Annotated in this window: 46 protein-coding genes and 2 tRNA genes; 34 read left to right on the top strand and 14 right to left on the bottom strand. The window is 40.8% G+C overall.

What is annotated here, in order from left to right; genetic code table 11:
- Positions 1–131: 131 nt before the first annotated feature.
- Positions 132–950: an SDR family NAD(P)-dependent oxidoreductase gene (locus GJU39_RS17310; RefSeq protein WP_154282255.1), complete on the bottom strand. Its 819-nt coding sequence runs from the start codon at positions 948–950 to the stop codon at positions 132–134.
- Between the two features lie 307 nt (positions 951–1257).
- On the opposite strand from GJU39_RS17310, the gene GJU39_RS17305 reads away from it, so the two are divergent.
- The 9 genes from GJU39_RS17305 to GJU39_RS17265 all read left to right on the top strand — a co-directional run bounded on the left by GJU39_RS17305 (position 1258) and on the right by GJU39_RS17265 (position 10572).
- Positions 1258–1866 (top strand): TetR/AcrR family transcriptional regulator, encoded by a 609-nt coding sequence (locus GJU39_RS17305; RefSeq protein ID WP_154282254.1) that lies wholly within the window; start codon positions 1258–1260, stop codon positions 1864–1866.
- 46 nt (positions 1867–1912) lie between these two features.
- The gene (locus tag GJU39_RS17300) at positions 1913–3283 is read left to right on the top strand and encodes a TolC family protein (protein ID WP_209437675.1); all 1371 of its coding nucleotides are present in this window, start codon (positions 1913–1915) and stop codon (positions 3281–3283) included.
- A gap of 5 nt (positions 3284–3288) precedes the next feature.
- Positions 3289–4344: an efflux RND transporter periplasmic adaptor subunit gene (locus tag GJU39_RS17295; protein WP_209437674.1), complete on the top strand. Its 1056-nt coding sequence runs from the start codon at positions 3289–3291 to the stop codon at positions 4342–4344.
- A gap of 12 nt (positions 4345–4356) precedes the next feature.
- Positions 4357–7407 (top strand): efflux RND transporter permease subunit, encoded by a 3051-nt coding sequence (locus GJU39_RS17290; protein ID WP_154282253.1) that lies wholly within the window; start codon positions 4357–4359, stop codon positions 7405–7407.
- A 32-nt stretch (positions 7408–7439) separates the two neighbouring features.
- On the top strand, positions 7440–8219 hold the full coding sequence (locus GJU39_RS17285; protein ID WP_154282252.1) for an SDR family NAD(P)-dependent oxidoreductase: 780 nt from the start codon (positions 7440–7442) through the stop codon (positions 8217–8219).
- Between the two features lie 183 nt (positions 8220–8402).
- Positions 8403–8855 carry a DinB family protein gene (locus tag GJU39_RS17280; RefSeq protein ID WP_154282251.1) on the top strand — a complete coding sequence of 151 codons (453 nt, stop codon included), beginning with the start codon at positions 8403–8405 and terminating at the stop codon, positions 8853–8855.
- A 194-nt stretch (positions 8856–9049) separates the two neighbouring features.
- Complete coding sequence (locus GJU39_RS17275; RefSeq protein ID WP_209437673.1) at positions 9050–9424, top strand: lysozyme inhibitor LprI family protein; 375 nt, start codon at positions 9050–9052, stop codon at positions 9422–9424.
- A 130-nt stretch (positions 9425–9554) separates the two neighbouring features.
- Positions 9555–10082, top strand: coding sequence for a type VI secretion system tube protein TssD (gene tssD, locus GJU39_RS17270; protein ID WP_167515711.1), 528 nt, complete (start codon positions 9555–9557; stop codon positions 10080–10082).
- 67 nt (positions 10083–10149) lie between these two features.
- Positions 10150–10572: a hypothetical protein gene (locus GJU39_RS17265; RefSeq protein ID WP_154282249.1), complete on the top strand. Its 423-nt coding sequence runs from the start codon at positions 10150–10152 to the stop codon at positions 10570–10572.
- Between the two features lie 116 nt (positions 10573–10688).
- Here GJU39_RS17265 and GJU39_RS17260 read toward each other — a convergent pair whose 3' ends face one another.
- Together GJU39_RS17260 and GJU39_RS17255 are read right to left on the bottom strand one after the other, a co-directional pair.
- Positions 10689–11216 carry a hypothetical protein gene (locus GJU39_RS17260; RefSeq protein ID WP_154282248.1) on the bottom strand — a complete coding sequence of 176 codons (528 nt, stop codon included), beginning with the start codon at positions 11214–11216 and terminating at the stop codon, positions 10689–10691.
- A 31-nt stretch (positions 11217–11247) separates the two neighbouring features.
- On the bottom strand, positions 11248–12051 hold the full coding sequence (locus tag GJU39_RS17255; protein ID WP_154282247.1) for a DUF4382 domain-containing protein: 804 nt from the start codon (positions 12049–12051) through the stop codon (positions 11248–11250).
- A 275-nt stretch (positions 12052–12326) separates the two neighbouring features.
- Here GJU39_RS17255 and GJU39_RS17250 point away from each other — a divergent pair, with 275 nt between their 5' ends.
- From GJU39_RS17250 to GJU39_RS17235, 4 genes are read left to right on the top strand one after another with little or no spacing between them, the layout of a single operon-like run.
- A complete protein-coding gene (locus GJU39_RS17250) occupies positions 12327–12566 on the top strand; it encodes a hypothetical protein (protein ID WP_154282246.1) in 240 nt (79 codons plus the stop codon).
- Positions 12567–12575: 9 nt separating this feature from the next.
- Positions 12576–13421 carry a hypothetical protein gene (locus GJU39_RS17245; protein ID WP_154282245.1) on the top strand — a complete coding sequence of 282 codons (846 nt, stop codon included), beginning with the start codon at positions 12576–12578 and terminating at the stop codon, positions 13419–13421.
- Between the two features lies 1 nt (position 13422).
- The gene (locus GJU39_RS17240) at positions 13423–14100 is read left to right on the top strand and encodes a response regulator transcription factor (protein ID WP_154282244.1); all 678 of its coding nucleotides are present in this window, start codon (positions 13423–13425) and stop codon (positions 14098–14100) included.
- Positions 14097–15449, top strand: coding sequence for a sensor histidine kinase (locus GJU39_RS17235; protein ID WP_154282243.1), 1353 nt, complete (start codon positions 14097–14099; stop codon positions 15447–15449). The genes GJU39_RS17240 and GJU39_RS17235 overlap by 4 nt, the downstream gene beginning before the upstream one ends.
- A gap of 220 nt (positions 15450–15669) precedes the next feature.
- On the opposite strand, the gene GJU39_RS17230 is transcribed toward GJU39_RS17235, so the two are convergent.
- The gene (locus tag GJU39_RS17230) at positions 15670–16509 is read right to left on the bottom strand and encodes an MBL fold metallo-hydrolase (RefSeq protein WP_154282242.1); all 840 of its coding nucleotides are present in this window, start codon (positions 16507–16509) and stop codon (positions 15670–15672) included.
- 204 nt (positions 16510–16713) lie between these two features.
- On the opposite strand from GJU39_RS17230, the gene GJU39_RS17225 reads away from it, so the two are divergent.
- The 5 genes from GJU39_RS17225 to GJU39_RS17205 all read left to right on the top strand — a co-directional run bounded on the left by GJU39_RS17225 (position 16714) and on the right by GJU39_RS17205 (position 22097).
- A complete protein-coding gene (locus GJU39_RS17225) occupies positions 16714–17586 on the top strand; it encodes a helix-turn-helix domain-containing protein (protein ID WP_154282241.1) in 873 nt (290 codons plus the stop codon).
- Between the two features lie 173 nt (positions 17587–17759).
- Positions 17760–18827, top strand: a complete 1068-nt coding sequence (locus tag GJU39_RS17220; protein WP_154282240.1) for a hypothetical protein — start codon at positions 17760–17762, stop codon at positions 18825–18827.
- Positions 18828–19055: 228 nt separating this feature from the next.
- Entirely contained in the window at positions 19056–19646 is a 591-nt protein-coding gene (locus GJU39_RS17215) for an RNA polymerase sigma factor (RefSeq protein WP_154282239.1), read from the top strand.
- A 126-nt stretch (positions 19647–19772) separates the two neighbouring features.
- Positions 19773–20291, top strand: a complete 519-nt coding sequence (locus GJU39_RS17210; RefSeq protein WP_154282238.1) for a hypothetical protein — start codon at positions 19773–19775, stop codon at positions 20289–20291.
- Between the two features lie 276 nt (positions 20292–20567).
- The gene (locus tag GJU39_RS17205; RefSeq protein ID WP_154282237.1) at positions 20568–22097 is read left to right on the top strand and encodes a sensor histidine kinase; all 1530 of its coding nucleotides are present in this window, start codon (positions 20568–20570) and stop codon (positions 22095–22097) included.
- 245 nt (positions 22098–22342) lie between these two features.
- Here the strand turns inward: GJU39_RS17205 and GJU39_RS17200 are convergent, their stop codons facing one another.
- From GJU39_RS17200 to GJU39_RS17185, 4 genes are all read right to left on the bottom strand, one after another.
- Positions 22343–22804 (bottom strand): XRE family transcriptional regulator, encoded by a 462-nt coding sequence (locus GJU39_RS17200; RefSeq protein ID WP_154282236.1) that lies wholly within the window; start codon positions 22802–22804, stop codon positions 22343–22345.
- 438 nt (positions 22805–23242) lie between these two features.
- Complete coding sequence (locus tag GJU39_RS17195) at positions 23243–24181, bottom strand: manganese catalase family protein (RefSeq protein ID WP_154282235.1); 939 nt, start codon at positions 24179–24181, stop codon at positions 23243–23245.
- Between the two features lie 115 nt (positions 24182–24296).
- Entirely contained in the window at positions 24297–25397 is a 1101-nt protein-coding gene (locus GJU39_RS17190) for a D-TA family PLP-dependent enzyme (protein ID WP_154282234.1), read from the bottom strand.
- 136 nt (positions 25398–25533) lie between these two features.
- The gene (locus GJU39_RS17185) at positions 25534–26421 is read right to left on the bottom strand and encodes a winged helix-turn-helix domain-containing protein (RefSeq protein WP_154282233.1); all 888 of its coding nucleotides are present in this window, start codon (positions 26419–26421) and stop codon (positions 25534–25536) included.
- A gap of 285 nt (positions 26422–26706) precedes the next feature.
- Here GJU39_RS17185 and GJU39_RS17180 point away from each other — a divergent pair, with 285 nt between their 5' ends.
- On the top strand, positions 26707–27756 hold the full coding sequence (locus GJU39_RS17180; RefSeq protein WP_154282232.1) for a ligand-binding sensor domain-containing protein: 1050 nt from the start codon (positions 26707–26709) through the stop codon (positions 27754–27756).
- A 501-nt stretch (positions 27757–28257) separates the two neighbouring features.
- Here GJU39_RS17180 and GJU39_RS17175 read toward each other — a convergent pair.
- Positions 28258–29358, bottom strand: a complete 1101-nt coding sequence (locus GJU39_RS17175; RefSeq protein WP_154282231.1) for a hypothetical protein — start codon at positions 29356–29358, stop codon at positions 28258–28260.
- Between the two features lie 142 nt (positions 29359–29500).
- Here GJU39_RS17175 and GJU39_RS17170 point away from each other — a divergent pair, with 142 nt between their 5' ends.
- Positions 29501–31867: a TonB-dependent receptor domain-containing protein gene (locus GJU39_RS17170; RefSeq protein WP_154282230.1), complete on the top strand. Its 2367-nt coding sequence runs from the start codon at positions 29501–29503 to the stop codon at positions 31865–31867.
- Between the two features lie 248 nt (positions 31868–32115).
- Here the strand turns inward: GJU39_RS17170 and GJU39_RS17165 are convergent, their stop codons facing one another.
- The 3 genes from GJU39_RS17165 to GJU39_RS17155 all read right to left on the bottom strand — a co-directional run bounded on the left by GJU39_RS17165 (position 32116) and on the right by GJU39_RS17155 (position 36097).
- Positions 32116–32895, bottom strand: coding sequence for an NIPSNAP family protein (locus GJU39_RS17165; protein ID WP_154282229.1), 780 nt, complete (start codon positions 32893–32895; stop codon positions 32116–32118).
- 960 nt (positions 32896–33855) lie between these two features.
- Positions 33856–34908 (bottom strand): response regulator, encoded by a 1053-nt coding sequence (locus tag GJU39_RS17160; RefSeq protein ID WP_154282228.1) that lies wholly within the window; start codon positions 34906–34908, stop codon positions 33856–33858.
- Entirely contained in the window at positions 34901–36097 is a 1197-nt protein-coding gene (locus tag GJU39_RS17155; protein ID WP_154282227.1) for a PAS domain-containing sensor histidine kinase, read from the bottom strand. Before GJU39_RS17155 ends, GJU39_RS17160 begins: the two co-directional genes overlap by 8 nt.
- A gap of 270 nt (positions 36098–36367) precedes the next feature.
- Between GJU39_RS17155 and GJU39_RS17150 the strand changes: the two genes are divergently transcribed.
- The 3 genes from GJU39_RS17150 to GJU39_RS17140 all read left to right on the top strand — a co-directional run bounded on the left by GJU39_RS17150 (position 36368) and on the right by GJU39_RS17140 (position 40795).
- Entirely contained in the window at positions 36368–37594 is a 1227-nt protein-coding gene (locus tag GJU39_RS17150) for an acetate/propionate family kinase (protein WP_154282226.1), read from the top strand.
- Complete coding sequence (locus GJU39_RS17145) at positions 37567–39933, top strand: phosphoketolase family protein (protein ID WP_154282225.1); 2367 nt, start codon at positions 37567–37569, stop codon at positions 39931–39933. Before GJU39_RS17150 ends, GJU39_RS17145 begins: the two co-directional genes overlap by 28 nt.
- 196 nt (positions 39934–40129) lie before the next feature.
- Positions 40130–40795: a BON domain-containing protein gene (locus tag GJU39_RS17140; RefSeq protein ID WP_245227982.1), complete on the top strand. Its 666-nt coding sequence runs from the start codon at positions 40130–40132 to the stop codon at positions 40793–40795.
- A gap of 336 nt (positions 40796–41131) precedes the next feature.
- Here GJU39_RS17140 and GJU39_RS17135 read toward each other — a convergent pair whose 3' ends face one another.
- The gene (locus GJU39_RS17135; RefSeq protein ID WP_154282224.1) at positions 41132–41527 is read right to left on the bottom strand and encodes a tautomerase; all 396 of its coding nucleotides are present in this window, start codon (positions 41525–41527) and stop codon (positions 41132–41134) included.
- 160 nt (positions 41528–41687) lie between these two features.
- Between GJU39_RS17135 and fumC the strand changes: the two genes are divergently transcribed.
- The 11 genes from fumC (at position 41688) to GJU39_RS17080 (ending at position 53833) form a co-directional block, all read left to right on the top strand.
- Complete coding sequence (fumC, locus tag GJU39_RS17130) at positions 41688–43121, top strand: class II fumarate hydratase (RefSeq protein ID WP_154282223.1); 1434 nt, start codon at positions 41688–41690, stop codon at positions 43119–43121.
- Positions 43122–43142: 21 nt separating this feature from the next.
- Positions 43143–44294, top strand: coding sequence for a porin (locus tag GJU39_RS17125; RefSeq protein ID WP_154282222.1), 1152 nt, complete (start codon positions 43143–43145; stop codon positions 44292–44294).
- Between the two features lie 9 nt (positions 44295–44303).
- Positions 44304–45734 (top strand): anion permease, encoded by a 1431-nt coding sequence (locus GJU39_RS17120; protein ID WP_154282221.1) that lies wholly within the window; start codon positions 44304–44306, stop codon positions 45732–45734.
- Between the two features lie 36 nt (positions 45735–45770).
- Positions 45771–46436, top strand: a complete 666-nt coding sequence (locus tag GJU39_RS17115) for a succinate dehydrogenase cytochrome b subunit (protein WP_209437672.1) — start codon at positions 45771–45773, stop codon at positions 46434–46436.
- Positions 46433–48343, top strand: a complete 1911-nt coding sequence (locus GJU39_RS17110) for a fumarate reductase/succinate dehydrogenase flavoprotein subunit (RefSeq protein ID WP_154282220.1) — start codon at positions 46433–46435, stop codon at positions 48341–48343. The genes GJU39_RS17115 and GJU39_RS17110 overlap by 4 nt, the downstream gene beginning before the upstream one ends.
- Before the next feature lie 18 nt (positions 48344–48361).
- On the top strand, positions 48362–49108 hold the full coding sequence (locus GJU39_RS17105; protein WP_154282219.1) for a succinate dehydrogenase/fumarate reductase iron-sulfur subunit: 747 nt from the start codon (positions 48362–48364) through the stop codon (positions 49106–49108).
- A 70-nt stretch (positions 49109–49178) separates the two neighbouring features.
- Entirely contained in the window at positions 49179–50165 is a 987-nt protein-coding gene (locus GJU39_RS17100; RefSeq protein ID WP_154282218.1) for a 2-hydroxyacid dehydrogenase, read from the top strand.
- 500 nt (positions 50166–50665) lie between these two features.
- A complete protein-coding gene (locus GJU39_RS17095; protein WP_154282217.1) occupies positions 50666–52639 on the top strand; it encodes a glycoside hydrolase family 97 protein in 1974 nt (657 codons plus the stop codon).
- Between the two features lie 262 nt (positions 52640–52901).
- Complete coding sequence (locus tag GJU39_RS17090) at positions 52902–53333, top strand: DUF1801 domain-containing protein (protein ID WP_154282216.1); 432 nt, start codon at positions 52902–52904, stop codon at positions 53331–53333.
- A gap of 294 nt (positions 53334–53627) precedes the next feature.
- A tRNA-Gly gene (locus tag GJU39_RS17085) sits at positions 53628–53700 on the top strand.
- Positions 53701–53749: 49 nt separating this feature from the next.
- Positions 53750–53833 (top strand) — tRNA-Leu (locus tag GJU39_RS17080).
- A gap of 134 nt (positions 53834–53967) precedes the next feature.
- Here the strand turns inward: GJU39_RS17080 and GJU39_RS17075 are convergent.
- Positions 53968–54576, bottom strand: coding sequence for a hypothetical protein (locus tag GJU39_RS17075; RefSeq protein ID WP_154282215.1), 609 nt, complete (start codon positions 54574–54576; stop codon positions 53968–53970).
- Positions 54577–55011 lie beyond the last annotated feature (435 nt).

The following is a 55011-nucleotide window of genomic DNA, read 5'->3' as shown; positions in this document are numbered from 1 at the left end:
GGACCTTATTAAATTAACTCGGCTAAGGGGGGCTTTTTAAAGTGGTGAAGAGGGGTCAATTTGAAGCGGTTTATCCAATTTTTCTTAAGAAAGGGCAAAACCCGGTTGATCGGGTTTTGCAAATTTAGCTATTATTTACCATGGGCTGCCACAGAAACTTCCTGCCAGTCTTCCCATGTTTTTATACGCTCTTCATAAGTATATTTAACCCATGGAAAGCCTTTTTTACCTAAAATCATTCTCAATGGAGGATTTTCCGAATCAATTAATTTAAGTACAGCAGCTGTTGTTGCTTCCGGAACACCAGTATCTTCTGCTGTTTGAGCGGCGAACATTCCGTTTCTTACCTCATCATAAACAGCCAGAGATTTGCTCTGACCTAATGAAGAAGCACTGAAATCTGTAGCAAAGCCATTAGGCTCCAAAATCGTGACCTTGATGCCAAATCCAGCAACTTCCGCAGCTAGCGATTCACTTAAGCCCTCAACTGCATATTTGGATGCACTGTAGATGCCCATAAGTGGTATAGATACTAACCCCAGTGCGCTCGAAAGCTGAATGATATGACCAGATTTTTGCTCACGCATCACCGGAATTATCGCTTGTGTAAGCCATATCAACCCTAACACATTGGTTTCGAGTTGCGCTCTAATCTCCTGTTCAGATACTTCTTCAATTGCCCCCATTTGTCCGTAGCCAGCATTGTTTATCAATATATCGATAACTCCAAAATGAGCCTTTGCTTTTGCAACTGCTTTAAAGGCATCGTCGCGATTGGTAACATCAAGTTGTAGCACAAGTAAAGTTGCAGGGTATTCTTTTGCTAAATCGGCTAAAGAAGACGGTGTTCTTACTGCCACCACAACATGATCACCACGTTTTAGAAAAGCTTCTGCCCATATCCGGCCTAATCCACGGGATGCGCCTGTTATAAAAATTGTTTTTTTCATCGTTATTTTTTTAAATCTTATGATGAAACAAATGTCTGGCAATCCTCAGGTTTAAGTAGGATACAAAAGTCGGAAATAAGGAAACATTTTTACGTCCATGCAAATAGGACTTAATATAGTTTGTAAAAAAAAGCACCAGCACAGCATTTATTTGTGAAAACAATGTAGCGGTTCTGCTAAATCAAATAATATTTTAAAAAAAAATAAAAATAAGTTTGTTTTATTGAACAGTGTTCAGTACATTTGTATCGGTTTAAAATCTGATAGCATAAAAAGAAATAATCCAGCGTTTAAGAATAACAATGACATGGGAATAGCAGAACGGAAATTGGAAGAGAAGCAGGAAATGCGTAAGCTCATATTAAATGCAGCCCGCAGGATCTTTCTGGAAAAGGGATATGAGCAAACCAGTATGCGAAACATTGCAACTGAAATTAATTATAGCCCGGGATCAATCTACTTTCACTTTAAAGATAAGGGAGAAATTTTCCACAAACTTCACAAAGAAGGCTTCGAACTGCTGATTGGCAGATTAAAGGTATTGGATACTGTTGCTGATCCGTTTGAACGTTTAAAAGCAGTTGGACGAATCTTTATTCAATTTGCTAAAGAAAATAAAGATTATTACAACCTGATGTTCCTCGTTGAGGAACCTGGTACAGATGCCCAAAGTGGCGGCTTTCAGATCGCGCAGGAAGCCATCAACCACCTTTTGGGCGTAGTAGAGGAATGCCAGCAACAAGGCAAATTTAAGGATATGGATCCGGAGTATTTTACCTTCATGGTACTATCTTCTATCCATGGAATCTGCGCTCTTTTTTGTAAGGACAGAACCACCAACTTCATGAATAAAACAAATGATCAACTGATGCAGCACGGATACGAGGCCTTCGTTGCATTACTGGAAAAAGGATAAACCTTTTTTTTTGCCTCTTTATTGAACACCGTTTAAAATTATAACAATGATTAATTATTTATTAAAGAAACCGAAAACTATTCAGCTGCTCTTGCTACTCCTTTGCATGTTAGCCACAAGGCAGTTGAAAGCCCAGAACAAACTGGAAACTTACATCCAACAGGGACTTTCATCCAGCGAGAGCATTAAACAGCAAAATTTTCTGCTTGAAAAAAATGTATACGCTTTAAAGGAAGCAAAGACTATGTTCCTGCCAAGTGTTTCCTTTTCCACTACTTACACTAAGGCAGATGGTGGGCGAACAATTGATTTCCCAACCGGAGATTTGTTTAATGCAGCCTATGCCACATTAAACCAGCTCACTGGAACCAATTCGTTTCCACAGTTACAGAACCAGAACATTCTGATCAATCCTGATAACTTTTATGATGCCAAGCTGCATACCGCCATGCCGATCTTAAATGCAGAGCTCATCTATAATAAAAGAATCAAGACCCAACAGGTTGACTTGCAAAAAACAGAAGTAAACCTTTATAAAAGAGAACTGGTAAAAGAAATTAAAATGGCTTATTACAAATATTTAAAAGCCATAAATGCCAGCAAAATCTACGAATCATCACTTCGTTTGGTTCAGGAAGGTCAGCGGATTAATACTTCACTTTTTAATAACGACAAAGTAAACCGCACGGCCGTGCTAAGAAGCAGTAATGAAGTTTCAAAGATCAATGCTTCCTATATAACCGCTACCAAAACCGCTGCTGCAGCCCGCTATTACTTTAATTTCCTTATTAACAGACCACTTACAGACAGTATCCTGGTTGATGAAATTAATACCCTTCCCTACCAGGATAAATTGCTGAATGATCAGATTACGGGGAGAGAAGAAATGACCAAGCTGCAAATTGCCAAAGAAATTAATGGCAACCTGAACGGGATGGCAAAATCTTACCTCATTCCAAAGATTGGCACCTTCGTAGATCTTGGCTCGCAAGCCTTTAACTGGAAGGTAAATAGCCAAAGTCGCTATTACTTTGCCGGTGCCTCACTGGAATGGAACCTTTTCTCTTTTGGAAAAAATACTGCCAGGATTAAACAAACCATTGCAGATAGAAAAGCCATTGAAGCCCAAACTGATTACGTGCAGTTGCAGCTTTCTACAGAAATAAAAGTGAGGCAAGCCGAAATACAGAGTGCAATTTCGCAATATAACGCCGCCCAATCGCAATTAAAAACCAGTAAAACCTATTACACAGATATGCTTAAGCTCTATAAAGAAGGGATGGCAATTTACATAGAACTGCTCGATGCACAGAACCAATGGATCGACGCACAACAACAGACCAATATTGCACTATTCGACACCTGGATTGCCTATACAGCTATCGAACGTGCAAACGCAAGTTTTAACATACAATAAAAATCATGATGACAAAAATTAGATTATCAAGCATCCTCAGCATAGCTGTACTTTTTCTATCCTCGTGTGGCGAAGAGCATAAGGCAAAAAGCCCAATGGGCGAACCCGATATTATTCCGGTTAAAGTTACCTCCATCTCTGTTTTAGCCGTGCCAGATTTCATTGATGCCACAGGCTTAATCAGTACCGAGAACGAAGCTAATTATTCATTCAAAATAGGCGGAATCATTAATCGGGTATTCGTAAATGAGGGGCAATCCTTTAAAAGCGGCCAGTTACTTGCCACGCTAAATTCAACAGAAATTGCAGCTGGTCTCGCGCAATCTCGCTTGAGTGTAGACAAAGCCAAACGCGACTACCAGCGTGCCGTTAACCTGTATCGGGACAGCGTTTATACATTAGAGCAGCTACAAAACACAAAAACTGCATTAGATGTAGCACAAAAGGCGACTGAAGCAACGGCTTTCAACGAACGCTACTCCAGAATCTACGCCACCTCTGATGGATTTGTAGCTAAAAAAATGGCAAATGAAGGTGAGGTTGTGGCTGCTGGCGCTCCAGTACTCATAACCAACTCGATCGGAAAAAGTAACAGCTACCTGCTTAAGGTTGGCGTAACCGATAGGGAATGGGCAGCAATAGTGCTGGGCCAAAAGGCCACAGTAACATTAGATGGTTATGCCGGCAAAAAATTTGAGGCAACCGTATTTCGCAGGTCGCAAGCTGCAGACCCTCAACTTGGTTCTTTCCAGATAGAACTCAAATTAAACCTAAATGGAACGAAACCTGCAGTAGGGATGTTTGGGAAGGCAGAAATTACAGTTGCCCAGGAACAAAGTGCCATAGTTGTGCCTTACGGATCGTTGGTAGAGGCAGACGGCCACAATGCATTTGTATTTGCACCCAATGGAACAAACCGTGTTAAGAAAGTTCCGGTAACTATTTTAAAGTTCGACAATGAAAATGTCTACCTGAAAAAGGAACTGCAGGGCGTAGATCAGATCGTTGTTTCCAATAGCGCCTACCTCAACGAACAGTCTATCATTAAAATTATCAGGTAACCAACTACAACCATGAAAATTACAAATTTCTCTGTCAAGAACTATCAGTTCACCATGGTTATCTTTATGCTCGTGGCGGTAGTCGGCGTACTTACGCTGTTTACCATGCCACGTTCGGAAGACCCGACCACCCACCCACCACAATACCTCATTACGGTAATTTATCCTGGAACCAGTCCGAAAGATATGGAAGAACAGGTAGTTAAACCCATCGAAAATAAAATCTATGGATTAGAGAACATCGATAAAATACTCACCTCTGTAGAAGATGGCGTTGCTGCAATACAAGTTAAATTCAAATATGGTGTTGATGTAGATAATAAATATCAGGAAATATCCACCGAGATCAATGCCCTGAAAAACAGTGAACTGCCGAAGGATATTTACATGATTAAAACAGAAAAGATTTCTTCTTCAGATGTAAAAATCCTGCAGGTTGCGCTGGTATCGGATAATGCCTCTGGTAAAACACTAAGAGATAAGGCTGATATCCTTAAATCGCGTTTAGAAAAAATCACCAACCTGAAAGAAGTTAAATACTTCGGTATGCCGGAGCAGGAGATCAGAATCGACATGCAACTGGACAAACTTGCGCAATTAAAAATACCATTAAATGTTGTTGTTGGCAGTTTGCAGAGCGAGGCAGCAGATGTACCCGGAGGAAGTATTAACCTTGACAGCAAGATCTTTAACGTGAAGACCAGCGGCAAGTTCAAAAACGTAGATGATGTAGCAAACACCGTGATCTATAACGCGAACGGAAAAATCGTTTACTTAAAAGACGTTGCCCGGGTAAGTTACAAAGATGGCCAAATTAACCACATTACCCGTTTAAATGGCCACCGCAGCATTTTGGTTACCGCAGCCATGAAAGATAACGTGAACATTGCCAAGGTGCAAGAAGAATTCCTTCCGGTGCTTGATGAATTTAGCAAAGGTTTACCTGCCAACATTAAAATGATCAAAAACTTTGATCAGGCGAATATGGTTTCGAAGCGACTGGGCCATTTAGGTTTCGATTTCGGACTGGCAATCCTCCTGGTTGTCATTACCCTTTTACCACTGGGGTTCAGGGCATCGCTGATTGTAATGATCTCCATCCCGCTATCTCTTGCCCTTGGCCTTATTGTTATGAATTTATTGGGCTATTCGCTTAATCAATTAAGCATTGTGGGGCTGGTTGTTGCATTAGGACTTTTGGTTGATGATAGTATTGTTGTAGTAGAAAATATCGAGCGCTGGCTCAGGGAAGGCCATTCGCGAACAGATGCCATCCTAAAAGGCACCAAACAGATCGGTGTTGCCGTAGTTGGTTGTACAGCTACATTAATAATTGCTTTCCTGCCACTGGCTTTCTTACCAGATATGGCCGGAGAATTTATCCGCAGTCTTCCAATGGCGGTAATGACAAGTGTAATGGCCTCCATGATTGTTGCATTAACACTTGTTCCTTTTATCGGCAGTAAATTATTAAAAACGCATACACATGGTGAAGGAAATTTCTTTCTTAAACACCTGCAAAGATTTTTAACCTACGCTTACCGCGGCATTATGCCAAAAGCCCTGGCGTGGCCAAAAGTTACTATCGGGATCTCGGTAGCATTAAGTGTGATCGCATTTATGCTGTTCCCATTAGCGGGATTTAAACTTTTCCCTACTTCAGAAAAGCCAATGTTTTTGATTAATATCAAAATGCCGTTACAAGCAGATATCCCTGAAAGTGACCGTGCAACCAGGCTGATAGAAAGTGAACTTAAAAAACATAAGGAAATTGTCTATTACACTTCCAACGTTGGAAAAGGTAATCCACAGGTGTATTACAATGTGCATCAACAAGATATCAAGCCAGATTTTGCACAGGTTTTCGTTCAAATGGATGAAGAGGCTAGTCCAGCATCTAAAACAGAACTGATTAAAAAATTAAGAAATAAATTTCTGAATTTCCCTTATGCAAGAATAGAGGTAAAAGATTTTGAACAGGGAACGCCTATTGAGGCCAATATTGTGGTAAGGGTTTTTGGTGAAGATCAGGATACGTTAAGAGCACTCTCATTTAAGGTTGAAGACATCCTGAAAAAGCATCCCGGTACTTTTTACATCAACAATGAGCTAAACACCTATAAATCAGATATAAAAATAAAAATCGATAAAGAAAAGGCACGTACTTTAGGTGTGCTCACCAGCGATGTGGATAAGGTAATCAGGCTGGCAGTTGCGGGATTGACTGTGGGCGATTATATTGATGATCGCGGGGATGCCAGGAATGTGGTGATCACCTTACCGAGAGAAAAATTCTCCAACCTTGATGCCTTCAAAAATCTTTATGTAAATAACATCCAGGGCGTTCCTGTACTGGTGGATCAAATTGCATCGATTGGTTTCGAAACCTCCCCTACTGCAATTAACCACTTCAATAAATCGCGCTTTGCGAAAGTTACCTCGCTCACAAAAGAGAACGTTTATGCGAATGACATTTTGAAAGATATCGTACCACAGTTGGATAAATTAAAAATGCCTCCAGGCTACTATTACAAGCTATCTGGTGAAGCAGAATCTGAAGGCGATGCATTGGGTGGTAATTTCCTTTCCATCATCTTACTAAGTGCATTCCTGTTTGTCGGTGTTTTATTGCTCCAGTTTAAAAACTTTAAAGGCATTATCATCGTACTGTCCATCATTCCATTAGGCATATTGGGTGGCGTAATATTCCTGCTGATCACCGGAAATCCCATGTCATTGGTATCGATTATCGGTTTTATCGGTTTATCTGGCATACAGGTTAAAAACTCACTGTTATTAGTAGATTTTACCAACCAGCTCCGGGCGGAAGGACATAGTATAGATGAGGCAATTGGCATGGCAGGTGAAACCCGTTTTCTTCCTGTGGTACTTACCTCGATTACCGCTATATGTGGACTGTTACCAATTGCACTAAACCCAAATCCACTCATAGCACCATTGGCCATCGTATTAATTGGCGGACTGATTACCTCTACCATCTTATCACGGATTGTAACACCGGTAATGTACAAGCTTATTCCACCATCAATAGATCAAGACTAACAGAAGCTTAATTAACATAAATAAAAAAATAAATGGAAGAATATATCGTATTAACCGGTGCCTCATCTGGCATCGGTTATGAAATGGCAGTCCAACTGGCTGCCCAAAAAAAGAACCTGATTCTGGTTGCCCGCAACGAGGCAAAACTAAAACAGATACAAACAGAACTGATTGCTGAACATGGAATATTGGTAGAGATCATGGTTAAAGACCTTTCCAAAGCTCAGGCGGCAATAGCACTTTACAAGGATATAAAAATCAAAGGGTTTCAGGTAAATGCACTGGTAAACAATGCGGGAGTTGGCAATTATGGCAGTTTTATCGAAACTTCATTGGAAGAAGAACTTGACATGATCGAACTGAACATTTCCAGTTTAGTAGCGCTTACCAAACTATTCGTAAGGGATATGGTAGCAAAGGGTTCTGGCAGGATTATGAACGTGGCTTCACTGTTATCATTTTTACCATTCCCCTATTATTCGGTTTATTCTGCTACGAAGACCTTTGTACTGGCCTTTTCAGAAACCCTTGCCGCAGAGCTGGAAGGTACGGGCGTAATTGTTACCGCCCTTTGCCCTGGCCCCACAGAAACCGGGTTTAATACCGATACCATGAAAACAACCAATGTACTAAAGGCCAATAAACCCATATCACCAAAAATTGTAGCAAAGGATGGCGTTAAGCTTCTTCTGAACGGAAAAGGCAAAAAATTAGTCGGTTTTATGAACTGGTTCCTTTCTAACCTGCCACGTTTTACACCAGATGGGATAATGATGAAGATCAAAAAGAACCTGGCCAGTCAGCAGAAATAACAGTTAATTTTTGACTGATCAAGATACAAACGCAGGAACTGAAAAACAGAATACTATCGTGTGTCCCATCGTCATTTTCCTGAACAGGGCATTCAATATCAATTTTTACCGGAAGTAACCAACCTGAATTTGGAGCATTAGCACATCCTCCTGAATAGCACAAAACATATTAAATAAAATATTATGAATATCACTGAAAAAATTAATGAACTAAAAGAAAACAGACTTGGGCTGATTTCAATAGTAAAAAACTTAAGCATAGCACAGCTTAATGAAATTCCGGCAGGTTACGCCAATAACATCATCTGGAATTTGGGGCATATCCTGGTTACGCCTGCACATCACCTTTTTCCCGGAATGGAAAACCTGTTACCTGTAGGTGAAAAGTACATCAACAGTTATAGCGATGGAACAAAACCAACCACCAATATTGGCGAAACCGAGATTAATGAAATTATAGCATACCTTCCGCTCTCGTTAGATAGTCTGTTACAGGCCCACGATGCAGGTCTTTTTACAGAAGATAAAGGTTTTGGTAAAAGAGCATTTGAAGGTGCACTGGATTTTTTATCTTTTCATGAAAGAATGCATTTTAGCAGAATCAGGGCAATACTCGCCGCAATTGAGTCAAACTAACATCCGGTAAGTTTAAAAATCGCTATACCAATAGCCAGAAAAATGATTGGCGAAAATATATTCATATTTTTTTGAACAATTATCGCCAATTTCAGTTTGATAAAGATCACTTAGACCTTTAATTAACTGCTGATTTATACCTCCCGATGATGACCCTAGGCTCCCGATTTTATATCGCAATGATTTCCTTGCTAATGATATCATTACTATCTGTTTCTTCCTGTTTTGCACAATCGCAGACGGCATTGAACATAAAAGCATATTCAGACTATCAAAAAGCTGATAAGGAACTTAATATCGTTTACCAAAAGATTTTGAAGCGTTACGCTCAGGAATCACTATTCATCCAAAAATTTAAAAATGCCCAACGGCTGTGGATTCAACTGAGGGATGCGGAACTGGACGCGAAATACCCGGAGGTCGGAACTTATGGATCTGTAGCACCTATGTGTGAGTCTATATACCTGGAAACATTAACCAGGGATCGAATCAAATTTCTGAATGTTTGGAACACCGGAATAGAGGAAGGTGAGGTTTGCCTGGGCTCGGTAAAGCAACGGGATAATTGATTTCAAACATGCTTTTAACGCCAATTTACCACCTATACAAATGAACTATATTTTAATTTTGGAAAACGCTTATCAAAATTAAATATCATCATTAATAAACCTTTAGAAACCATTTAATCTAAATAGCCCTATGAAAACTTTACTAACAACATTCCTGGCCTTATTCCTCACCCTTACACTTTCTCAAAAAAGCCAGGCTCAGGAGGATGCGCGGATCAAAATTACACTGAGTACAAGTTTTAATGGAAAGCCCCTCACCGTTCCCTTAAACAGCGTTTCAACTTCGTTATCGCGCTATTACGATGAGCCTGTTCCGGGCACCACAAATGTAAAGGCAAAAGATTCTACGGCAACCAAAACCGAACCCGTAGTTTCCAGTTACAAAGCGGGCATTTTTTATCTTACCATAGATGCAAAAAGTTTGCCTGATGATCTGCTGAAACTTGTGGCGGGCAAAAAAAATACTTTTGATGGCACCATCACCATTGCCGATAGCTATGGTAAATTACCTACAAGAACAATCAAATTTTTCAAGGCATATCTTTATAGCTTTTCAGATCAATACTCCTCTACTTATTATAGCGACTCCATTGGCAATGCGGTAATATCGCTGAGCTGTAATGCGCTCTCTATAAATGGCGTATTAATCGAACAATAGTAAACCCGGCAGTCTCTTTTACGAAACGGTTAGCTAATCCATTACAAATTAAACACCTCTTTTTCTAATGAAATACATCTTAATTATTGCTTCTGTTTTTCTGCTCGGCACTAAGGCGCAAACCCAAATAAAACCAATATCAAAGGGATGGCATTCATTTACCATTCAGTGGATAACCTTTAACAAATCAACTCCGGGAAAAGTGTATATCAAGGAAATTGGGGAAGAAGAATACAGCATTGAGGGTGAGCAGAGAGATCCAAAATCAAAGGAGTACGTAACCATCAAAGGAACATTCCTGAACCGGGGAAACATTTTAAAATTTAATGGAAAAATTGTCTCCAAAATCAATTCTATCAATGGCGGACAACCTTGTGAACTTACCGGACTTTCGATCTTTAAAGCCAGTGGCAAAAGAAAGTACTGGCGGCTGCAACAAATGCTCAATTGCGACGGGGAAACCACAGATTATATAGATATCTATTTTTAAAAAGACGAGGCTTGCTTATCAAAAAAGCAGTAATTCTTATCTTTTTGATAGCAGAAAAGAAATTAAACGCAGAAGCCTCCCGAAACGGGAGGCTGTGCCTGACTGCTATCACTGGGTTAATGTTTTCCTTTACCGTTTCCCTTGGAATTACCTCTTCCCATCTTATTGTCCTGAACCTTTTGTTTACCCTTTCCGTTTCCAGGGGAATAACCTGCTTGTTTAAAACCCTTGCCAGGGTGCCCTTTTACCACAAAATATTTTGGATTTTTACTTTTGGAAATTATTGCCTGTCCGCTCTTCCCTTTAAATTTGGCATACTTAACCTTATAATCGTTGTGGTGCAGATAAGGTTTTGGTGAATTAACGACAACTTTATAACCATTATATAAATCGTAGTTGCCATATCTTGAAGGGAGTGATGGACCAAATGCCCAACTATTCCCATCTAAATATATGAACTGGCGCTGGGGTACGCTATAATAACTATCCACATCGGGAAGATAGTAGTAATCAACGTGATCATATCCCACTGGGCCCCAAAGCGGCTGGGCACCGATGTTGACGTTTACATTCAACTGCGCATTGACCTTTTGCGAGTACATTAACCCGGCAATTAAGCCTAGCATCATAATTAGCTTTTTCATGTTTTCGAATTTAATAGTTACCTGATGATATTTATTGTCTGAGGGTGATGACACCCATTGCTGTATTCTGTCCAAGGCTTACATTTACCGCGCTGATTGTACTATCTCTATAGCCTGCTAATGGTGTAAATTTAACCCTGTAGCTCCCAGCTGCCAGTCCGCCAACGGTAAACTTACCACTTAAAGGATCAGCTACTGTTCCAATGGTATCAGTTCCCGCAATAACAAGTACTTCCGGATGGCTGGCCAAAGGCAATACAGTTCCCGAAATTACTCCGGATGTGGCAGCGGTAAGACCCCGGACAACCGGTTTCAACAGATACTTCCCGTTTCCAGCGCTTACAATTGATTTTGCTGCATCAAAATCCAACAATAAAGTGTATGCAACCCCGGCTACCAGGTTTGGATTAGCGGTCAATTTCACTTTCCAACCAGAACTTTGCGCACTAGGGGTTTTCAGCTCCTGTTCAATGCCATTTACCACAATTGTATTCCCGTTATCGTTCAGCACCAGTCTAATTTCTGTGATATCACCACTTGGCATATCGCCTGATGCCACAAGAATATCAGGGTTCGCTGTACCTATTCTAAAGTTTAAGATATTAAATATTCCGGTGTTTACGGCAAAAGTATAAGGCTTATCACCCGAAACCAGCACAATTTCTTTAACGCTTAAATTAATTTTATCGAAACTTCCGGGTGCATCGGTCATTTTGATATTGATTTTTGTGGACCCTTCAGTTGACGAATCAGCATCTTTTTTACACCCCGCCACGCCAGCTGTAATCAACAGCCCGGCAGAGATTAATAAGATATGTGCAAATTTTGTTTTCATAATAGTAGATTTAGTTATCATTATCTTAAAGCTCAAAATTGTACCGCCAACATGAAAAGAACATGAAATTTTTAATTTATTTTTTTCATGTTCTTTTCATCTTCTACGTTTAGCTTTGAGCGTTCGTTTTCACTCCATCTTAGAATGTACACCACTAAAGTTTTTCAAGGGAAACTTTTTATATATTTACTCACATGAGAATAATCAGTTTCGTTTCTTTTACTACGAGCATTATCCTATCACTTTCATTAAATGGCTTTGCAAAAAAGACAAATATGAAAATTAACCTTCCAGGCAATTTAAGCCTTTATGTAGAAAGCAGGTTAGACTCATTACCATTACAATCAAACCAGCAACAAGAGCAGCAGGATAAGAAAACTTCAAAAAAAAACAAAGCCGAAGTAGAAATAAAGCAGGTACCGAAAGCAAAAAGACAAATGAAACCCCTGGCGGTGAAACCTCATGTAAAGGTAAAGCCAATTAAAATCATTCGCCCCAGGATCAAAAGGCCATAAAGGAAAAATATGAGAAAAATGCTCTTTACATTAATATTCTGTCTGGCCGGGTCTGCATGCTTCGCCCAGCAAGACTCTTCAAGGGCAACCATTACATTCGCTGCTATTTATAACAGCAACATCAATTATTATGGGCAGGTTACCAGCGAAAAATATCCTTATATTCTGGCGAATGCGACCTTCACGTTACCTATTGGTCTATACTTTTCAGCAGGTGCTTACCGTTTGCTAACCTATGGTTCAGGAATTTCTGAAACTGACCTTGGAATAGGTTATGAACATGATTTATCAGAAAGCCTCAATGTAGGGCTAGCCTATACCCACTCCTTTTTTCCAGCCAGCTCTCCCCTCCTGCAAGCCTCGAATGCCAATAATATTAATTCCTCCATCACCAAAAACTGGCCTGTTTTCAAATCTGCCCTTAACCTTGACTATGCTTTTGGCAAACAAAACGACTTTTTTGTAAGCTTGGCTAATTCTAAAGAAATTGAACTTGGGAATTTGTTTAATGATAAGAATACGATCTCAATTGAACCTGCACTCGAGATCACTGCAGGAACCACTAACTTTTATGAAACCTACCTCATCGAAAAGCGTAAACGCAGCAATTCTGCCGGCAATGGAAAAAGTGGTTCAGCACCTGGAATCGTAAATTCGCAAACTGGAACAGTTGTAGAAACGTTAAGAAACAGTTTCCATATTTTTGCATACTCCCTTAAACTACCACTAGTCTTAAGCAGGGGAAATTACCTTGCAGAGCTGAGCTACCAATTTTCGGTTCTGAGCTATAGAGCCGAAGCCGATAGCAAAGCTCATCAATCATTCTTTGGCCTTTCGATATATTACCAGCTTTGATATGAAGGTATTGATAATTGAAGACGAGAAAACGCTGGCCTACGAAATGGAGGTGTTCTTGAAAAAAGCATTTTTCATATGTGAGCTGGCCCATACTTTTAATGATGGCCTGAAAAAGTTAACCGCCGGTCTTTACGATTACATCTTAATTGACTTGGGACTTCCTGGTGGGGACGGGCTGGAGTTGCTGAGAAATGCCAAGCGCAGTAATCCTGACGCAGCATATATTATTATTACTGCACGAGGCAGGCTGGAGGATAGAGTGACGGGGCTTGACATGGGTGCTGACGATTACCTTTCTAAACCATTTTTCCTACCGGAACTTCATTCCAGGATGCAGGCCATTTCCAGAAGAAAATTTAAGATTGAACAAGAGCTTCAATCCATTGGCGAATTTTTGATTGACCTGCAAAAACGGTTTATGGTCTTCCAGGATATCAGTATAGAGCTCTCTCGTAAGGAATTTGATTTGGTAAGCTATCTGTTCCTGCATAAAAATATGGTTTTGACCAGAGGTCAGCTAAGTGAGCACATCTGGGGTACTTTCGCAGATGATGATTACGATTCAAATTACATTGATGCACATATAAAAAATATTCGTAAAAAATTGAACGCTTATGCGCCTACCGAATGGCTGGAAACAGTTAGGGGTGTTGGCTATAGAATTAGAAAGCATTGAAACTTTCCAGTAAACTGATTTTTTTCATCGCAGGATCCAAGCTGGCCCTGGGTGCCTTATTTGTTGCCATTCTACCCTTGGTAGTGAACCGGATTGCCTCTGATTTCACTAATTTTTCGCTGGAAGGACAGCGTAAAAAAGTTATGGCAAATATTGGCAAAAACGGTGTAGAGACTTACCTCGCCGGCGAAAACAGCTATGGGAGTTATACCATGCTTAAGGATGAATATATTGCGATCGAAAAAGCACCGGTTTCACTCCACCTGGATACCATAAGAACGACAAAGAGAATTGTAGAAACCGATACCCTCAGTTACCGCGTTTTGAGTGCTACCTTCGGGTTCAAAGGACGTAATTACCTTTTAGAAATCGGGAAAACAACGGCCAGCATCAACCTTTATAATGATTCTCTTCAAAAATTTGCAGTTTATGTGCTGGTTCTCCTGATTGCCATTAGCATCTTCAGCGACCTGATATTTACACGGAGATTGATACGTCCACTGGGTCAGATCATTAAAAAAAGGCTCGTCAACAGCAAATTTCCATTTATAGAAAACCAAACAAGGGTAAAAACAACGACATCAGATTTCAATTATCTGGATGAATCCCTTATTTCGTTGATGAATCAAATTAATGAAGCCTTCGCAAAAGAAAGGGAGTTCACGGCAAATGCATCACATGAATTCCTTACGCCTATAAGTATCCTTCAGAATAAAATGGAAAATCTTTTAGTCGATGAATCTACTTCCCATCAGGTTCAGCAGTCTATTGTGGAAATGATGAAAACTTTGGAGCGCTTAAAAAAGATTTCCAGATCCCTTTTATTGATATCAAGAATAGATAATGCGCAATTTATTAAAAAAGAGCGGGTTGAACCGGCAAAGATTATTAATGAGATTATCGAGGAGATCAGCCATAGGATGGAGGAAAACAACATCAATATGGAGGTTAAATTAAGTCATTCCTTTGCTTTTGACAATCTTAATCACGACCTATTATTTCAGTTATTTTATAATATAATCCACAATGCCATTAAATTCAATAAGAAGAACGGCAGTATTGTAATTTCTGATACATTGAAAGGTAAGGACTATAGTATTCTTATCGAAGATACCGGAATGGGGATGACTGAAGAAGAAACCAGACAGATGTTTAACCGGTTTAATAAATCTAATAGTTCAGCAAATACAGGTTACGGCCTTGGTTTGGCAATTGTAAAAAGTATAGCTATATATCTTGATTTAAAGTTACAGGTTCAATCAAAATTAACACGGGGGACTACGTTTGAAATTCAGTTCAAGAAAATAGAGGGAAATTTTTCGGGGATGTCATCGGGCGCAAAGGCATAGTCTGCCCCGGTATTTGTGCTCCTCCATCCTCCTCTCTCTCTCTCTTCCTTATCATTTGCAGCCCCAATCCATACCAGTGGTGTTAAATAATATACTTTAATCGTAATGAAGGATAAATTTAGGCTAATCTAAACCAACCGTATTGATAAAAGAAGACTTTTTGAAAATTAGCACTGCTCATTACAAGAAGGGCAAACCTTTAAGATTTGCCCAATGCTAATTATTTTAAAAGGTTAATTACCTCTGTATCTTTCAGTATGATGAGTTTATCTTTACCAATACCATTTTTTTCTGCTTCCTTCCGTAGTGTAACTCTGGTGGTTCTGCAATGATCCAGTGCATCCATGTGAACTGCAATAACTTTTGCCCTGCCACTTGAAGCGATCAGGTTCATAGTCTGTTTTTCATCCATAATGATCGGTACATTTTCAAAGCCTTTAATCTGAGCACCGCCAGAATTTACGACTATAAAACCCGGATTGATTCTATTGATGTTTTCTTTGATTTGATCCGTCCAGATTGCATCTCCCATAATGTAAATGGTAGGCTGTCCAGCGGCACTTAAAATAAAGCCTGAAGTCTTGCCCATCATTTCCAGCACCTTGCCAGAGCCATGCGCTCCATTAACTCTTTCAATATTAATATTTGCCCATTTTGTATTGTGCTCAAGTGTTTGCGCATTCAAATATCCTTTGGAAGCAAAGAATATGCTGTCTGCGGGCTGATTAATGATTTTTACAGATTTTTCTAAAATCCTGTCCGCAGCATCATCGAAATGGTCTGCATGAGTATGGGAAACCAATACCAGATCAACACTGTCAGTGATCTGCTGAGTGGTAAGTTTTAAATCAACAGTTGGGTTTCTGGCAATACCAGCCCAGGATTCAATCTCACCTTTTGCAGACAGCATCGGGTCTACCAGGATTTTATGACCGGCGTAATGAATGATTAGTGTGGCATTCCGGACCAGCTGAATACTGGGTTTTGAACTAGCGTTATTCTGACTGAATGCGATGATAGATGTTATCGACAGGACAACGGATAAGATGATCTTTTTCATGATTTTAAATAGTATTTTTACCAGGTTATTTCCCTTATTTAATAAGAACAAAATTCGCTAATCAATTACAGTTACAGGATACCAAATCAGGCAGAAAAGCTACCATTTTGATAAGCAGCAGATTTGGAAATATAAATCAAGCCTTAACCAGTAAGGCCCTGCACGAATGAAAGCATAACCTATATCTTTGCACCATTAAGAAGAATGAAGACGATTAAATTTCATAAAACCGAGTGCGGCGTAGAGGTATTGCTCAATGTATTGAACGGAAAAGATGTGGCGCAAAGTTATCTGGATACGAACACCTATAACACAGATTATTTTGAGATTGTACTTTTTAAACAGGTAACCGGCCATGTAATACTGAACCAACAAAAAATTGATCTCGATGAAAATTCAATTGTATTTATTTCAGCATTCCAGAAACGCCGGTGGAAGCTGAATGCAGAAAACCTTGATTTTACGGTATTGGTTTTTCAGGAAAATTTCTTGAATGATTTCTTTTCGGATAAATTATTCACCTATCGCCTGCTGTATTTTTATCAGCTGGCTTTTCCCCTTAGTTTGAAATTAACAGCCGGAGAAATTCAAAAAGCTTGTGAAATACTTACTGAAATCAAAACTGAACTGATAGAGGCAAGACCAGACAGTGTACATATCATCCGGTCGCTCATCTATTATTTATTGCAAAAATTTAACCGGGCTTATGCACAGCAATACGGCCTTTCTCTACAAAGAGCAGAAAATAACTACGCTTATCAATTCAAAATGCTGGTAGAATCGAATATTCACACGATGCAACGTATTGAAAATTATGCAGAATTGATGTCTGTGAGCCGTATTACGATCAATGGTGCAGTTAAGGAACAGTTTAATGTAACTGCTACTCAGCTATTGAAGCAAAGATTGCTCTTCGAAATAAAAAATTATCTAATCCATTCCGGGAAAACCGTTGCCGAAATTGCAAACGAACTCAGCTTTTCTGAACCGAATCATTTAATGCGTTTTTTTAAAACACAAACCGGGCTTACTACCTCAGCATTTCTTAACGATTATCAAAATGGTATTTTTTCTTAGGAGAAATAGCAGAATCAGGATTTGAAGAGAGATCAACAAAGTGGTATTCCCGTTGCCGGGGATAGATCAGCAACCCCGGCTTCCCTACTTCATTCCTCTTTAAAATTACGAATATTTAACACTACCAAACTAAATCCCTTTTTCTGTGTTCAAATTCAAAACAATCTCCGGTTATGAAGCATAATTTACTAAAAGCGTTTACATTTTTAATCACACTAACGCTTATATTTCAGGCTTGCAAGAAAGGCGGGGCGGATGAACCAACTCAACTAGACCAGTCATCATTTGACATCTATGCCGCCGGAAGAGAAGGCTACGTGGCCAAATACTGGAAAAACGGCAACGCTGTTATCCTTGGAAGCGGTTCCGGTGCATCAGATGCTAACGCCATGGCCATTTCGGGCAACGATGTTCATATCGTAGGCTCCGAAATTAATCCGGCAGGAACATATGTTGCCAAATACTGGAAAAATGGTATTGCTACATCACTTACAGATGGAAGCCGGGATGCCTTTGCCAATGATGTATTTATCCAGGGAAATGATGTATATATCGCCGGCCAGGAAATGGCGCCAGGAAAGTCAACTTACCAGGCGAAGTATTGGAAAAACGGAACACCTGCAATCTTAACAGATGGGAATCAGCAGGCCATCGCCACCGGAATAGCCCTGATTGGTAATGATGTGTATGTGATTGGGGAACGCAGAAACCTGGATTGGCTGAATTCCATCACCTCTTATTGGAAAAACGGACAGCTATTTGACCTTGCAGACCGTAGTGTGGCTGCCGCAGACCAGGCCATAACGGTATCAGGCAGCGATTTATATTTGTTATGGTCTGAGACTTATAACAACTCCGGCCAATCTCAAACCCGCTACAGCAAAAACCTCGGCACGCCTACCCTTATTAATGATGGTACGCCCGACGTAACCGGAAACTCCATTACCGTGAATGGGAATGATGTTTATGTAGCCGGGTATGGAACAGGAAATGGCAGTAATGTGATCATGGCTAAATACTGGAAAAATGGCTTGCCTGTTGTCTTATCTACCGGGCCTGAAAGTGCGTTCGGATTTTCTATAGCCGTATCTGGTACTGATGTGTATGTAGGTGGTTCCCGTGATGGTGGTGCGAACGGAGGATCAGGTACAGCACAATACTGGAAAAACGGCACAGTAGTATCGTTAAGCAACGGATCTCAATCGGCCCTCATCCGCAAAATTATTGTAGTGAAAAAATAAACCTATTGATGTTAGCGGCTGTACTCAAAAAAAACAACGACACATTTAGCAAAAAGACGATTTTATATCAATAGCAAGCCATGAATTAAAAACACCAATTACTGCCCTGAAGGCATATTACGCAAAATTGATGTATTTTTATAATTACCAGAGCGTAAGAAAAGACAACATACAGGAATACACCAAACTTATTTATATAGTCTCTTGTTGAGCACCTTAAAGACGCTCATGATCGCATTTATACTTACCCAATCAAGTACAAGGATTATATCAGTCCTAAATCAAGATCATTCGGAAAAGGCATTACTGGCAGGACTTCGGGCTGAAAGTGTACCTGCCTTTAATAAGTTATATAAAATGTACGCTGCAAATCTTTTTGGAGTGATCATGAAAATTATAAACCAACAGGAGACTTCCGAAGATGTATTACAGGAGGTTTTTATAAAGATTAAAAAGGGGTTGCCGGGATATGATGAGAAAAGATCCCGTCTTTTCACCTGGATGATGAACATCACAAAGCATGCAGCGATAGACCATACGAGGTTAAAATCGAGTCGGACTCAAGCTACCAGCGTCAGGATTGAAGATGTAAGCGGGGAATTGAATAATCACAGCTATAGCTACAACACCGATACCATCGGACTCAAAAAACTGGTAAATAACCTCAACAAAAAACAACGTAACATATTGGATCTTGCCTATTATAAAGGCTACACGCATGAAGAAATTGCCGGTTTATTGCTTATGCCCCTGGGCAGTGTTAAATCATCAATCCGCCAGGCCATTATCAGGTTAAGGGTAGATTTTGAAATCTCTTAACAGATGCTAACTTTATTGAGCATAGAGAAGCGCTAAACATAACAGGAATCTTTTATTAACCCCTACATCGTATCGCTGAAAAACCAACAGGGAAGAAACTAACGTATATGACCAAAACACGTCATTATGCTGGTAAAACTAAAAAGGTTCGTAATCAAGGCGATCGAATGGAAATCCCGGAATGGAATGACTATACTGCGCTTCTCTTTAGGCATCATATTCATCTGGTTCGGAATCCTCAAGTTTTTCCCTAACGTAAGCGTGGCAGAAGATATCGCTGGCAGAACGATCCGGAAAATAACATTTGGCATGGTTACTAAACAATACTCCATGCCCTTTCTGGCCCTCTGGGAATGTACTATAGGAATAGGCCTGATTACAGGGAAGAAAATGGTATACATTCTGTTCATACTATATTTGCAGATGATTGGTACATTTTTGCCGCTGGTACTGTTCTCTGGAGAATGTTGGACATCGGTGAGCTTTGCACCCACATTGCTCGGCCAGTACATTATCAAAAATGTAGTGCTGGTATCATCGGCCATTGTTATTGGTGCCACGGCAAACGGCGGGGCATTGATTTCAAATCCCCTGGTGGCAATTAGAGCACTAAAGCTTCAATCCATCGAGCATAAGAAAAATTAACCGCCGCCGATGGTAATTGAATTGCTTTTTCAAAAAACGTAGCTTCCAAGCCTGGTTAACCCGATATCCAAATGGAGATCATGAATGTTCGCGACACTGAGATTCAAAACATTTTGATCGTTTTACCTGTCACTGGATGCAAAGCCGGAACAGGATATCTGAGGCTCACTTGCATATAAATCTTTTACATTATATCGTCTAATGATATTTATACATAAACGTCCGTAAGACACAATATTAATAAGAATCTTCCTCTCATTTTTTTTAAATTTGTGAATGACCGGGCCAAAAAAATCAGTTAATAGTCACTTGGAAACAGGTACAAAAGATAGTATTTCGCTTGCTGGTCATTCAGAAATGTTTTCCAGGGAACTGTTGAATGCAATTCCCCAGCAAATCTGGACTACTGACGAACAGGGTATTCTTAATAATGTCAATGATCAGGTAAGCCGTGACCTGGGCATAGAAAACCAGGTAATCATATCCGCCGGATGGTCAATATTCATGCATCCTGATGATCTTTCGCATAGCCTTGCAAACTGGAATGAAAGTTTAGAAACCGGCCATGAATACGTAAACGAGGTTAGACTAAGATTTGCTGATGGATATTATTATTGGCATTTAATCCGGGCTAAACGTATTCTACACAACCAGGGTTACATTTGGGTTGGCAGTAATACCAATATCAACGAACAGAAAGCCAATGAATCTCGAAAAGATGAGTTTATATCTATAGCCAGTCATGAGCTTAAAACCCCGCTTACCGCAATAAAGGGCTTCACTCAAATGCTCAGCCGCCAGATCAGCGAAACCAAAGCCAGTTCCTTCCTCCACCGGATCACATCCCAGTTGGAACGCCTGGAAAAACTTATTGCCGACTTAATGGACGTGAGTAAAATTAATGCGGGAAAAATGGCATTCAATCTGGCTGAATTTGATTTTAGCAAAATGTTAAGGGAAACCGTAGCCGGATTACAGCAGGTATACCCTAAATATCAGCTTATTCTTCAAGATCAGGCACCTATTCATTTTAAGGGTGATCAGTTTCGCCTGGAACAGGTTGTTCAGAACTTCGTGGCCAATGCTGTTAAATATTCTCCCGATGCAGACCTGGTGCTGATTAAGGCAACCCTGGAACAGGATTATCTGATTGTTTCTGTAACAGATTATGGTATTGGAATCAAACCTGAACACCTGAGCAAGCTTTTTGACCGGTATTACCGGGCCGATAATTCTTCAGCCCGTTTTGAAGGCCTGGGTTTGGGGCTTTACATATCTGCAGATATTATAAAGCGTCATGGAGGTAGCTTTTGGATCGAAAGTGAACAAGGCAAAGGATCTACCTTCCATTTCAAGCTCCCTTTGTCAGTTGGCCAAACCATCCTTCCTGAAGTAAAAATACCGGATCGTTACAAAGACAAATACATCTCTATCAAGTGCAACAATGAAAACGGCATTATGCATGTAGAATGGTATGGCCATCAGGATATGCATTCGGTAAAACATGGCGGAAAACTCATGATTGAATACCTGCGAAATAACCGTTGTTCAAAAGTATTTAATGATAACAGAGCTGTACTTGGAACCTGGTCCGAAGCTTCCGACTGGGCAGCCAATGTCTGGCTACCGTTAATGGAACTTGCTGGTCTGCGGCACTTCGCTTGGGTATTTTCCGCCAGTGCCTTCAGCCAGTTGTCCGCAAAGAAGAGTGTGGAAAATGAGGAGGCCACTTCAGATGTACGCTTTTTTGCCAATGCAGAAAACGCCTGGCAATGGCTTCATGCGCTATCACCAAAGAAGAGTTGATGATTGAATGATTAATTTCAGCACCTGCTTAATATCTCCCGCAGCTGTAATCAGTAAATATTGTTTATGCTTTTTTTTCTTTATCTTTTTTGAATATAATATAAAATACAAAAACACCTGCTAACAGGAAAAACACTCCGGCAAAAAACTGTATTCTATCATCCATACCTTTCCAACACCAATATTGACTAAAAGTTAGCGCTTAAAGTATTCCTATTAGCGCTTACTAATATTTATTACTTCAATTATTTCGAAAAGTAGAAATAAAACATTGCTTTAACGAGCTGGCTCATCGATCTCTTTCCCGTCACCCAGTCTGAGATACTTTCCCGGTCGAGCCCGGTATCGAAAGCAATTTGCTTTATCCTCACCCCTTTTTCAAGCATTTTCTTATCAATCCAGGAGGATGTGACTACAATAGCTGGCGAGGGAAGATGCGTTTGGGCAGAGACCACAAGCTTAAATTCGGGCAATATTTTACTAAAAACATCTTCTGTTCTTTTCACCAAAGTCGACTCGCTGGCGTATTTGCCTGAGGGTGTTTCATTTTGAACAGTTGAGACCTCAAGTATCTCATCTGAAATACTATCTACCGTAAAAGAAATATTCGACTGCGCTTTATGTCGCTCCGCTGCCGTTTCCAACTTCAGCATTTTCTCTTCGGGGATTATATTTTCCAGTTTTGCCAGGTTCTCTATATTACTCATTTAGATTGCTTTATTTCTTTAAAAAGTTCATGGATTAATCCGCATTGTATTTGGAAACCATTTTGATTTCAATTCCCTACTTTAACCAGTTTATGCTGTGATTAGTTTTATCTAAATTTCATGACGACCTGTTTTGATAAAAAGCCATGACCAGCAGCCATGTTGTTATCGGGCATATTGGTATCTTCTGAAAACACATTTAGAGCAACAGGCGATTATTTCGGATAAGGCATAATAATTCTCTCAGCGACAGCAATAAAACTGTGTCTGATTTAAATTTATCTATAAATATTTGCCTAAAGGTAGTAGAAAGAAAAGATTGCCAGCAGTTAGGAAAAGTTCTCTTATTTTACGAAACCAGATCAGAAAGGACATATAATCATTCCTGTAAATAAAATAAAGCCCTGGCGATGCCAGGGCTCCATCTCCTATAATAAATTATTGAGCGTCGTAGTCACTCCATTGTGCAGTTCCACTAGGGTCAGCTGCCTTTACTTCTTCACTTTTTTGCTTGCTTAGCGCTAAATTAAGTTGTTCTGTCTTTTCCAGCTGCGCCTCCATGTCGGTATCCATTACGGTTAGCCCTTCGGTCTCTTTCACCTGGCTGATCGGATCTCCTACATAATCCCATTCCTTATCCATACCCGGCATATCGCCCTGGTTCCACGGCCCTCTTACGCTTTTTTCGGGCGAGAGATTGAAATACTGTTGGGTAAAGCGCGGATCTGCCTGTAATACTCCTGGTGGAAAGTTTGGCTGGATCGTTTCGAGTGCTGCCTCAAACATTTTATAATGCGCAACCTCCCGGGTCATTAGAAAGGAAAGGGTCTCCTTTACATATGGATCATCTGTAAATTTCATTAAGTGCTCGTACACGAGTTTTGCCCTTGATTCTGAGGCCAGGTTGCTCCTTAAGTCTACAGTAAGGTCTCCATTTGAATGGATATAAGAAGCGCACCATGGAATCCCCTGGCTATTTCTTAAGGTCGGACCACCACCGGTGATAATCGGGAATTGCGGATTAGCAGATAATGCTGCATGAATGATAGATTCTTTGGCTGCCTTTCCGTCTAAAACCTGCATAATCTCACTTTGATCGGCAGCATCCTTGAGTTCGCCATTGACACCTTTGAGTAACATCTGAATGGTTGCACCAACAATTTCCAGATGGGAAAATTCTTCTGTGGCGATATCCATTAGCATATCATATTTGTCGGGATGAGGTAACTTAGCACCGAATGCCTGAGTAAAATATTGCATTGCTGCTGCAAGTTCGCCATTTTCCCCACCGAATTGTTCAAGAAGAATGTTGGCGAATACTGGATCTGGTTTAGAGACTCTTGCGTTGAATTGAAGGTCTTTGGAATGATGAAACATAATAATCGAATTAAGTTGTGTATCATCAGAACCCTGCTACAATCTTGGCAGTTTACTGCATTTGCTATTTGTAATGATTATAAAGAAACCCTCTGTAAAATGTCTGTGGGCACAATTACCTTTTTCTGCCAGTATTTTTCCAACTTCCCATAATCCGGTTTTCAACTACGAATGTTGATGAATCATATAAATTACAGGTTCTTCCTATATGATGGGGCATTCCCAATAGCGTGTCTCCAATATTAATTTCTGAACCCGGAACCTTAACCAGTAAATGTTCTTCACTTTGGGAGAAGATTACAGCTTCGGGAAATTGTAGAAAATTAACACGTTCATCCGGTGCTCCTTCTGAAGATATTGCTTTATAGCCTAAATCAAGGCAAACTGTATCTGTTGCTGGCTTGGAAATTACCCGGGTAACAATAAGTGCTGCAGTTTTAAAACCAAGTTCCGGATACAATGCCTGATAATGTCGATCCCAATAAATGAAGGTTCCCGGACTGCATTCAACATCTTTAAACTGGGAATAAAAGTTGATAGTAGGCGTACTTCCCGCCGTGATGCGCAATTGCTTAAACCCCATCTGGGATAATTCATCAGTGAGTTTCCTGACTTGTTCAAAGCTAGAAGTAGCCTGTGAATGACGGACACTTACCTGATAATCAGTGATATGACCGTCATAAGCATGCAAACCTAAAATCCTGATTGAGGGAAGGCTGACACAAAACATAAATAACGCTTTTCCTTCTGACTGTGGTTTTACACCTGTTCGGTTCATGCCAACATTTAGGTCGACCCATATCGCTATTACAATATTAGCACGACATGCAGTGTCAGATAATTCCTGTGCGGAGCTTTCATTATCCACCAGACAGGAAAATTTGCTCAGCGGATATTTAATAATTAAATCTACAAAGCGTTGAATTTTCGGACCTACAGGCTGGTATGCTAATAGAATATCCCTGGAGCCAGCTTGGGCCAACATTTCTGCTTCGCCGATAGTGGCGCATTTAAACTTCTGGATACCAGCTTCCAGCATTAAGTTAACAACCTGAAGACATTTATGTGTTTTGACATGTGGCCGGATTTGGCTGATATCTGAAAACAAAGCTACAAGCCGTGCAATATTTTCAGTTACGATATCTGGATAAACTGCCAGGAATGGAGTATCGGTTAACGCTGAATTCTTTATGCAGTAGCCTCCAGTTTCTATCATATCCTGTATTAATTTTCGTTGATTAAATAACTTTGAAACAGTACAACAACGTGAGTCGTCTTTAGTTTATGAAAATACATCGAACTTAGATGGTTTTTTACGTTTCATGATTTCCCATTACTTACCAGGAATTGATTTAGGTAACCTCGAGTTTATATCCTTTTCCCCTGACCACAACAATGTTGATGTTCGGATCAGCTTCAAGTTTTTTTCTAAGCTTTGAGATGAACATATCCAGACTGCGGCCTACAATAACACCTTCATCTTCCCAAATCTCTTTTTGCAGCCGGCTTCTTTCTATAATCTCGTTGGGAGACCATGCAAAAATGAGCAATACACGGGTTTCTGTTCCGGTCAGCTCTATTGCGTTTCCATTTACAATGAGTTTCCGGTTCTTCCCATCGAACAATACCGAACCTAGAGTGAATATACTGGTGTATTTATCGCCTTGCAAAGCCTTTTGAGGCTTAACAGCATGCAAAAAAATAAAACCAACAAATGCTAAAAAGGACAGGCTGCCCAACAAATATCCATTCTCTGCTATTTTTATGCCTGTCGGTTTATATTTTATGTTGATCAGGTAACATGCTTTCGGTTGTACTCTTCCTATACAGGCTACAATATCATCTTTCTTATCTTTGGATATAGCATATCCATAAACCACACGGGGGTTGCCGCAGTTCAGCACATTGACAACATAATGATTTGCCAGCGGATCTTTGACCAATAAACGCCGGGTAGTATTTACCAGGAAGCCCGGTTGAAAAGTTAAATCATGTTCAAAGCTGATCTGATATTCGTTTTCCGCCATCTTTTTTACCGGGAGCACTCTTGAGGTACTGTCGCCCGACTGTAACAGCAGTTCATGTCCGATCCTGCGGAATAAAACTTCCCTTCTGGAGGCCTCAAAATCGTCACTATCCTCCTTACAGAAAGCCACACAGATTACAGACATCAACAAGAGTAATGTCAATCCAAATAAGTATTTGCGTTTCCCGGCGATGAGATTTTGACTAAGATGCATAGTATCAGATTTTTATTTACAAATTTTACAATTCTATTTACAATTCAAATTATCCACGGCGAAAGATATCAAAGTAATTTCGCTGAATCAAATCGAGATGATAGGAAACCCTCATGAGCCAACAATCACAAACAGTAAATATTACTCAGGACAGCTTCATCACCTTAAATAAAATATATACTGATGAAAATACAAAATGCATTAGTGTTTGCTGAAAAATGAAAGAATGCAGCTGTATTTACCGCCATCAGAACGGTGCAGCTATTACCCATTTAAAATATAATTATGAAATACATACAAGTATATGCTTTGCTCCTGACGGTCGTTTTTAACACCTCCTGTAAACAACGCCAAACAAATGCACCAAAAGATAATATTAGTGCTGAAACCAAAGACTCAATCTCAATCTATGGGCCTAATAGCATGGTCAGGAATGTAAAGCAAGATAGAAAGGGAAACATTTTGATTGCTGCATCATTTGGTGGTATTTTACGATACGATGGAAAATCGTTTACTAATCTCACAAGTAAACTAGGTTCACGTAGATTTTGGGATGTTCTCGAAGATCGAAAAGGAAATCTTTGGTTCTCTTCTACTGATTCAGGTGTTTACTGTTACAATGGGAAATCCTTTCAACATTTTACAACCCGCGAAGGACTCGCGAGTAATGCGGTTATGTCTGTTTATGAAGATCGAGCCGGCTTTATTTGGTTCGGTACTACAGGTGGAGCAAGCCGTTACGATGGGAAATCTTTTCGAAATTTTACAACTAAACAAGGACTTTCAAATAATGGTATTAATGTGATTCTTGAAGACAAAAACGGCAAATTATGGTTTGGTACACGGGGCAACGCTTGTTTTTATGATGGAAAAACATTTACCGTTTTCAAAAATAAAGACGGTAAAGCCTTCCACAACGTTTGGGGTATAACCGAAGATAAAAAGGGCCATATCTGGTTCGGCGCAACAACAATTGAAGATAGAAAGGGCGATACGCTGATTGTTAAAGCTGGCCTTTGGCACTATGATGGCCGTGCCTTTACCAAAATTAATCAGAAGGGCACTTCTGCTATAATCGAAGATAAAAAAGGAAACATCTGGACTACGGGTGCAGTAAATCCTAATGGGGTTGGAGCCTGGACACTTTCCCGTTATGATCAAAATTCCCTGTACAATAAAAAGCCAGCCGTAGCCGAAATAATGTCCATACAAAAAATGCTTTGCGGAATTTTGGAAGCTAACGATGGAAGTATTTGGTTTGGATCTCTGAACGGAGTGTATCGTTATGATGGAAAAACCATCACAGACTTTAAAAACAAAGGGGGGCAGAACTAATAGGTGTAGCTCCTTTCTAAATCATCTGTCAATTATAATTAACCAATTATATCTGTACCGTCTCGGAAGGAATTAAAGCATTATCCCGGGAAGGAGCCTATCTTATTACTCAGTCTTCAGTTTCTGCCGAAGAAGAGCGCATGCCTTATAGGATCATTACCCCCGGCTACGCTGATTAAATTCTTGCCAAAAGAGATGCTGGCTGCAATTATAAAATATGTTGACAGATGGCCTTTAAGCAGACCTTTAATACTTAATTAAAAGCCGTAGATATACCATTTTCGCCACCCATTTTGTATTCTCTGTGTACTTTTTGGTTAAAATAATATAAAACTGAGATCGTCTGGCAGGCAAAATAACAGGAGAGAAACCACTCTCCCCTGCTCAACATTAAAAAATTATTCCTGCAAAACGTACGCTCATTCCTTGTAGAATTAGCCATTTGTATAATTGGATTCACAAACTGCTAATCGCAATACTTTGAAAAAATAACAAACGCAATTACTCTACTTTAGACATATTTAAGGTCAAAGTTGTCAAGAATTCAAGCCCTGTGGTTGTTATCGCTTTCACTGTAATTTCATACGCACCCGCTGTAAGCGAAGAATTTTTCTTCAGGGTAACAGAACCTGTTTTCTCATTTATGGAGAATAATGCATCAATATCATTAAAAACCTGGCTATCCTTTTTTATGCCAATGATCGCAAAAGTTGATTTATATCCCTCAGGAGAAAGTGTTGGTGCAGCCGATACATATCCGTTTGATAAGCCAATATGAAGATTATTCAAAAGTATGGTAAGGTCATAGTCGGGATAGTATGTGCCAAAAAAGAATTTAATTCTGGGAATAAAGATCACACGGAATGCGGTGGATGCAACAACAAATCCGTCTTTCTGAAGGGACGGCGTTACATTAAAGGCTTTTTCAACTTTCCTGGAAGGATCTCCAGAGCTGGTCGCAAATTTTAAAATATTTGCGTTCAGTGATACCTCTGCCCCAATTGATGATTGGTTTTCAATGCCCCATGTCATGCCTGTCAAAGAACTTTTAGAAAATTCCAGTTCAAAATTTGCGGCATCACCATACAGTACATAAGCCACCGGAATTGCCGCCTGATTATCGAGGCCTTTAACGGAAAGCTTCGCCGGAGAAATTTTTAAATTAATAGTTTGTTTACCCTGGAAGGATTTACTTACCGAGCTTGCGTTTACAACAACCTTAAAGTAATCAGGTAATTTTGCCCCGTTAGTGCCCGAAATAGTGCCGTTTACATAAAGCAAGCTACTATTTAAATGGATCTTTCCCGAGTTCTTATCTATGGTAACCGCTGCAGAAAGTTTATCATTCAAGCTTTCTTTTGCGTTAACTTTAACATTTTCATTTTGGCTGAAATCGAGTGTAATCTGCACGTCCTGTGCCCCTAACACATTTGCCGGTAAGGTGATATCTTGCTGCTCGCCGTAGATCATTGATACCGTTCCGGGAATGTTGATCTCGACTTGTTCCACCGGAACCTCAACATTATCCTTCTTACAGGCAGACATCGATAGGAACAGACTTCCGATCAGTAATAGTTTAGTGTAATTTTTTAAAATTTCCATATTTATATTTTCGGCAAAAGTAAATTTTAACAATTACAAATGCAACATAGATGCATTATTTATCGCAATTAAGTTGCGTTTATAGTTTTCAATCCTATCTTTGCGCGCTGTATCCAAACAACATTCAGCACTACTACTTATTATGTTATTAAAATTTCGGTCTTTATACTTTTTATTTCTGCTGCTGGCAACTGGCTTCAGTGTTTATGCTCAAAAGCCGAAGATGGCAGATAGCACTAAAATTAATGTCTTAAAAGAAGTTACGATAAAGGCCAAAGTAATCCCCGGTCTTTTTGGTTTAAAGAAAATCACACGCAAAGCGCTGCTTAATAACCAGTCGACAACCTTAGGGGAGACCCTCAGCCATGTTCCAGGCATCCAAAATTCCTATTTCGGTCCTAATTCCGGAGCTCCGGTTATCAGGAGTCTGAGTGGAAACCGGGTAAAGGTGCTAAGCGATGGAATATCCATGAACGACCTTTCAGGCATTAGCCCAAATCTGAACCTGATCACGGATATGGATAATCTTCTGGGCATTGATATTCATATAAACGATGGCAGTGTACTTTTTGGAGGCAAGGCCATAGGCGGGGCAATCGACCTGAAAGACAACACCATACCAAAGGCAAGGGCTGATAAGGCCCTGACTGGATTTATAAAAACGGAGGGCAGTACAAATCTGGGATACAAACAGGCATTTGATCTTAATGGGAACGTTGGCAAACGATGGGTATGGCATGCAGGTGCGATGAATAAGTGGAACGGCAATATTAATATACCAGGAAACACAAAGGCCCCAATTGCCTACGATCCAAAGATTGATCACCTGACGGAGTCTATGGCCCAGGTGAATGTAGATAGGCAAACCACGCGTAACCTAACCCTCTACCCATACATCAGCCAGTTTGTATTGGATAATTTAAACAATCCGGCATGGGGTCTAAGCGAGGCAGACTTATATACCTTTCAGGAAAATTCGGTTATCGGTGGGGTTTCCGTATCTAATCCAAAAAACAGTTTATATGTAGCAGGGCAACCCACTGGAACACCTTTTTCAACAACAATTGTGAAAGGGATAACCGACTATGCTCCTGTAGAAAAGGGAATAATGCCCAATAGCCATAGCAACAGCTATGCGTTTAATGCAGGCACAGGATATATTGGCGAAAAACTGAATGTTGGCGCAGGATTTAGAAGATCCTACGGTTACTATGGCATTCCCGGATTTGCGCTGCACCAAATAGCAGGTGAAAGCCTCTACTTACCGATAAATACAAGATCTGAAGCCAATAGTTTATTAATGGAATCTGAATATAAACTCCACGAAGCTGGAATAGCAGCTATCAGATTGAATTATATGATGCAATATGCCCAGGATAGTGAGCTCATTGAAGATTACCTGGCAAACAAATTTTCGACGGCCCGCCAGGTTGCCAGATTAGAAATAGATCAGCAGCAGCTGCGATTCCTAAAAGGGATCACTGGTGTAGACATTTCTGCAGTAAATATAGACGGCAGTGGAGAACAACGGTATCTTCCTGATAGCAAAAGCAGGGAATACGGAATATTTAGTTTACAGCAATTTGCGGTAAAGTTTCTGAACATCAATGTAGGTTATCGTCATGATCTGGTTCAAAGGCGTGCCATGTTAACAACAGGCTATACCCCAGGCAGGGGTTTAGGCGGCGGTAAACTTTCCAACCGGGATTTTCACCTGAACCAATTTAATACCGGTGTTCAATTAAACATTAACAAATTTGCTTACCTAAGGGGCTCATATACTCATTCCGAACGTGCTCCTGATGTTAATGAACTTTATGCTGGCAACAATCACTTTGCGATCATTGTAGAAGAAAATGGCGATGACCGGCTAAACAAGGAAACAGCGAAAACCGGGGAATTTGGTGCAGGTCTTAATTTAGCCGGGCTGAAGCTTTCCATTACGCACTACCGTACAATTTTTAATAATTATCTCTATCTGGCCCACACAGGCATTGCACGTTCAGGAGGATTTTTAGTAAAAGAATGGCGCCAGTCTGATACCAGATTGAACGGTTGGGAAGCTGAAATGGAATACAATCAAAAGATTGGCCATGATTTCAATATTCAGCTAGGCTCTTATTTTGACCTGGTGAGAAACGTTAATGTTTCAGGTGATCACATGAGGGATTGGGCAGAAGGTGATTATATGCCCAACATGCCCACCAGCAGGTTTGGATTATCAGGAGGGATCAGTTATAAGCAACTTGAACTAAGTTCTACGTTCGATCGATATCTCGCACAGCGTTTTTTAGGAAAAAATATTAATCCGGAACCTCCAATGCCAGCCTATTCCCTGCTTGCGGTAAGGCTGTCGTATAGTGGAAATATCAGGCAATATAAAATCGATTATTTCGCCAGCGGCAGTAATTTGCTCAATGTTGAAGCAAGACCGCAAAACTCCTTTTTAAAATACCTCGCACCCCTGCCGGGGATTAATATTTCTTTGGGCTTAACGGTTAGTATTTAAATGCCCCTGGCTCACGCTCGTTTCCGAACAAGCGTGTAATAATTTATCGAGTCTCATAAAAACGATAATGGCAAGCTATATTATCAGTCAGGATGTAAAAAAGAGGAACCTGATTTATGCTCATGTCCCTCTTCTCTAAATAATTGCCCGCCATTTTATAACAGATTATATCATCAGATTTTAATTATGCCGGTTCTTATTGATAAGGGAACTACTGACGATGAAAAAGAAATTAAACAGATTTAAAACTATAGATCAGAATAATCTGCGGGATAAAGAAAAAGGGTGACATTTTTTGAAACGTTATTCTGGTATTGCGGTAATCCGCTTATTTCTTTATACGCTGGCCCGAATGCAGTCCAATGCTGATCGCGGTCGGCCTTATTGTTAAAGGTTGTTAAATACATCAGATTTGGCATTTTACTCCCAAAAATTACCTGCCCATAAAACACGGCATTAAAATCAAGCTTACTAAAAATGCTAATCTCGGATTCATTAAACATTGCAATTTTATTCAGGGAAAGCTTTTCTGTACTGGCTTCATAACTACGAAGTTCATATACCCTTTCTGCCTTCGGAGAGGTCAGTTTAGGTATGGCCGGAACCGGCATACCTGCAAAAGCTTTTAACAGGATATTTTCTAATCTTAAAAAAGGCGGATTGCTAAAAATGGCATTAAGATAGTCTTTCCCGGCTTCGAGGTATTGCTGATCTTTATCCAGTGCCTGTTCCATTTTTAAGAGCTGATCCATCTTTTTAACAGGAATATACACATAGATTAACTGTTCCAAAGAATCCTTTTTAATGGGTTTAAATACGCCAACATTTGCAATGCCAAATCGATGCAATGCCGGTAAATAAGCATTCTTCAGGTAAGAATCTACTGTATTTTCCTGGTTTACATCCTTTATATGGTAAATTTTTATCTGGTAATAATACCCTGGTTTTGCAGCAAAAGAAAAAGTGCAGAGTAAAACCATGCATGCACTAAAAAGCAACTTTAAAAAACTGAGTTTAAATTTAATCATAATGTTAAAGATCGAAAATTTGCTGTTTATTAATTATCTTAAATTGGTACTTGTGTCCATCTATTCTCCAATGCTTTCAGCTGGAAAACATAAAGAGACTTCTGCCTATGCTGGCGCGGCTCTAAATTACAATTCTTAAACTTTAAAATATCCAGCCAACAACCTATTATTTGGTAACTATTTTGATGTATGATTTTAATGTATTTACCAGGCTTACGCTCGTTTTCATGCTCACGCCCGTTTCTGAACGAGCGTGCAATATCCCTTCGTCTGTGACGATGAAAACAGCGATAAAATCGCAGTGATATACTGCACTCGTTATAAACGAGCGCAAGCTGAATTAAATGCTTCATGCTCACGCTCGTTTCCGAACGAGCGTGCAATATCCCTTAGTCTGTGACGATGAAAATAGCGATAAAATCGCAGTGATATACTTCACCCGTTATAAACGAGCGCAAGCTGGATTAAATGCTTCATGCTCACGCTCGTTTCCGAACGAGCGTGCAATATCCCTTCGTCTATGACGATGAAAATAGCGATAAAATCGCAGTGATATACTTCACCCGTTATAAACGAGCGCAAGCTGAATTAAATGCTTCATGCTCACGCTCGCTTCCGAACTAGCGTGCAATATCCCTTCGTCTATGACGATGAAAATAGCGATAAAATCGCAGTGATACACTGCACCCGTTACAAACGAGCGCAAGCTGGATTAAATGCTTCATGCTCACGCTCGTTTCCGAACGAGCGTGCAATATCCCTTCGTCTGTGATGATGAAAACAGCGATAGAATCGCAGTGACATACTTCACCCGTTATAAACGAGCGCAAGCTGAATTAAATGCTTCATGCTCACGCTCGTTTCCGAACGAGCGTGCAATATCCCTTCGTCTGTGACGATGAAAACAGCGATAAAATCGCAGTGATATACTGCACCCGTTAACGAGCGCAAGCTGGCTATCTAATTTTTCATCCTGATTAACCCTTCAAGATTTAAAACTGTGATATTAGCACCAACCCTGTCGATTAATTTTTCTTCCTTGAAATCTGTTAGGGTTCTGCTTACCGTTTCTGTAGCCATGCAGGCAAGTGCTGCAAGGTCTTCACGGGAAATATTCAACAATTCATTATCGGTAGTTTTTTGATTGAATAACCGGATAATCGTTTCTGCCATTTTCTTTCTTACCGAATAATATGCCAGTTGTAACAACTGCTGCTCCTTTTCAAGATTATCATTAGAAAGCAGATTAATAAATTTTCTGGCAACCTCAGGATATAACCTTAGCATCATTTCCAGCTGTTCTTTGGGTATAATACAAATCTCACTGTCCTCCATAGCTGTAGCGGTATCCGTATAGGCTGTTTTACCGAGTACTGCATTAATGCCTATATATTCCCCTGCGGCATGCAGGCCTGTCATCAACTCCCTTCCGTCCGGAGAAAGCTTAATACTTTTCACTTTCCCGCTTAAAATTAAGTAAAGCCCTTTTCCATGATCGCCTTCATAGTATATAACCTGGTTCTTTTTAAACGCCCTGCTCGTTTTACCCTCTATAATTTTTTTAAATTCAGCAAGCCCATCGATATGGGCAACCATCACCTTAAATTCGGAAGCACTTTTTTGGTGTAAATCATCTGCTGCAGCCTTTTTTCTAAGTCTGATGTCTATGGCATTTAGCAGTTCCATATCATCAAATGGTTTAACCAGGTAGTCATCAGCACCTAGCTCCATCCCTTTTCTTAAATCGGTATGCTCAGCTTTTGCGGTTAAAAAGATAAATGGAATCCCTGAGGTTTGATCATGTTTATTGAGCATATAAAGCACCCCATAACCATCAAGCTCCGGCATCATAATGTCGCAAAGAATAATATCAGGAAGGTGTGCCAGGGCCATTTCTACACCAATTTTTCCATTTTCTGCCTGTATTACGGTAAATAATGCCATTTCCAGAATCTCCACAATATTCGCCCTGATGGCGAGGTGATCCTCTATGATCAGAACCTTTTTACTCATGGTCGTTTGTTGGAAAAGTAAGTGTGAAAAGAGTACCTCTGTTAATTCTGCTTTTAAAGCTTACGCTGCCACCCATAAGGCTGGCATATCTGGATAGAATACTTAATCCTAACCCGTTTCCGGAAATTGTGCCCGTATTATGTGCCCGGAAAAATGGCTCAAAAAGATGTTTTTGGTCGGTCTCCGGAATTCCGATACCATTATCGCATATTCTAACGGTACAAACTGATTTGTTAATTTTCGTGTAAAGCCAGATATTGCTTTCTTCACCAGAATATTTAAGGGCATTATCAATCAAAATAACCATACAGTTTTTCAATAAGCCCTGATCAAGTCGTATCATATGACTTTCTCCCCGATGCTTAAAAATAATTTTCTGATTGCCTTTAAGTGCAACCTGCATTTCTCCGGCTAATTCTGCTGCCATTGCAGATAAGTTAAACCGTGTAAGCTGTGGATTTACCTTCCCACTGTTGAGTTTTTCCAGGGAAAGGAAATCATTCAATATGGCTGTTATATTGAGAACGGCATCCTTTATTTTGCCTACATGTTTTCCAATATTGGGACTATTAAGGGTTTCAGCGTAGCGATCAATGAGCGAAGCTGAAAGCTGTACCATGCTTAGTGGGGTTCTAAATTCGTGTGAAGCAATAGACACAAATCTGCTCTTTAATTGTCCCAGTTCTTTTTCTTTATCCAATGAAAGCCTGAGTTCATCCTGCGTTTTTTGCAAGGTCTGTAAACTCTGGCTTAACGAATGTGTTCGCTCTTCAACCTGATGTTCCAGTAAAGCAGCATACTCCTGTAACCTGGATTCCGCTTCCTTTTCCCTGCTTAAATCATGTATAAATCCGGCATAAATAGTTCTACCGGAATATTTTACCTCACTTACACCCAGGCGAAAAGGAAATTGGCTCCCATCCTTCTTCATCCCGATAAGTTCTCGGCCAAAACCTATTATACTGGCATTCCCGGTTTTTTGGTAATGATGAAGATATCCGTCATGTTGTGATCGATCAGGTTGTGGCATCAGGATGGAAATATTGTGGCCGATAACCTCATCCTGACGGTAGTGGAAAAGTTTACAGGCCGAAGGGTTTATGGATTCAATCACCCCCCTTTCATCTATGGTAATCAGACCGTCTATTGCATTTTCAATAATTGCCTTGAGCAATACGGTGTTTTCCATAAATAATTGATGTACAGATAAATAATTATCTGTTTAAATGTACGCATTTAACAGGGCTATTCCTTTAAAATCAATAACATGTTCAGCTTTTTAAAAAGCCAGACGGCAAACCGGCTTTCTATCATCCCTTTACCTCTATTTTTTAATCGTGATTTCCATCACACTTTTCATGTCCTCAGATCATTTGGCAGCCAAACACTGAACTTTACATTTGAATATCCTGCACTTCGGAGCTGATTTTAGCTTAGTATCCCGTAGGAAAATATTGTTATGAATGGATCAGGATCAGTGGAAAGCTTCATATTAGTGATTAATTCAGGGAGCTCAAGCTTGAAATTTGCACTATATCACAGCTTAAATATGCACAGGCAGTGGTCAGGCCAAATTACAGGCATTGCAACTCCACATGGATTGATGGAGCTCACCGATAGCCATCAGCGGGTACATCTTTGTGATGAAGCAATTTATAGAAATCAGGAAGATGCAGCTTTGGCAATCATTTCATGGATCTCAAATAACCATAAGTTTTGCGAAATCGCTGGCATTGGGTACCGGATTGTTCAAGGCGGAAAATATCATCGCAAGCCGGAATTAATCACTGATGCCCTGCTGTCGGAGCTGGCTGAGCTGATTTATCTTGCGCCCGATCATCTGCCTGATGAGCTGAGGCTAATCAGAAAGTTTAGAGAAGAGTTTCCGAAAACACCACACTTCGCTTGCTTTGATACCTTTTTTCATCAGGACATGCCAGAGCACATCAAAAACTACCCCTTACCGGAGAAGTTCAGAAACCAGGGCTTGGTACGTTATGGCTTTCATGGCCTTTCTTACGAGTACGTTCTTCAGAAACTAGATAAGGAATGTAGCGGGATTCATCAAAAGAAGATGATTATTGCCCATTTAGGAATAGGATCAAGTATGACCTCGGTTTCCGACTGCAAGGGTTTTGATACCACGATGGGGATTAGCCCGCTTGGCGGCATGATGATGAGTACCAGAAGCGGAGACCTGGATCCTGGTGCGATACTATTTATCTTAAAAAACAATGACATTACAGTAGAAGAACTTGAAGTGATATTAAGCAGGCAGTCTGGTTTAAAGGCAATTTCCGGTATAGCAGATCTGCAGGAAATCATTAAATATGCCGGAGAAGATGCTAAATCCAAGCTGGCGCTGGATATGTTCTGCTATCAGGCCGTCAAATCTATCGGGGCCCTTGCTGCCGGAATGGGCGGATTGGATATGCTCATTTTTACAGGCGGCATTGGCGAACATTCCTCACTGATCAGAGAACAGATCTGCACGGGTTTAGCATTTATGGGCATCCGGCTAGACCGTTCGCTAAATCACCAATCAAACCGAATTATTTCCCATCGGGATAGTGGCGTAAACGTGAGAATTATTCCTACCAATGAAGAATGGATGATTGCCAGTCACACTAAAAATTTGTTACAAACCCAAAATTTATCATGCAGGAAATCTCAGAAGAAATTATAGAAAAAATTCATAGGTACTGGCAGGCTGTAAATTACCTTTCTGCAGGGCAGATTTATTTACAACAAAATCCGTTACTCTCTTCACCCCTACAGGCAGAAGATATTAAACCCCGCCTGCTTGGGCATTGGGGCACTTCACCCGGACTGAACCTGGTTTATGTTCACCTTAACCGGCTGATTAAGGATACCAATGCCGAAATGCTTTATGTGTGTGGCCCAGGGCATGGGGCACCTGCAATTGTTGCCCATACCTATCTCGAAGGAACTTATTCAGAAGTATTTCCGGAAGTAACTGAAGATGAAGCCGGAATGCTTAAGCTCTTCAGGCAATTTTCCACCCCGGGCGGTATTCCCAGTCACGTAAGCGCGCATACACCAGGCTCTATTAACGAAGGTGGCGAATTAGGTTATTCACTTATGCATGCTTTCGGAGCTGTATTTGATCATCCGGATTTAATTGCCGCCTGCGTTATCGGGGATGGAGAAGCAGAAACCGGACCGTTAGCTGCAAGCTGGAATTCAATCGCTTTTCTTAATCCGGCGAGAGATGGAGCTGTACTGCCCATCCTCCATTTAAATGGATATAAAATTTCTGGCCCTACGGTATTTGCCCGAATGGATGATGATTCCTTAAAAGACTTGTTTAAGGGGTTTGGTTATGAGGTGTTTTTTGTGGAAGGCGAAGATCCTCATCATGTCCATCGCCAAATGGCGGCAACTCTGGATATTGTTTATGGCAAAATAAGAAAAATTCAACACAGTGCCAGGGTAGACCACCAGCTTCATGCAATGAAATGGCCGATGATTATCCTGAGAACGCCTAAAGGCTGGACCGGACCGAAATCATGGAAGGATGTACCAATAGAGGGCACTTTCAGGTCACATCAGGTTCCGTTAACAGGGGTTAAAGAAAACCCTGAGAAATTAAAGATGCTCGAAAACTGGATGCGCAGTTACCATCCGGAAGAACTTTTCGACAAAAACGGAATGCTCATTCCTGAATTGAAAGCACTGGCACCACTTGGTGATAAACGCATGAGTGCATTGCCCTATGCCAATGGCGGATTACTCCTTAAAGAGTTGATTCTTCCCGATTTTAGATATTATGGCCTGAAAATTCCATCACCCGGTTGTGTTGAAGCAGAAAGCACCCGTAATCTTGGAAAATACCTGCGTGAAATATTTACGTTAAATGCAGCGAATAAAAATTTCAGATTATTCTGTCCGGATGAAACTACCTCAAACAGACTTGAAGCCGTTTTTCAGGTAACGGATCGATGCTTCATGGAAAAAACCATTGATATAGATGACAAACTCTCACCAGAAGGCAGAGTGATGGAGATTTTGAGCGAACATGTTTGCGAAGGCTGGCTGGAAGGTTACCTCCTGACCGGAAGACACGGGCTTTTCCCTTGTTACGAAGCGTTTGTAACCTTAGTAGACTCCATGGTTAGCCAGCATGCCAAATGGCTCAAAACCACAGCAGAACTTCCCTGGAGAAAACCTATCGCATCATTAAATTACCTGCTTACCTCACATGTATGGCGGCAGGATAATAATGGCTACAGCCACCAGGGACCAGGATTTATTGATACCGTAGTAAATAAAAAAAGCAGCGTTATCCGCATTTATTTCCCGCCCGATGCCAACACTTTGCTTTCGGTGATGGACCACTGCCTGAGCAGTAAAAATTACATTAACGTAGTGGTAGCAGGTAAACAGCCGGAGCTGCAATGGCTTGGTATGCATGAAGCAATTGAACACTGCAAACGGGGTGCATCCAATTGGAAATGGGCATCAAATGATGATGGGGAGCCGGATGTTGTACTGGCCTGTGCAGGCGATGTACCCACACTGGAGACTGTAGCCGCAGCTGCGCTTTTAAATGAACTGCTTCCTGAACTTAAAGTAAGGCTGGTGAACGTGGTAGATTTGATGTCGCTTTCCCCAACGGCTTATCATGCACATGGCATGAGCGGGGAGCAGTTTGAATTGCTTTTTACAAATAGTTCTCCAGTCATATTTGCCTTTCACGGCTATGTTCGCATCATTCATGATTTGGTTCATGGCAGACCAGATCCTGCCCGTTTCCATGTTCGCGGCTTTATGGAAGAGGGAACCACCACCACACCATTTGATATGGTGGTGTTAAATAAAATGAGCAGGTATCACCTCGCAATGGAAGCAGTTAAAAGAGTACCTGGTTTCCAGCAAAAAGCAGATGCCTTTATTAATTTCTGCGAAGGAAAACTGGCAGAACATCATCAATATATTCGCAAATATCTTGATGACATGCCCGAAATAAAAAACTGGAAAAGAAAGTCAACCTCAGTAAAGTAGCGGAGAATTACAAACATTCTGGTAGCTGATAAGCGTAAACATTTACCCGATTTCAACTCACCAATGCTGATTTAAAGAACAGCCTAAAGCAAAACACATTGCCTGGCCGCATAACAGCAGAAGTTAATTTCTGTGTCACGCCGCTAACATCAGGATTAATGAAATTAAAATTTAGCCCACATATTATAAAATTGAAATGATGAAAGATAATGAGAAACTTCAAAGCGACGTAGAGGAGGCCATTAAATGGGAACCACTGTTAAAGGCAGCAGAAATTGGCGTAATTGCACAAGATGGCATTGTTACCCTTACCGGAACAGTAGATAGTTATGCCAAAAAACGTGGTGCAGAACATGCAGCTAAAACGGTTGCAGGTGTTTTAGCTGTTATTGAAAAAATAGAGGTGAAATTTGGATCAATGGATCAGCAACCAGATTTACAGATCGCAACGGAGATACTCAAAGTGCTGAAGTCTAATCCCGAAATTCCGGAACGCAGCTTGCAGGTAAAGGTAGAGCATGGATGGGTAACGATAGAGGGCATAGTGCAATGGAATACTCAAAAGGCTGCAGTACAAAAGTCAGTTGAAATACTTTCAGGCATAAAAAATGTGGCGAATAATATTCAGGTAAAGTCTGATACCTCCGATGAGGTAGAGAAGAGTGCTATCGAGAATGCACTGATACGAAATTGGGCAATTGATGATAAGGGGATAAAGGTTGATGTAGCTGGAAACAGGATTACCCTGAGTGGAATGGTTCATTCTATTTTTCAAAAAGACGAGGCGGAGAGAATTGCCTGGAATGCGCCCGGTGTATGGAATGTACACAATGAATTGCTGATCGATTACCTGATTTTTTAGAGGGATGCAATGATATATGCCAGTAATCCGGAGTTCTGCAATCGAACCCCGGATACTTTCCTTTATATTCCTGGTGAAACAATTTTCAGCATGATTATCAGCAAAAGTACGTTAATACATCAGGCATCCGCTGCCCGTCAACCCAAAGAATTTTTATTCAAATCTCCCATTCCAATTAGCTGGTTTACCTTACCTGCGAAATGATTGATAGCCAGTTGGTAATCTTTCACGACATCTATAATCTATACAGAAACCTCGAAATGGCGATGTATGGTGATGAGGGTCTTCTGGTATCCGATGGAAAAACCTCCAACAGGCCTTAATTTATCGTTGACATTAAATGGAGCCTTCATCTGCACTCCAATCGGCACTAAATCCGCCAAGTCGCTGGTGATACATTTCATCACCAGAATGCTGGGTAAACTCGATATTGAGCTGTCCGGCTTCCAGGTCTAAAACTTCATTGCATATTGCTATTATTGATTTTGAGAGTAAAGCCCTCGTATTCGCCTCTCTTCCACTGCGGATATCGCACATCATAATTGCAGCGGGCATAGGTTCTGTATTGCTGCAACGCCAGATCGAGCCTTCTCCCAATTCACGAATGCTGATCGTAATTCTGTTCTGATCAACTTTCATAATATCCGAATAAAGAACGCCTAGTTTTTTTGCGAGCAGTTGTTTGGTCTCGTATGGATAATTTCTAATGACCTCTAGTTGTAGATAAGGCATAGCTGTGGATTATTAAAGTTCAACCTCCATTGGTTGACCCATCCAAGGTAACCATTAGCTGCCGGGGGCGTGCTGATCTACATCACACTTTGTGCTGACTACCATCATGGTGGCCAATGCAGATTTTAGGCACCTTACAACACATCTTAAATAGATAAACATGTTAACAATAAACGAGATTAATCAAACCGGTATTTTGACCTCCAGGACCGAGCATGATAGCATGGGAGATGTTCAGGTTCCCATCGATCGGTATTGGGGCGCACAAACAGAGCGATCAAGAAATAATTTTAAAATTGGTCCTAATGCCTCTATGCCCAAAGAAATTATCGAAGCCTTTGGCTTTCTTAAAAAAGCAGCAGCATTTGCAAATAAAGATTTAAATGTATTACCGGCAGATAAAAGAGATTTGATTGCGAGCGTTTGTGATGAAATTATAGAAGGTAAACTCTTCGAAGAGTTTCCATTGGTGATCTGGCAAACAGGTTCAGGCACGCAATCTAATATGAATGCGAACGAGGTTATTGCCAACCGGATCCATGTGCTGCAGGGAAATAAAATGGGAACAGGTAAGCCTTATGTGCATCCGAATGATGATGTTAATAAATCACAATCCTCTAATGATACCTTTCCAACAGCAATGCACATCGCTGCTTATAAAATATTAATCGATGTTACCATACCCGGTATTGAAAAACTCCGGGATACTTTAAGGGTAAAATCAGCACAATTTAAGGATGTGGTAAAGATAGGGCGTACCCATTTAATGGATGCAACCCCATTAACGCTTGGTCAGGAAATTTCCGGATACGTTTCACAGCTGGATCATGGCTTAAAAGCTTTGCACCATACCCTGGATCATCTTTCTGAACTGGCCTTAGGCGGAACCGCCGTTGGAACAGGAATGAATACGCCTGCCGGCTATGATGTTTTGGTGGCCAAATACATTGCTGACTTTACGGGGCTGCCATTTCGTACGGCAGACAATAAATTTGAAGCACTTTCGGCACATGATGCCATTGTAGAAACACATGGTGCCCTAAAACAAATTGCGGTTTCACTGATGCATATTGCACACAATATCCGCATGCTGGCTTCGGGCCCTAGGTGTAGTATTGGCGAATTGCACCTGCCAGAAAACGAACCTGGTTCATCAATTATGCCCGGTAAGGTTAACCCAACCCAAAATGAAGCGGTAACCATGGTGGCAGCCCAGGTGATGGGAAATGATGTGGCAATTACTGTTGCAGGTTCTAACGGACAGTTTCAACTCAATGTTTTTAAGCCGGTTATGGCGGCAAACTTCCTGCAGTCTGCCAGGTTAATTGGTGATGCCTGCAACTCTTTTAACGAACATTGTGCAGCAGGAATTGAGCCCAATTATGATGGCATTAAAAAACACCTCGAAACTTCGCTGATGCTCGTTACCGCGCTCAACCCGCATATTGGATATGACAATTCAGCCAGGATTGCAAAATCTGCTTTGAAGGATAACAAAACACTAAGGGAGGCTGCTTTAGCATTGGGCTTGTTAACCAACGCTCAGTTTGATGAGTGGGTGCGTCCGGAAGATATGATTGGAGCCATAAAATAAGGCAATAACAACTATAAAAATATGAAAAAAATCTACCCCATATTCTTTACCCTCTTGTTTGGTTGTTTCCTGTTTGCCCAAGCGCAGCAAAAAGACAGGACAACGCTGACAGACACCTTAAAAAATTATTCTGCTTACAAAAGGAAACTCACTTTTGCAGGTGTGCTGCAAACCAGGTACTTGCTTTCCCTGGATAATAATGTGGATATAAACGGCAAAAATTTCGACCCCGCCACATCAAAAGCAATATCCAATACTTTTATGGTTAAAAGGGCCAGAGTAATGGTAAAGGGTGATATTAACGACCATTTTTCTGCGAATATTCTGGCTAACCTGGCTGAATTTAACAGCGACCCAACCAATAAGGTTTTGGAAAATGCCTATATCAAATATTCGTTAAACAAATACTTTCACATCCAGGCTGGTCAGTTTCGCCCGTTTTTTGGAATTGAAGATGCCGTAGCTGTCGACATTATCCGCACACTGGATTTTTCTAACCAATATTATGCCTTTGGAAAAAATGGATGGCAGAGTTTCCAGACCGGGCTTTCCGTATTGGGGAATGTAATTCCTAATGGTAAATTGAGGTATTTCGCAGGTGCTTATAATGGCAATAACAAAAACCAGTCTTCTGATGATAACAACACCAAAAATCTTTACGGCAGACTGGAAGCCGATCTTTTAAAGGATTTTACGGTTGGTGTAAATGCCGGTTCCGGTAGTTTGGGTTCCAGCAGTATTGGCAAAGCATACGGTGCAGATGCAACCGCAAAAGTTCCCCTGTCTGCAAAGTTCGATCTGCTCTTAATGGCTGAATACAAAACCGGTGCAAATTTTTTAGCCTATAACGCAGATAAGCAACCTGTTCGGCCTGATTTAAGTGAGTATCAGATGAAAGGATTTTATTTCTTTCCAACACTTCGCTACAACCACCAGAGCAAAAGGCTGCGTGCGGTAGAATTCTCCTGCAGGTATGAATATTTCGACGAAAATTATAAACTGGCCAGTAATGCCAGGCAGACCATTATCCCCAACGTTTCGCTGATTTTCGCCGACGACTTTTACGCCGCCCTTCAGTTTGGCGTAGCTGTTGACCGATTCAAAAATCAGATTCCCTTAACCTCAACCTACAACCATAGCCTGGGCTATGTTCAACTTCAAATCCGCTTTTAAAACCTTATCATGAAAGAAATTAATTTTAAATCACTCATCATCACCTTTGTGGTTGGTATTGCCATCTGGTTTATCCCTGTACCTGAAGGGGTTAAGCCCAACGCCTGGCATTTGCTGGCCATCTTCGTAGCTACAATTGTTGGCATCATTTCCAAAGCGGCATCAATGGGCACCATGGCTATTATTGGCATTACCCTCTGTGCGGCTACACAGGTGCTGGCTCCCGGTGATCCGGTGAAGTCTATTCAAAACGCTTTAAGTGGTTTTGGTAATTCGACCATCTGGCTGATCGGCTTAGCCTTTTTTATTGCCCGGGGATTTATTAAAACTGGGTTAGGTACACGGATTGCCTACAGTTTTATTAAGGTTTTGGGCAAAAGCCCGTTAGGTCTTGCTTACGGATTAAATACAGCAGATTTAATTCTTGCGCCTGCCATTCCAAGTAACACGGCAAGAGCAGGCGGAGTGATTTATCCGATCATGAAATCCATTGCCGTGAACATGGGCTCAGTTCCGGAAAAACCAGAAACCCACCGTAAAATCGGGGCCTTTTTAACCCTGAGCAGCTACAATGCAAATATGATCACTTCGGTGATGTTTTTAACCGCCACGGCCAGCAATCCAATGGCGCAAAAGTTCGCAAAAGATTTAGGCGTTACCATTACCTGGGGAAGCTGGGCAATTGCAGCCCTGGTTCCGGGGCTGGTGTGTTTTATTCTTGTACCCTTGTTTTTATATAAGGTTTTTCCGCCCGAATTAAAGGAAACCAAAGAAGCGCCTGCAATTGCTGCTAAACAATTAAAGGAAATGGGCCCAATAACTGTTAAAGAATGGTTAATGGTTGCCACATTCATCATTTTACTGGTGCTCTGGATTTTTGGGAACCTGTTTGCCATTGATGCGACAACCGGTGCTTTAATTGGCCTGTGTATCCTGCTATTGTGCGGCGTATTAAACTGGGAAGATGTTAAAGCTGAAAAAGGGGCATGGGATACCATAGTATGGTTTTCTTCACTCGTAATGATGGGCTCTTTTTTAAATTCTTTAGGCTTTATCGGTTGGTTTGGTCATTTAGTAGGCGGCCAAATGGCACACTTAAGCTGGCAACTGGCCTTTCCGGTAATCATATTGGTCTATTCTTACTGTCATTATATGTTTGCCAGTGCAACCGCACAGGTTGCCGCCATGTACTCGGTGTTTTTAGCGGTTGGTATTGCTGTGGGCGTACCCGGAACAATGCTCGCCATTTTCTTAGGTGCCTGTGCTTCATTAATGGGATCACTTACCCATTATGGACATGGTCCCGCTCCCATTTTCTTCGGCAGTACCTATGTCGATTTAAAAGATTGGTGGAAACAGGGCTTTTTTATGAGCGTATTGTTTTTGCTGGTCTGGTTTCTTGTGGGTGGACTCTGGTGGAAAGTAATCGGACTATGGTAGTGATGCTTAAAAATTAATTCAGGTTTAAAAATAAATATGAAACAGACAACATTAATCTATAAGCTTATTATGGCTGCAACAGGATTATTCCTGTGTTTTTTCCTCGTGATTCATCTGCTTGGAAACCTGCAGTTACTTTTGCCGGAATCTGAAGCCAGAGAACAGTTTAACTGGTATTCTCACCTGCTTTCGGGAAATATCATCATCAAAATAATCTCCTATGTACTTTATCTCTCGCTGATCGGACATGCGGTTTATAGCTTACTCATTACGCTAAAAAATAAAAAGGCGAATGGAACAAAATATGTATATGACAAGCGGGCTAAAGTAAGTAACTGGAACAGCAGGAACATGGGCATACTTGGAACCATCATCTTAATATTTCTAATCATTCACTTTAAAGATTACTGGTATGTGTACAAATTTGGTAATCTGCCTTTAGATGCCAAAGGAAATAAGGATTTATACGCCATTGTAATTTCCTCATTTCAGCAGGGCTGGTATGTGCTAATCTACGAAATTTCCTTTCTGGCGCTTGGCTTCCACCTGTTGCACGGCTTTTTCAGTGCGACAAGAACACTTGGACTTTACCATCCGAAATATGCAAAAGCTGTTCGCATATTCGGATGGATCTATTCGGTAGTGATCACTTTTGGGTTCATGCAGATTCCCATTTACATTTATTTCAATTTACATTCATGATGGATTCAAAAATTCCCGCCGGCGAACTTGCCGATAAATGGAAAAATTATAAAGATAGCTCCAATCTCATTAATCCCGCCAACCGAAAAAAACTGGATATCATTGTAGTCGGCACCGGATTAGCGGGCGCTTCCTGTGCTGCAACCCTGGCAGAGCAGGGCTACAATGTAAAGTCGTTCTGTTTTCAGGATTCTGCCAGAAGAGCCCATTCTGTAGCTGCGCAGGGAGGCGTTAACGCAGCGAAGAATTATAAAAATGATGGAGACAGTGTTTTCCGGATGTTTCATGACACCATAAAAGGAGGCGATTTCCGATCCCGCGAAGCCAATGTTTACCGTTTGGCAGAATGCTCGCTGGCCTTAATTGACCAGGCAGTTGCACAAGGTGTACCCTTTGCCAGGGAGTATGGGGGCTATCTGAATAACCGTTCTTTTGGAGGCGTGCAGGTATCGCGTACTTTTTATGCTCGTGGGCAAACCGGACAGCAACTCATGGTTGGTGCCTATCAGGCGCTTATGAGACAAGTATCTGCCGGAAAAGTTCAAACCTATACGCGCCACGAAATGCTCGATCTGGTTTTGGTTGATGGAAAAGCCCGGGGAATAATAGCCCGCAATCTGGAAACAGGAGAAATTGAGCGCCACGCGGCAAATGCAGTGGTGCTGGCAACAGGCGGTTATGGTAAAGTTTATTACCTCTCTACCCTGGCAATGGGTTGTAATACATCTGCCATCTGGAGGGCCCATAAAAAGGGTGCTTTTATGTCTGGAGTAAGCTGGATCCAGTTTCATCCAACCTGTTTGCCTCAAATTGGCGAAACCCAGTCTAAGCTAACGTTAATGTCAGAATCACTGCGGAACGATGGAAGAATCTGGGTGCCTAAAAAGGCAGGAGATGAACGGGTACCAAACGACATTCCTGAAGAGGAAAGAGATTATTACCTGGAACGCCGTTATCCAACTTTTGGAAACCTCTCCCCCCGTGATATTTCCTCCAGGGCTGCAAAAGAAAGGATTGATGCCGGATGTGGGGTTGGTCCGATGAAAAACGCCGTATGTCTTGATTTTTCAAAAGCAATAAAAGAACAGGGACGGGATAAAATCGAAGAAAAATATGGCAATCTTTTTCGGATGTACGATAAAATAAATGGTGTGGATGCTTATAAAGAACCCATGCTGATCTCTCCTGCCGCTCACTTTACCATGGGCGGATTGTGGGTAGATTATAATTTGATGACGACGATACCCGGCCTTTTTGCATTAGGCGAAGCAAATTTTTCAGATCATGGCGCCAATCGGTTGGGTGCTAATTCCCTGCTTCAATCCTGCGTTGATGGGTATTTTATCGCACCCTATACCATCCCAAATTATCTTTCCGGAGAACTTAAAGCAGAAAAAATAACAACCGAACATCCCGCGTTTAAGGAAGCTGAAGATGCAGTTCAAGCACAAATAATAAGGTTCTTAAATGTAGACGGACATCTTTCTGCAGACTATTTCCATAAAGCGCTGGGTAAGTTATTATATGATAAATGCGGATTATCCAGAACTAAAAAAAGTTTGGAAGCGGCAGTTATCGAGATTAAAGCGCTAAAGAAATCTTTTGACCATGAATTGAAAATCCCCGGAGATGATCAGCTAAACTCAGAGCTAGAAAAGGCCGGCCGCGTTGCAGATTTCCTGGAACTTGGAGTGCTGATGTGTTATGACGCTTTACAGCGGGAAGAATCCTGCGGTGCACATTTCAGGGAAGAATACCAAACAACGGAGGGAGAAGCGTTGCGCAATGATGAAGATTTCTGTTATGTATCGGCATGGGAATGGAAAGGCGAAGAGGTGCAGCAGGAACTGCATAAAGAGCCATTGGTTTTTGAAGCAGTAAAACTTACCGTTAGAAGTTATAAATAAATTATTAAGCATATTATTATGAAACTATATCTTAAAGTCTGGCGTCAGGAAAACAGGACATCTGGCGGAAGCATGATTGATTACGAAGTGGATGGAATTTCCGAACATATGTCTTTTCTGGAAATGCTCGATTTGCTGAACGAAAGGTTAATCTTAAAAGGCGAGCGGGTGATCGAATTTGACCATGATTGCAGAGAGGGAATTTGTGGTGCCTGCGGCATGATGATTAACGGAAGGGCGCACGGGCCGTTAACCGGTACAACAACCTGCCAGTTGCACATGAGAAGTTTCAAAGATGGAGATACCGTTTACATTGAGCCTTTCCGTGCTGCAGCTTTTCCTATATTAAGGGATTTGAAAACAGACCGTTCATCGTTTGACCATATCATTCAGGCTGGTGGCTATATTTCCGCTTCTACGGGTCAGGCACCAGAATCAAATAGTATCCTGATCGCACATGATACTGCCGAGGCTGCATTTGATGCAGCAGCTTGTATTGGATGTGGTGCCTGTGTGGCTACCTGTAAAAATTCAAGCGCTGCATTGTTCACTTCTGCAAAAATATCCCATTTGGTACTACTCCCTCAGGGAAAAACAGAATCGGCAGATCGGGTAATTAAAATGATAAGTCAAATGGATGCCGAAGGTTTTGGCCATTGTACCAACACAGAAGCCTGTGAGGTAGAATGCCCTCAGGAAATCTCCTCCTTGCATATTGGTCGGATGAATTATGAGTACAATAAGGCCCTAATCCTGAGAAAATAAAAGCCGGCCAAATTGGGTTTTGATCAAATCATCTGCTTAAATAACTTATCTTACATAAAATTTAAATATTATGAAAATCGCCGTGTTCAGCACATGCAAATACGACCAGGAGTTTTTAGAAGCATACAATACCGGGCATGAACTGGTTTTTTTTGAAGCACAACTCAGCATGAAAAATGCGTCCCTCACTCAGGGCTTTGATGCCGTTTGCCTTTTCGTGAACGATCTTGCCGATCAGCAAATGATGGAACAGCTGGAAGAAAATGGTGTCAAAGTAATACTTTTGCGTTGTGCAGGGTTTAATAATATCGACCTTGATGCTGCCGGGAGTGCCGGGATTAAGATCCTGCGGGTTCCATCCTATTCTCCTGAGGCTGTAGCAGAGTATACGATGTCCATGATCCTGACGCTGAACAGAAAAACACATAAAGCATACAATCGGGTTAGAGAAGGTAATTTTTCGCTGGAAGGTTTGATGGGCTTTAACCTGTATAAAGCCAAGGTTGCAATTATTGGCACAGGCAACATCGGTAAGGCACTCTACCACATCCTCAAAGGCTTTGGCTGTCAGGTAATGGCATACGATCCATTTCCGGATCAGGAGTTGGTAGCAGATGGCCTGCACTATGGTACGCTGGAGGAGGTTATCAGCGATGCGGAAATCGTTTCTATGCATTGCCCGTTAGCTGATGAAAACCACCACATGATTAATCACATCACCTTGCAGCTCTTTAAACAAGGGGCCATGCTGATCAATACCAGTCGCGGCGGATTAATCAATACGCAGGATGTAATCGAGGCACTTAAATCCGGAAAACTGGGTTCGGTAGGATTAGATGTTTATGAACAGGAATCAAAACTCTTCTTTAAAAATCTTTCAGCAGATGTAATTCAGGACGATCTCATCTCACGGTTAATCTCTTTCCCCAATGTACTGATCACCTCTCACCAGGGATTTTTTACCAGAGAGGCCATGCAACAGATTGCAATGACAACCTTTATCAATGCAGACGCATATGCGGGCGGACTTAAACTAGATAATGAAGTGCAGATTTAACAATATTTTCTCCCATTAAAATAGCCAATAAGTATACTGTTTCAGAATATACTGCACTCGTTATAACGAACTAAAATATCCCTTCGTCTGTGACGATGAAAACAGCGATAGAATCGCAGTGATATACTGCACTCGTTTAACGATCGTAAGCTGAATTAAATGCACTATGCTCACGCTAGTTTCCGAACGAGCGTGAAATATCCCTTCGTCTGTGACGATGAAAACAGCGATAAAATCGCAGTGATATACTGCACTCGTTATAACGATCGTAAGCTGAATTAAATGCACTATGCTCACGCTCGTTTCCGAACGAGCGTGAAATATCCCTTCGTCTGTGACGATGAAAACAGCGATAAAATCGCAGTGATATACTGCACTCGTTATAACGAGCGCAAGCTGGTAAACAAAAGAAAAAGCAAGCGTTTCTTTTGCATGTAACATTATAGCTATCTGAGCATAAGGTAATCCATGATTTTCATTGAAAACTTTAATTTAGCAACATGTATAATCAACAAGTGAAATTTAAGAAACCAATCCTCACCATTGCTTTTATTATTGCTTTTTTTGTGAGCGCATTTGCGCAGAAATCATTTGAACTTAAATCTCCAAATGGCGCAATCAAAGTTACCTTTAACATAGAAGATGAACTCCGGTATTCCGTATTTTTCGGTAATGATAAATTATTCGACAATAACCGGCTGGGAATGGTGCTCAGGAATGATGTACTTGGAAATAACCCAAAATTGATTAGCGCCAAATCTTCCACTTCAGAAAGTACCATTAAACCCTATATTTCTTTAAAATATGCTACGGTTACTTCGAAGTACAATAAGTTGTTAATGACTTTTAAAGGCAACTACTCCGTTGAATTCAGGGTGTTTGACAATGGAGTCGCTTATCGCTTTATTACCACTAAAAAAGGCGATCTTGAGGTTTTAAATGAAGAAGTTGCCTTGAATTTCCCCACAAATTATGATTTGCATGTTCAACAACCTGAAGGATTTAAAACCGCTTATGAAGAAAACTATTCAACAGTAAGTTCCGGCAACAGGAACACTAAAATGAGCACTTTACCCGTGTTAATTGACACCAAAAAGCAGTATAAAATTTTAGTTAGTGAATCAGATTTAACAGATTACCCTTGCCTTTTCCTCAAAGGATCTGGTAACAATGGAATGAGTGCGGCATTTCCTAAAGCACCGCTGGCGTTTGATGAAGACGGCGACCGAAGCCTGAAGATTGTGAAAGAAGCTGATTATATTGCCAAAACGAATGGTAACCGAAGTTTTCCATGGAGATATTTTGTAATCACTACGGATGACAGGCAACTCCTGGAAAATACCATGACATTACAGCTGGCCTCAACCAGTGCGATTAAGGATCCTAGCTGGATTAAACCAGGCCAGGCAAGCTGGGAATGGTGGAACGATGCAGCCCCCTACGGACCAGATGTTAACTTTGAATCTGGTTACAACCTGGAAACTTATAAATATTACATCGATTTTGCGGCGAAGTTTGGTTTGAAATACATTATAATGGATGAAGGCTGGGCGGCCACCACTACCGATCCTTATACACCAAACCCTAAAGTAGATGTTCACGAACTGATTCGTTATGGGAAAGAGAAGAACGTAGGCGTTGTAGTTTGGCTTACCTGGCTTACCGTACACAAAAATATGGATCTTTTCAAAACGTTTAAAGAGTGGGGAATTAAAGGCGTTAAGATTGACTTTATGGACCGCAGCGACCAATGGATGGTTAATTATTACGAACGGGTTGCTAAAGAAGCCGCAAAAAATGAATTACTGGTCGACTTTCACGGTGCTTTTAAACCGGCCGGATTAGAATATAAATACCCCAATCTCATCTCTTACGAAGGCGTAAGAGGTATGGAGCAAATGGGTGGAACGCAGCCCAAAAACAGCCTGTTCCTGCCATTCATGAGAAACGCGGTCGGCCCGATGGATTACACCCCTGGCGCCATGATTAGCATGCAACCGGAAGCATACCGTGCCGAAAGACCGAATGCAGCAAGCATTGGTACCCGCGCCTATCAAATGGCCCTCTTTGTAGTTTTTGAAAGTGGGATCCAGATGCTGGCAGATAATCCTACACTATATTACCGTAATTTGGACTGCACCGAATTTATAACTTCAGTACCCACCACATGGGATGAGACGAAGGCGATTGCTGCAGAAGTAGGCGAACTGGCTGTTGTTGCAAAGCGTAAAGGGAATAAATGGTTTATTGGCGGCATCACCAACGGCACACAGAAGACCAGGACGGTACCGGTAAATCTGGATTTTCTTTCAAAGGGTAAAACTTATACCATGACTTATTTTGAGGATGGAATCAATGCAGGCAGGCAAGCGATGGATTACAGGAAGAAAACCATACAAGTTAAAGCTGAAGACAAGATTAGTATAAAAATGGTCAGGAACGGTGGTTATGCTGCCAGCATCACTGCGAACTAACTTGCTTATCGGTCTGTTTTAGATCAACAAGTGATTAGGGAAAAGCTAGCTGATACTACAGACTTAAGAACATTTCCTTATCGCAGTTACTTCAATTGAAAGTTAAATAAAGTTGAACCGTCGAGGAAAATAATTACCATAGATTAGCCTAAACGGGAAGAAAATCCTGGTACGATAATAAAAATACCTTTGCAACATTGTGTATTAAAAATTAAATTTGATTTAAGTAATAAAGCTAAATAACCATTCCATCTTCTTCCTGATGACTATATCACAACAAATTGAAGAACATCTTCATGCTCAACCTGAACCAAAGCGCAGTGACATGCAAACTTTGCACAGCCTAATATCAGGTATTCTGCCTGAAGGAAAATTGTGGTTTGAGGATGGGAAAAATCAAGAAGGTAAAATAGTTAGCAACCCATCTGTCGGCTATGGATCCCAGACACTGAAATATGCCAATGGAACTACTAAAGAATATTTTCAGATTGGCATCAGCGGCAATAAATCTGGAATTTCCATTTACATTCTTGGCATAGCTGACAACACCTACCTGCCCAGAACATATGAGCATAAAATAGGTAAAGCAAGCGTGACTGGATATTGCATCCGGTTTAAGCAGCTAAAAGACATTGATTTTGTGTTGCTCGAAGAGGCCATTCGCTATGGAATTGAGGTCACCTCAAAAAATTAATTAAAAATAAAGACAACCGGATCAGGGCCTCAGACAGAACAATACGATCATTAACGCAGTTGGGCTTTGCTATTTTTTCTTTTTAAGAATTGCGTTTAGCTCTTGTTTGTTATCCTGCAGGATGGCCTGGATTGGCGGCTTATGAGCATTAAGCATATTGTTTTCTATCGCCTTGCTTTTAGCTTTTTGAGGAGGTTATTTCAGATTAGAAAATATTTTAATTTATTTTTTTGCATCTGATATTTATATTCCTATATTTGCAACCCCAAAGGAACACGGATTATGTTTCTTTTTGCGAAAGTAGCTCAGTTGGTAGAGCACGACCTTGCCAAGGTCGGGGTCGCGAGTTCGAATCTCGTCTTTCGCTCTAAATGTCTTCCTACCAGAAGGCATTTATTTTTAAAGGTTAATCGCCTGCTCGGGTGGTGGAACTGGTAGACACGCAGGACTTAAAATCCTGTGCTTTCAAAGGCGTGCGGGTTCGATTCCCGCCCCGAGTACTAGATAGGACTTCTATCGAAAACGCCCTTTCTGACAACAGAAAGGGCGTTTGTATTTTAATCCCCTCAGGATTAATGAATTTAAAGGAGTAAACCTAAATATGAACAGAGTATATCCCGACCGGCCTTTTAAACTATATCTTCTTTTTCAGCATTACGGTTAAATCAATCTGGTTTGAGTTAAGCCCGTGGCAAAGTTCGATCCAAATTTTTTCTTTCTTTGTATTTATCAGAAACTGTTTGTATTTGTATGGCATCGGATCATACATATCTTCAGCATAGGCTGGTTTTTCTTTATCGATCAGCTCACGGGCAGCATTTGGCAAACCTCCGGCGTAAATCTGCACACCACCAAGTTCTTCAATATCCTTTGTATACTGCTTCACAATAAAGGTATCTTCAAATGAAGTCCCGGATGGAAAAATAGTAGTATGAAAATATTTTCCGCTTACTTTTTGAACCAGGCTATCGCTATGGAAAAAGTATTTTTCTTCCAGTTGCCTGTTAGTATCCCCCGAAAACTTGTAACCTTCGGGTGCTTTTAAATAGGGAAACTGACCCAATTCCTTATCAGAAACCGGTACGTTGTCTAAGTTATTGTCGACCGAAGAGATGGTCTCGGAAACAGATGTTGATGCCAATGTATCATGGGGCTTATTTTCTCCATTTTTCTTTTCAGGGGCCTGGTTACATGAACCTAAGCAGACTAATGCTACTACATAAATATAATTGGAAGTTTTCATAGAATAGTGTTAATAGACAAATGTAAGTGGTTCGCTTGACTAAATCCGTTTTGATTATTAACTGTGTGTTAAGATATTACGAATAATTGCTTAAAAAGCATTGGAACCTAAACCAGACAGTTCTAATCGCGTATGCAGATCATCAACGGTGTTGTTTTGTATTTGTTTTAAAACTCCAGGTAATGCTGTACCACCCGGTCACTAATTGCGCAAATAAGAGTTTAGAAATGATGTGATAAAAATATTTTTACCCCTTCTATCAGTAACTTTTTAGTATTACGTTGATTACCACGGTAATGATATTCAGTTTTTTAAGGTGCAAATTACCATTCTGTCCAACTTTCTTCTGACGCAGGCCCAATGTCATTAAGTTAAGGATTTTTATATTGCATCTTTTTGATTTTTAGTTACTTTAGGTTTCACTCTGGCTCTGAA

The organism is Pedobacter petrophilus, assembly GCF_009674725.1.
Classification (GTDB): Bacteria; Bacteroidota; Bacteroidia; order Sphingobacteriales; family Sphingobacteriaceae; genus Pedobacter; species Pedobacter petrophilus.
The sequence above is the reverse complement of the archived record's forward strand: the minus strand, read 5'-3'. Positions and strand labels throughout refer to the sequence as shown.

Bases quoted from the DNA above. Each gene is read 5' to 3' on its own strand.
- GJU39_RS17310 (WP_154282255.1), bottom strand. From the start codon at position 950: ATGAAAAAAACAATTTTTATAACAGGCGCATCCCGTGGATTAGGCCGG.
- GJU39_RS17305 (WP_154282254.1), top strand. From the start codon at position 1,258: ATGGGAATAGCAGAACGGAAATTGGAAGAGAAGCAGGAAATGCGTAAG.
- GJU39_RS17300 (WP_209437675.1), top strand. From the start codon at position 1,913: ATGATTAATTATTTATTAAAGAAACCGAAAACTATTCAGCTGCTCTTG.
- GJU39_RS17295 (WP_209437674.1), top strand. From the start codon at position 3,289: ATGATGACAAAAATTAGATTATCAAGCATCCTCAGCATAGCTGTACTT.
- GJU39_RS17290 (WP_154282253.1), top strand. From the start codon at position 4,357: ATGAAAATTACAAATTTCTCTGTCAAGAACTATCAGTTCACCATGGTT.
- GJU39_RS17285 (WP_154282252.1), top strand. From the start codon at position 7,440: ATGGAAGAATATATCGTATTAACCGGTGCCTCATCTGGCATCGGTTAT.
- GJU39_RS17280 (WP_154282251.1), top strand. From the start codon at position 8,403: ATGAATATCACTGAAAAAATTAATGAACTAAAAGAAAACAGACTTGGG.
- GJU39_RS17275 (WP_209437673.1), top strand. From the start codon at position 9,050: ATGATATCATTACTATCTGTTTCTTCCTGTTTTGCACAATCGCAGACG.
- tssD (WP_167515711.1), top strand. From the start codon at position 9,555: ATGAAAACTTTACTAACAACATTCCTGGCCTTATTCCTCACCCTTACA.
- GJU39_RS17265 (WP_154282249.1), top strand. From the start codon at position 10,150: ATGAAATACATCTTAATTATTGCTTCTGTTTTTCTGCTCGGCACTAAG.
- GJU39_RS17260 (WP_154282248.1), bottom strand. From the start codon at position 11,216: ATGAAAAAGCTAATTATGATGCTAGGCTTAATTGCCGGGTTAATGTAC.
- GJU39_RS17255 (WP_154282247.1), bottom strand. From the start codon at position 12,051: ATGAAAACAAAATTTGCACATATCTTATTAATCTCTGCCGGGCTGTTG.
- GJU39_RS17250 (WP_154282246.1), top strand. From the start codon at position 12,327: ATGAAAATTAACCTTCCAGGCAATTTAAGCCTTTATGTAGAAAGCAGG.
- GJU39_RS17245 (WP_154282245.1), top strand. From the start codon at position 12,576: ATGAGAAAAATGCTCTTTACATTAATATTCTGTCTGGCCGGGTCTGCA.
- GJU39_RS17240 (WP_154282244.1), top strand. From the start codon at position 13,423: ATGAAGGTATTGATAATTGAAGACGAGAAAACGCTGGCCTACGAAATG.
- GJU39_RS17230 (WP_154282242.1), bottom strand. From the start codon at position 16,509: ATGAAAAAGATCATCTTATCCGTTGTCCTGTCGATAACATCTATCATC.
- GJU39_RS17225 (WP_154282241.1), top strand. From the start codon at position 16,714: ATGAAGACGATTAAATTTCATAAAACCGAGTGCGGCGTAGAGGTATTG.
- GJU39_RS17220 (WP_154282240.1), top strand. From the start codon at position 17,760: ATGAAGCATAATTTACTAAAAGCGTTTACATTTTTAATCACACTAACG.
- GJU39_RS17215 (WP_154282239.1), top strand. From the start codon at position 19,056: ATGATCGCATTTATACTTACCCAATCAAGTACAAGGATTATATCAGTC.
- GJU39_RS17210 (WP_154282238.1), top strand. From the start codon at position 19,773: ATGCTGGTAAAACTAAAAAGGTTCGTAATCAAGGCGATCGAATGGAAA.
- GJU39_RS17205 (WP_154282237.1), top strand. From the start codon at position 20,568: ATGACCGGGCCAAAAAAATCAGTTAATAGTCACTTGGAAACAGGTACA.
- GJU39_RS17200 (WP_154282236.1), bottom strand. From the start codon at position 22,804: ATGAGTAATATAGAGAACCTGGCAAAACTGGAAAATATAATCCCCGAA.
- GJU39_RS17195 (WP_154282235.1), bottom strand. From the start codon at position 24,181: ATGTTTCATCATTCCAAAGACCTTCAATTCAACGCAAGAGTCTCTAAA.
- GJU39_RS17190 (WP_154282234.1), bottom strand. From the start codon at position 25,397: ATGATAGAAACTGGAGGCTACTGCATAAAGAATTCAGCGTTAACCGAT.
- GJU39_RS17185 (WP_154282233.1), bottom strand. From the start codon at position 26,421: ATGCATCTTAGTCAAAATCTCATCGCCGGGAAACGCAAATACTTATTT.
- GJU39_RS17180 (WP_154282232.1), top strand. From the start codon at position 26,707: ATGAAATACATACAAGTATATGCTTTGCTCCTGACGGTCGTTTTTAAC.
- GJU39_RS17175 (WP_154282231.1), bottom strand. From the start codon at position 29,358: ATGGAAATTTTAAAAAATTACACTAAACTATTACTGATCGGAAGTCTG.
- GJU39_RS17170 (WP_154282230.1), top strand. From the start codon at position 29,501: ATGTTATTAAAATTTCGGTCTTTATACTTTTTATTTCTGCTGCTGGCA.
- GJU39_RS17165 (WP_154282229.1), bottom strand. From the start codon at position 32,895: ATGATTAAATTTAAACTCAGTTTTTTAAAGTTGCTTTTTAGTGCATGC.
- GJU39_RS17160 (WP_154282228.1), bottom strand. From the start codon at position 34,908: ATGAGTAAAAAGGTTCTGATCATAGAGGATCACCTCGCCATCAGGGCG.
- GJU39_RS17155 (WP_154282227.1), bottom strand. From the start codon at position 36,097: ATGGAAAACACCGTATTGCTCAAGGCAATTATTGAAAATGCAATAGAC.
- GJU39_RS17150 (WP_154282226.1), top strand. From the start codon at position 36,368: ATGAATGGATCAGGATCAGTGGAAAGCTTCATATTAGTGATTAATTCA.
- GJU39_RS17145 (WP_154282225.1), top strand. From the start codon at position 37,567: ATGCAGGAAATCTCAGAAGAAATTATAGAAAAAATTCATAGGTACTGG.
- GJU39_RS17140 (WP_245227982.1), top strand. From the start codon at position 40,130: ATGATGAAAGATAATGAGAAACTTCAAAGCGACGTAGAGGAGGCCATT.
- GJU39_RS17135 (WP_154282224.1), bottom strand. From the start codon at position 41,527: ATGCCTTATCTACAACTAGAGGTCATTAGAAATTATCCATACGAGACC.
- fumC (WP_154282223.1), top strand. From the start codon at position 41,688: ATGTTAACAATAAACGAGATTAATCAAACCGGTATTTTGACCTCCAGG.
- GJU39_RS17125 (WP_154282222.1), top strand. From the start codon at position 43,143: ATGAAAAAAATCTACCCCATATTCTTTACCCTCTTGTTTGGTTGTTTC.
- GJU39_RS17120 (WP_154282221.1), top strand. From the start codon at position 44,304: ATGAAAGAAATTAATTTTAAATCACTCATCATCACCTTTGTGGTTGGT.
- GJU39_RS17115 (WP_209437672.1), top strand. From the start codon at position 45,771: ATGAAACAGACAACATTAATCTATAAGCTTATTATGGCTGCAACAGGA.
- GJU39_RS17110 (WP_154282220.1), top strand. From the start codon at position 46,433: ATGATGGATTCAAAAATTCCCGCCGGCGAACTTGCCGATAAATGGAAA.
- GJU39_RS17105 (WP_154282219.1), top strand. From the start codon at position 48,362: ATGAAACTATATCTTAAAGTCTGGCGTCAGGAAAACAGGACATCTGGC.
- GJU39_RS17100 (WP_154282218.1), top strand. From the start codon at position 49,179: ATGAAAATCGCCGTGTTCAGCACATGCAAATACGACCAGGAGTTTTTA.
- GJU39_RS17095 (WP_154282217.1), top strand. From the start codon at position 50,666: ATGTATAATCAACAAGTGAAATTTAAGAAACCAATCCTCACCATTGCT.
- GJU39_RS17090 (WP_154282216.1), top strand. From the start codon at position 52,902: ATGACTATATCACAACAAATTGAAGAACATCTTCATGCTCAACCTGAA.
- GJU39_RS17075 (WP_154282215.1), bottom strand. From the start codon at position 54,576: ATGAAAACTTCCAATTATATTTATGTAGTAGCATTAGTCTGCTTAGGT.